Annotated in this window: 46 protein-coding genes and 1 riboswitch (1 of these 47 running past the window's edge); of the genes, 34 read left to right on the top strand and 12 right to left on the bottom strand. The window is 67.6% G+C overall.

The window, feature by feature from the left end:
• Positions 1-356: 356 nt before the first annotated feature.
• The 3 genes from CXY91_RS09740 (at position 357) to CXY91_RS09750 (ending at position 5,749) form a co-directional block, all read left to right on the top strand.
• Positions 357-1,892 (top strand): Y-family DNA polymerase, encoded by a 1,536-nt coding sequence (locus CXY91_RS09740; RefSeq protein ID WP_100960871.1) that lies wholly within the window; start codon positions 357-359, stop codon positions 1,890-1,892.
• Positions 1,889-5,248 carry an error-prone DNA polymerase gene (locus CXY91_RS09745; RefSeq protein ID WP_100960873.1) on the top strand — a complete coding sequence of 1,120 codons (3,360 nt, stop codon included), beginning with the start codon at positions 1,889-1,891 and terminating at the stop codon, positions 5,246-5,248. Before CXY91_RS09740 ends, CXY91_RS09745 begins: the two co-directional genes overlap by 4 nt.
• Positions 5,249-5,335: 87 nt before the next feature.
• A complete protein-coding gene (locus CXY91_RS09750) occupies positions 5,336-5,749 on the top strand; it encodes a (R)-mandelonitrile lyase (protein WP_100960875.1) in 414 nt (137 codons plus the stop codon).
• Between the two features lie 40 nt (positions 5,750-5,789).
• Here the strand turns inward: CXY91_RS09750 and minE are convergent, their stop codons facing one another.
• From minE to minC, 3 genes are read right to left on the bottom strand one after another with little or no spacing between them, the layout of a single operon-like run.
• Entirely contained in the window at positions 5,790-6,053 is a 264-nt protein-coding gene (minE, locus tag CXY91_RS09755; RefSeq protein ID WP_091833689.1) for a cell division topological specificity factor MinE, read from the bottom strand.
• Positions 6,050-6,865, bottom strand: coding sequence for a septum site-determining protein MinD (gene minD, locus CXY91_RS09760; protein WP_091833692.1), 816 nt, complete (start codon positions 6,863-6,865; stop codon positions 6,050-6,052). The genes minE and minD overlap by 4 nt, the downstream gene beginning before the upstream one ends.
• A gap of 35 nt (positions 6,866-6,900) precedes the next feature.
• The gene (gene minC / locus CXY91_RS09765; protein ID WP_100960877.1) at positions 6,901-7,650 is read right to left on the bottom strand and encodes a septum site-determining protein MinC; all 750 of its coding nucleotides are present in this window, start codon (positions 7,648-7,650) and stop codon (positions 6,901-6,903) included.
• 461 nt (positions 7,651-8,111) lie between these two features.
• Here minC and CXY91_RS09770 point away from each other — a divergent pair, with 461 nt between their 5' ends.
• From CXY91_RS09770 to CXY91_RS09830, 13 genes are all read left to right on the top strand, one after another.
• On the top strand, positions 8,112-8,771 hold the full coding sequence (locus CXY91_RS09770; RefSeq protein WP_100960879.1) for a GntR family transcriptional regulator: 660 nt from the start codon (positions 8,112-8,114) through the stop codon (positions 8,769-8,771).
• Between the two features lie 53 nt (positions 8,772-8,824).
• Positions 8,825-9,823 (top strand): TRAP transporter substrate-binding protein, encoded by a 999-nt coding sequence (locus tag CXY91_RS09775; protein WP_199777395.1) that lies wholly within the window; start codon positions 8,825-8,827, stop codon positions 9,821-9,823.
• Between the two features lie 9 nt (positions 9,824-9,832).
• Positions 9,833-10,345 (top strand): TRAP transporter small permease, encoded by a 513-nt coding sequence (locus tag CXY91_RS09780; RefSeq protein WP_100960881.1) that lies wholly within the window; start codon positions 9,833-9,835, stop codon positions 10,343-10,345.
• Between the two features lie 5 nt (positions 10,346-10,350).
• The gene (locus tag CXY91_RS09785; RefSeq protein WP_248307423.1) at positions 10,351-11,625 is read left to right on the top strand and encodes a TRAP transporter large permease; all 1,275 of its coding nucleotides are present in this window, start codon (positions 10,351-10,353) and stop codon (positions 11,623-11,625) included.
• 160 nt (positions 11,626-11,785) lie between these two features.
• A complete protein-coding gene (locus CXY91_RS09790; RefSeq protein ID WP_100960883.1) occupies positions 11,786-12,967 on the top strand; it encodes an enolase C-terminal domain-like protein in 1,182 nt (393 codons plus the stop codon).
• A gap of 107 nt (positions 12,968-13,074) precedes the next feature.
• Positions 13,075-14,781: a cis-3-hydroxy-L-proline dehydratase gene (gene lhpI, locus CXY91_RS09795; protein ID WP_100960885.1), complete on the top strand. Its 1,707-nt coding sequence runs from the start codon at positions 13,075-13,077 to the stop codon at positions 14,779-14,781.
• A gap of 40 nt (positions 14,782-14,821) precedes the next feature.
• Positions 14,822-15,031: riboswitch (cobalamin riboswitch) on the top strand.
• 234 nt (positions 15,032-15,265) lie between these two features.
• Positions 15,266-16,276 carry an ABC transporter substrate-binding protein gene (locus tag CXY91_RS30870; RefSeq protein ID WP_465246856.1) on the top strand — a complete coding sequence of 337 codons (1,011 nt, stop codon included), beginning with the start codon at positions 15,266-15,268 and terminating at the stop codon, positions 16,274-16,276.
• On the top strand, positions 16,273-17,316 hold the full coding sequence (locus CXY91_RS09805; protein WP_100960887.1) for a FecCD family ABC transporter permease: 1,044 nt from the start codon (positions 16,273-16,275) through the stop codon (positions 17,314-17,316). Before CXY91_RS30870 ends, CXY91_RS09805 begins: the two co-directional genes overlap by 4 nt.
• Positions 17,313-18,092: an ABC transporter ATP-binding protein gene (locus CXY91_RS09810; RefSeq protein WP_100960889.1), complete on the top strand. Its 780-nt coding sequence runs from the start codon at positions 17,313-17,315 to the stop codon at positions 18,090-18,092. The genes CXY91_RS09805 and CXY91_RS09810 overlap by 4 nt, the downstream gene beginning before the upstream one ends.
• Entirely contained in the window at positions 18,089-18,745 is a 657-nt protein-coding gene (locus CXY91_RS09815; RefSeq protein WP_100960891.1) for a class I SAM-dependent methyltransferase, read from the top strand. The genes CXY91_RS09810 and CXY91_RS09815 overlap by 4 nt, the downstream gene beginning before the upstream one ends.
• A gap of 291 nt (positions 18,746-19,036) precedes the next feature.
• Positions 19,037-19,165 (top strand): hemin uptake protein HemP, encoded by a 129-nt coding sequence (hemP, locus tag CXY91_RS30875; RefSeq protein ID WP_349236592.1) that lies wholly within the window; start codon positions 19,037-19,039, stop codon positions 19,163-19,165.
• 123 nt (positions 19,166-19,288) lie between these two features.
• On the top strand, positions 19,289-20,122 hold the full coding sequence (locus CXY91_RS09825; protein WP_100960895.1) for a siderophore-interacting protein: 834 nt from the start codon (positions 19,289-19,291) through the stop codon (positions 20,120-20,122).
• Between the two features lie 53 nt (positions 20,123-20,175).
• Positions 20,176-23,148 (top strand): condensation domain-containing protein, encoded by a 2,973-nt coding sequence (locus tag CXY91_RS09830; RefSeq protein ID WP_100960897.1) that lies wholly within the window; start codon positions 20,176-20,178, stop codon positions 23,146-23,148.
• Between the two features lie 128 nt (positions 23,149-23,276).
• On the opposite strand, the gene CXY91_RS09835 is transcribed toward CXY91_RS09830, so the two are convergent.
• From CXY91_RS09835 to CXY91_RS09845, 3 genes are read right to left on the bottom strand one after another with little or no spacing between them, the layout of a single operon-like run.
• Entirely contained in the window at positions 23,277-24,644 is a 1,368-nt protein-coding gene (locus CXY91_RS09835) for a condensation domain-containing protein (protein WP_248307424.1), read from the bottom strand.
• Positions 24,645-24,686: 42 nt separating this feature from the next.
• The gene (locus CXY91_RS09840) at positions 24,687-27,818 is read right to left on the bottom strand and encodes an amino acid adenylation domain-containing protein (protein ID WP_100960899.1); all 3,132 of its coding nucleotides are present in this window, start codon (positions 27,816-27,818) and stop codon (positions 24,687-24,689) included.
• Complete coding sequence (locus CXY91_RS09845; RefSeq protein WP_100960901.1) at positions 27,808-29,376, bottom strand: condensation domain-containing protein; 1,569 nt, start codon at positions 29,374-29,376, stop codon at positions 27,808-27,810. Before CXY91_RS09845 ends, CXY91_RS09840 begins: the two co-directional genes overlap by 11 nt.
• 160 nt (positions 29,377-29,536) lie before the next feature.
• On the opposite strand from CXY91_RS09845, the gene CXY91_RS09850 reads away from it, so the two are divergent.
• The 4 genes from CXY91_RS09850 to CXY91_RS09865 are packed head-to-tail and all read left to right on the top strand — an operon-like array spanning position 29,537 to position 33,907.
• Positions 29,537-30,700 (top strand): isochorismate synthase, encoded by a 1,164-nt coding sequence (locus CXY91_RS09850; protein ID WP_100960903.1) that lies wholly within the window; start codon positions 29,537-29,539, stop codon positions 30,698-30,700.
• A gap of 17 nt (positions 30,701-30,717) precedes the next feature.
• A complete protein-coding gene (locus CXY91_RS09855) occupies positions 30,718-32,322 on the top strand; it encodes a (2,3-dihydroxybenzoyl)adenylate synthase (protein ID WP_100960905.1) in 1,605 nt (534 codons plus the stop codon).
• Between the two features lie 29 nt (positions 32,323-32,351).
• Positions 32,352-33,224 (top strand): isochorismatase, encoded by an 873-nt coding sequence (locus CXY91_RS09860; RefSeq protein WP_100960907.1) that lies wholly within the window; start codon positions 32,352-32,354, stop codon positions 33,222-33,224.
• 11 nt (positions 33,225-33,235) lie between these two features.
• A complete protein-coding gene (locus CXY91_RS09865; RefSeq protein WP_199777397.1) occupies positions 33,236-33,907 on the top strand; it encodes a 4'-phosphopantetheinyl transferase family protein in 672 nt (223 codons plus the stop codon).
• A 22-nt stretch (positions 33,908-33,929) separates the two neighbouring features.
• On the opposite strand, the gene CXY91_RS09870 is transcribed toward CXY91_RS09865, so the two are convergent.
• Together CXY91_RS09870 and CXY91_RS09875 are read right to left on the bottom strand one after the other, a co-directional pair.
• Positions 33,930-34,967 carry a methyltransferase gene (locus CXY91_RS09870; protein WP_100960911.1) on the bottom strand — a complete coding sequence of 346 codons (1,038 nt, stop codon included), beginning with the start codon at positions 34,965-34,967 and terminating at the stop codon, positions 33,930-33,932.
• Between the two features lie 98 nt (positions 34,968-35,065).
• A complete protein-coding gene (locus CXY91_RS09875; protein WP_100960913.1) occupies positions 35,066-37,147 on the bottom strand; it encodes a TonB-dependent receptor in 2,082 nt (693 codons plus the stop codon).
• A 283-nt stretch (positions 37,148-37,430) separates the two neighbouring features.
• Here CXY91_RS09875 and CXY91_RS09880 point away from each other — a divergent pair, with 283 nt between their 5' ends.
• Complete coding sequence (locus CXY91_RS09880; RefSeq protein WP_100961877.1) at positions 37,431-38,183, top strand: IclR family transcriptional regulator; 753 nt, start codon at positions 37,431-37,433, stop codon at positions 38,181-38,183.
• Positions 38,184-38,189: 6 nt separating this feature from the next.
• On the opposite strand, the gene CXY91_RS09885 is transcribed toward CXY91_RS09880, so the two are convergent.
• Together CXY91_RS09885 and CXY91_RS09890 are read right to left on the bottom strand one after the other, a co-directional pair.
• Positions 38,190-39,470, bottom strand: a complete 1,281-nt coding sequence (locus CXY91_RS09885; protein WP_100960914.1) for an NtaA/DmoA family FMN-dependent monooxygenase — start codon at positions 39,468-39,470, stop codon at positions 38,190-38,192.
• Positions 39,467-40,306: an ABC transporter ATP-binding protein gene (locus tag CXY91_RS09890; protein WP_465246849.1), complete on the bottom strand. Its 840-nt coding sequence runs from the start codon at positions 40,304-40,306 to the stop codon at positions 39,467-39,469. Before CXY91_RS09890 ends, CXY91_RS09885 begins: the two co-directional genes overlap by 4 nt.
• Positions 40,307-40,545: 239 nt before the next feature.
• On the opposite strand from CXY91_RS09890, the gene fepB reads away from it, so the two are divergent.
• From fepB to CXY91_RS09935, 9 genes are all read left to right on the top strand, one after another.
• Entirely contained in the window at positions 40,546-41,511 is a 966-nt protein-coding gene (gene fepB, locus CXY91_RS09895; RefSeq protein ID WP_100960916.1) for a Fe2+-enterobactin ABC transporter substrate-binding protein, read from the top strand.
• Positions 41,508-42,512: a FecCD family ABC transporter permease gene (locus tag CXY91_RS09900; protein ID WP_100960918.1), complete on the top strand. Its 1,005-nt coding sequence runs from the start codon at positions 41,508-41,510 to the stop codon at positions 42,510-42,512. The genes fepB and CXY91_RS09900 overlap by 4 nt, the downstream gene beginning before the upstream one ends.
• On the top strand, positions 42,509-43,540 hold the full coding sequence (locus tag CXY91_RS09905) for a FecCD family ABC transporter permease (RefSeq protein ID WP_100960920.1): 1,032 nt from the start codon (positions 42,509-42,511) through the stop codon (positions 43,538-43,540). The genes CXY91_RS09900 and CXY91_RS09905 overlap by 4 nt, the downstream gene beginning before the upstream one ends.
• A 212-nt stretch (positions 43,541-43,752) precedes the next feature.
• Positions 43,753-45,357 carry an ABC transporter substrate-binding protein gene (locus tag CXY91_RS09910; protein ID WP_465246857.1) on the top strand — a complete coding sequence of 535 codons (1,605 nt, stop codon included), beginning with the start codon at positions 43,753-43,755 and terminating at the stop codon, positions 45,355-45,357.
• Positions 45,358-45,436: 79 nt separating this feature from the next.
• Positions 45,437-46,450 (top strand): ABC transporter permease, encoded by a 1,014-nt coding sequence (locus CXY91_RS09915; protein ID WP_100960924.1) that lies wholly within the window; start codon positions 45,437-45,439, stop codon positions 46,448-46,450.
• A 13-nt stretch (positions 46,451-46,463) separates the two neighbouring features.
• A complete protein-coding gene (locus CXY91_RS09920) occupies positions 46,464-47,354 on the top strand; it encodes an ABC transporter permease (RefSeq protein ID WP_199777424.1) in 891 nt (296 codons plus the stop codon).
• Between the two features lie 3 nt (positions 47,355-47,357).
• Positions 47,358-49,061, top strand: coding sequence for a dipeptide ABC transporter ATP-binding protein (locus CXY91_RS09925; protein WP_100960926.1), 1,704 nt, complete (start codon positions 47,358-47,360; stop codon positions 49,059-49,061).
• Between the two features lie 50 nt (positions 49,062-49,111).
• Positions 49,112-49,492, top strand: a complete 381-nt coding sequence (hpxZ, locus tag CXY91_RS09930; protein ID WP_091833773.1) for an oxalurate catabolism protein HpxZ — start codon at positions 49,112-49,114, stop codon at positions 49,490-49,492.
• A gap of 88 nt (positions 49,493-49,580) precedes the next feature.
• Complete coding sequence (locus tag CXY91_RS09935; RefSeq protein ID WP_100961879.1) at positions 49,581-50,273, top strand: GntR family transcriptional regulator; 693 nt, start codon at positions 49,581-49,583, stop codon at positions 50,271-50,273.
• 98 nt (positions 50,274-50,371) lie between these two features.
• Here the strand turns inward: CXY91_RS09935 and atzF are convergent, their stop codons facing one another.
• Complete coding sequence (gene atzF / locus CXY91_RS09940; RefSeq protein WP_100960928.1) at positions 50,372-52,162, bottom strand: allophanate hydrolase; 1,791 nt, start codon at positions 52,160-52,162, stop codon at positions 50,372-50,374.
• A 285-nt stretch (positions 52,163-52,447) separates the two neighbouring features.
• On the opposite strand from atzF, the gene CXY91_RS09945 reads away from it, so the two are divergent.
• The 4 genes from CXY91_RS09945 to CXY91_RS09960 are packed head-to-tail and all read left to right on the top strand — an operon-like array spanning position 52,448 to position 56,372.
• Complete coding sequence (locus tag CXY91_RS09945) at positions 52,448-53,134, top strand: cysteine hydrolase family protein (protein ID WP_100960930.1); 687 nt, start codon at positions 52,448-52,450, stop codon at positions 53,132-53,134.
• Between the two features lie 15 nt (positions 53,135-53,149).
• The gene (locus CXY91_RS09950) at positions 53,150-54,760 is read left to right on the top strand and encodes a regulator (RefSeq protein ID WP_100960932.1); all 1,611 of its coding nucleotides are present in this window, start codon (positions 53,150-53,152) and stop codon (positions 54,758-54,760) included.
• Positions 54,757-54,981 carry a DUF4089 domain-containing protein gene (locus CXY91_RS09955; RefSeq protein ID WP_100960934.1) on the top strand — a complete coding sequence of 75 codons (225 nt, stop codon included), beginning with the start codon at positions 54,757-54,759 and terminating at the stop codon, positions 54,979-54,981. Before CXY91_RS09950 ends, CXY91_RS09955 begins: the two co-directional genes overlap by 4 nt.
• Positions 54,978-56,372, top strand: a complete 1,395-nt coding sequence (locus CXY91_RS09960) for an AtzE family amidohydrolase (protein WP_100960936.1) — start codon at positions 54,978-54,980, stop codon at positions 56,370-56,372. Before CXY91_RS09955 ends, CXY91_RS09960 begins: the two co-directional genes overlap by 4 nt.
• 70 nt (positions 56,373-56,442) lie before the next feature.
• On the opposite strand, the gene CXY91_RS09965 is transcribed toward CXY91_RS09960, so the two are convergent.
• On the bottom strand, positions 56,443-57,455 hold the 3' portion of the coding sequence (locus CXY91_RS09965) for a glycosyltransferase (RefSeq protein WP_100960938.1). The gene runs 7 nt beyond the window's last position; the window shows 1,013 of its 1,020 coding nt (coding positions 8-1,020); its start codon lies beyond the right edge, outside the window — the gene reads right to left on this strand; it ends in the stop codon at positions 56,443-56,445.

A 57,455-nucleotide genomic window follows, 5' to 3' on the forward strand; every position in this document is an offset into this window, starting at 1 on the left:
ACGTTGCGCCGCGCTCGGGGCGACCCTGATCGAGCCCTGGGGCGCGCCGCGCCAGTTCGACCTGACCGCCAGTCGGCGCCTCGCGCTGGCGGCGGAGGCGTCCGGCGTCCTGACCTTGCTGCTGCGGGTGGCGGCAGAGCCGCAGCCCAGCGCCGCCAGCACGCGCTGGCAGGTGCGCTCCTTACCGTCGCGGGCGCGGGAGGCGGAGGCGCCGGGCGATCCCGCCTTCGGATTGCGGCTGCTGCGCCATCGCGGCGGCCTGGGTGAGCGTGAGTGGCGTGTGGAGTGGAACCGTGACGAGCGATGTTTCCGGGACAGGATCGGGAGCGAGGGAGGCAGCAAGAATGGAGCGGGATATGCAGCGCCGCTATCTCGCCCTCTGGTTTCCCTATCTGGCGAGCGAGCGCCTGCGCCGCCGGGGCTCCGCCGGGCCGGATGAGCGTCCGCTCGTCCTGGTCGAGAAGGATCGCGGTGCGCTGCGTCTCGCCGATTGCGACCAGCGCGCCTTCAAGCTTGGCCTGACCCGCGGCCTGACCCTGGCCGATGCCCGCGCCCGTATCCCCGAGTTGACAGTGGTCGAGGCTGATCCGGCTGCCGACCGGCGCCTGATCGAATGGCTCGCCGCACTATGCGATCGCTTCACCCCGCTCGTCGCGCTCGATCCGCCGCATGGGCTCGTGCTCGACATCACTGGCTGCGCCCATCTTTTCGGCGGCGAGGCGGCGCTGCGCAAGCGCGTCGGCCGCAGCATGGATTGGCTCGGTCTCACTGTCTTCGCCAGCATCGCCGGCACGCCGCAGGCGGCCCGCGCCCTCTCCCGCTTCGGTCGCTGCGCCATCTCGCTGCCGGGGGAGGATGAGCAGCGGGCACTGCTGCTGCCGGTCTCGGCATTGGAGGCTTCGTCCGAGACGGTGATCGCCTTGTCGCGTGCCGGGCTGAAGACATTGGGAGATCTCGCCGGCCGCCCCTCGCACACGCTCGCCGCCCGCTTCGGCGAGGCGCTCGTCACCAAGCTGCGCCGCGTTCTCGGCCATGAGGATGCCCGGATCACGCCCCTGCGTCCGCCGCCCGATTGCGTGGTCGAGCGGCATTTCCCCGATCCTTTGCAGGATACCGACGGGCTTGAGGAGATCGTCGCCCACCTGCTCGGCGAGGCCGGTCGCCTGCTCGAGGCCCGCGGCGAGGGCGGCCGCGCCTTCGAGGTCAGTTTCTTCCGCAGCGACGGCGCCGTGCGCCGGCTTCAGCTGGAGACCGGCCGGCCCTCGCGCGACGTCGCCGCGATCCTGCGGCTCTATCGCGAGCGTATCGACAGCCTGGCCGACCCGCTCGACCCCGGCTTCGGCTATGACGCGATCAGGCTCGCTGTGCCGGTCTGCGAGCCCCTCGGCATGCCGCAGACGAGCCTCGACGGGCGCGCCGTCGAGGAGGAGGCGGTCGCCGATCTCGTCGATCGTCTTGTTACTCGCTTCGGCCGCGAGCGCGTCTTGCGCTTCGTCGCGCGGGACAGCCATCAGCCCGAGCAGGAGGCTGCGCTTGTCCCAGCCGCAGCTAAGTCGAACGAGGCGCTGCCTTGGCCCGTTGCCCAGCCGGACGAGCCGCCGGCCCGCCCGCTCCAGCTCTTCGAGCCGCCCCAGCCGGTCGAGACTCTGGCCGAGGTGCCCGATGGCCCGCCTTTGCGTTTCCGCTGGCGGCGCGTGCTGCATGAGATCGCCCGGGCCGAGGGGCCGGAGCGGATCGCGCCGGACTGGTGGCGCGATGGGCCGGGTGAGCACACGCGCGACTATTATCGCGTCGAGGATGCGCAGGGGCGTCGCTTCTGGCTCTACCGCGCCGGCCTCTATGGTCGCGAGACGACCGCGCCGCGCTGGTATCTGCACGGGCTGTTCGCATGACCATCTATGCTGAGCCCGTCGCCGCGACGAACTTCTCCTTCCTGCGCGGCGCCTCGCCCGGGCCGAACCTGGTGATGACCGCGCTCTTGCTCGGACAGGCGGGCCTCGGCATCGCCGACCGCAATACGGTCGCCGGCGTGGTGCGGGCCTGGGCCGCGCTGCGCGACCTGCGCGAGGACGGCGTGCTGGCCCCCGAGAAGATCCGCGAGGGCGGCAGCCCGGGCGAATATATCTGGGTTGAGAACCCGGCCTTCGACGATCTGCCTTTCACCTTGCCGCAGCTCCAGGCGATGGCGAAGGCCTTCAAGATCGCCACCGGCAGCCGCCTCGTCTTCGCCGACGGCACGCCGGACATCGTCGTCTATCCCGCCAACCGCGCCGGCTGGGGCAGGCTCTGCCGCCTGCTCACTACAGGCAATCTGCGCGGCGCCAAAGGCGAGTGCATCCTTTCCCTCGACGACCTGCTGCACGATGCCCGCGACCTCCTGCTGATCGTCATGCCGGAGCGCCGGCTGGACGGGCTCGCGGAGGTCCTCGCCCGGCTCGATGCAGCCGCCCCCGGGGCGGTCTGGCTTGCCGCGACCATGGCGCGCCGCGGCGACGACCGCCGCCGCCTCGCCCGTCTCCGCAGCATCGCGGCCCCGACCCGCACCCCGCTGATCGCCACCAATGACGTGCTCTACGACGCTCCCGAGCAGCGCGACCTGCAGGACCTCATGACCTGCATCCGCGAGGGCACGACGATCGACAAGGCCGGCCGCCTGCTCGAGGTCAATGCGGAGCGCCATCTCAAGCCGCCACAGGAGATGGCGAGGCTCTTCAAAGAGGCGCCGGAGGCGATCGAGGAGACGCAGCACCTCTTCGGCCGCATCGACTTCGATCTTGAGGAGCTGAAATACGAGTATCCGGACGAGCCGGTCCCGCCCGGCTGGACGCCGCAGGGTTGGCTGGAGGAACTGGTGCGCCGGCGCCTGCCGATGCGCTATCCAGCCGGCATTCCGGAGAAGGTGCAAAGCCAGGTCGATGACGAGCTCGTCCTGATCGGCAAGCTCGACTACGCCCGCTACTTCCTGACCATCCGCCAGATCGTCGAATTCGCCGAAAGCGAAGGCATTCTCTGTCAGGGACGAGGCTCGGCTGCGAATTCCGCAGTCTGCTACGCGCTCGGCATCACCTCCGTTGATCCGAACGAATACCAGTTGCTCTTTGCCCGCTTCATCTCCGAGCAAAGAAGCGAGCCGCCCGATATCGACGTCGATTTCGAACATGAGCGCCGCGAGGAGGTGATCCAGTGGATCTACAAGACCTATGGCCGCGAGCGCGCCGGCATCGCCGCGACGGTGATCCATTATCGGCCCCGCAGCGCCATGCGCGAGGCCGGCAAGGCGCTGGGGCTGACCGAGGACGTCACCGCCCGCCTCGCCTCGACGCAATGGGGCAGCTGGGGCTCCGACATCACCCGCACCCAGATCCGCCAGGCCGGGCTCGACCCCGACAATCCGGTGATCGCGCGGGCGGTGCACTTCGCCGTGCGCCTGCTCGGCTTCCCGCGTCATCTCTCGCAGCATGTCGGCGGCTTCGTGCTGATGCGCGGCCGCCTCGACGAGACCGTGCCGATCGGCAAGGCCGCGATGGCGGACCGCACCTTCATCGAATGGGATCGCGACGACATCGACGCGTTGGGGCTAATGAAGGTCGATGTGCTCGCCTTGGGCATGCTGACCTGCATTCGAAAGGCCTTCGAACTGATCGCGCAGAAGGAGGGCAAAAGCTACGCCTTGGCCGACATCAAAGGCGGTGATGAGGCCACATACGACATGCTCTGCGAAGGCAAGTCGCTCGGTGTCTTCCAGGTCGAGAGCCGGGCGCAGATGAACATGCTGCCGCGCCTGAAGCCGCGCGAACTCTACGATCTCGTCATCCAGGTCGCGATCGTCCGCCCCGGCCCAATCCAGGGCAACATGGTCCATCCTTATCTGAAGCGGCGGGCGGGCATCGAGCAGGTCGACTACCCTTCGCCGGCGCCCCCCCATCATCCGGACGAACTCCGCCAGGTTCTCAAGCGCACCCTCGGCGTGCCGCTCTTTCAGGAGCAGGCGATGCAGCTCGCGATGACGGCGGCGAAGTTCACCGACCCCGAAGCCAACGGCTTGCGCAAGGCGATGGCGACGTTCCGCAATGTCGGCACCATCGGCCATTTCGAGGCGCTGATGGTCGAGCGCATGGTCGAACGCGGCTATGAGCGCGATTTCGCCCAGCGCTGCTTCGAGCAGATCAAGGGCTTCGGCAGCTACGGTTTCCCCGAGAGCCACGCCGCATCCTTCGCCAAGCTCGTCTATGTCTCGTCCTGGCTGAAACGCCATCATCCCGCGATCTTTGCCGCGGCGCTGCTGAATTCGCAGCCCATGGGCTTCTACGCCCCGGCGCAGATCGTCCGCGAGGCGCAGGAGAATGGCGGTGTCGAGCCGCGGCCGATCGACGTCAATTCCAGCGCCTGGGACAATCTGCTGGAGCCGGGAGGGCCGGGCTGGAAAAGCCCCTGGGCGCTGCGCCTCGGCCTGCGCCAGCTCGACGGCTTCAGGGAGGATTGGGCGGAGCGCCTCGTCGAAGCCCGGACCGAGCCCTATCGCGATGTCGAGGAACTCGCCCGCCGGGCGCACCTGCCGGCCCGTGCCATGCGCCTGCTCGCCGATGCCGACGCCTTCCGCTCGCTAGGACTCGACCGGCGCGAGGCGCTCTGGGCAGTGCGCCGCCTGCCGGACGACGAGGCCCTGCCGCTGTTCGAGGCGGCGCAGGCGCGCGAGCTTGGAGCGGAACGCACCATGGCGCTGCCGCTGATGCCGCTCGCCGAGCACGTCGTCGCCGATTACCAGACGGCGCGGCTCTCGCTGAAGGGCCATCCGATGGGTCTTCTGCGCGCCCGCTTCGCCAGCGAGCGCATCGCGAGTTGCGGGCAGATGTCAGCAATGCGCGATGGTGCCTGGGCCAGCGTCGCCGGCGTCGTGCTGGTGCGCCAGCGACCCGGAAAGGGCAATGCCATCTTCATCACGCTGGAGGACGAGACCGGCATCGCCAATGTCGTGCTCTGGGCCCGCGATTTCGAGCGCTTCCGCCGTGAGGTCATGGCGGCGCGGCTGCTCCTGGTCGAGGGCAGGGTACAGAAGAGCCCGGAGGGCGTGACCCATCTGATGGCCAAGCGCGTCTTCGACCGCTCGGCCGAGCTGCTCGGCCTCTCCGACACGCACCGCGCCGAGATCGTGCTGACCCGCGCCGACGAGTTCAAGCATCCGCAGATCCCGCGGGGTCGCCATCCCCGCAATGTCCGCATCCTGCCGAAATCCCGCGATTTCCATTGAAGGCGCCGGCCCATTCAATCCGGGCACGGACGTGACTAGATTACCGTTTCAGCTTTCAGGACGACCGCAGGCCCAAGGAGACAGCCCATGGACATCATCCGCGCCGGAACCCGGCCATCGGCGAAAGGCCCTGGCGACTGGTTCAGCGGCACCGTCCGCATCGATCCGCTGTTCAATCCGCATGCACCCGAGCGCGTGCAGGGCGCCAGCGTCACCTTCGAGCCCGGCGCGCGCACGGCCTGGCACACCCACCCGCTCGGCCAGACACTGGTCGTCACCGCCGGCTTCGGCCGCGTGCAGCGCTGGGGCGGGCCGGTCGAGGAGGTCAGGCCCGGCGATGTCGTCTGGTTCCCGCCGGGCGAGAAGCACTGGCACGGCGCCGGGCCGGAGACGGCGATGACGCATATCGCCGTGCAGGAGGCCAAGGAGGGCAAGGTCGTCGACTGGCTGGAGAAGGTCACCGATGCCGAATATGACGGCCGTGGCCCGGCGGTGATGTGAGGCCGGCAAAGGCCTGCGATATTAAAGGAAAAGGCGGCCCTCAGGCCGCCTTCTTGCCCGCGTCGAACGGGATCTCGATGTCGACGGCCAGCGTCGAGACCTGGGCGCCGCGCTCCATGCGGACGCTGACCTTGTCGCTGTCGAGCTGCACATGCTTGGCGATCACCTGCAGGATCTCGTCGCGCAGCTTGGTCACGAGGTCGGCGCCATCTGCCGAGAGGCGCTCATGGGCCAGCAGGACCTGAAGGCGCTCGCGCGCGGCCGGGGCCGACTGGGTGCGGAAGAAGAGACGACGCAGGTTCATGCCGCTTTCCTTCCGAAGATCTTGCCGAAGAAGCCGCGCTTCTCGCCGGGGATGGTGACGGGGAGGCTCTCGCCCTTGAGCCGGCGCACTGCGTCGAAATAGGCCAGCGCCGGGGCGCTGCGCTCGTCCGCCAGGGTGACGGGCGAGCCGATATTGGAGGCGCGCAGCACGTCCATGCTCTCTGGGATGATGCCGAGCAGCGGGATCGACAGGATCTCGAGGACGTCGTCGACCTTCAGCATGTCGCCGCGCTCGGCCCGGGCGGGGTCGTAGCGGGTGAGCAGCAGGTGCTTCTCCATGCGCTCGCCATTCTCGGCCTTCACCGTCTTCGAATCGAGCAGGCCGATGATCCGGTCGGAATCGCGCACCGAAGAGACTTCCGGATTGGTCACGACGATCGCGATGTCGGCGTGGCGCATGGCGAGGGTGGCACCGCGTTCGATGCCGGCCGGGCTGTCGCAGATCACCCAGTCGAAATGCGTCCTGAGCGCTCCGATGACCTTTTCGACGCCTTCGGTGGTGAGATTGTCCTTGTCGCGCGTCTGCGAGGCCGGCAGCAGATAGAGCGTCTCGACCCGTTTGTCGCGGATCAGCGCCTGCGTCAGCTTGGCTTCGCCCTGGATCACGTTGACGAGGTCGTAGACCACCCGCCGTTCGGCACCCATGATCAGGTCGAGATTGCGCAGGCCGACATCGAAATCGACGACCACGACCTTGTCGCCGTTCTGCGCCAAGGCTGCGCCCAGGGCGGCGGAGGACGTCGTCTTGCCGACGCCGCCCTTGCCCGATGTGACCACGATGACCTTGCCCATTGACCTCTCCTAGTTCCGGTGGACGTGCTGTCGTTTCAGGTCAGTGACCCGGCCGTGAAGGTCTCGCCTTCGAGCCAGAACTGGACGGGCTTGCCGCGCAGAGTGGACTCGAGGTCCTCCGCCGTCTTGTAGAAGCCGTCGATGGCGACCATCTCGGCCTCCAGCTTGCGGCAGAAGATGCGCGCGGCGGCGTTGCCGAGCGTGCCGGCCATCGCCCGGCCGCGCAGCGTGCCGTAGATATGGATCGAGCCGCCGGCGATGACCTCGGCGCCGGAGGCGACCGAGCCGATGATCGTGATGTCGCCCTCGGAGAAGAGTGACTGTCCCGAGCGCACCGGCTGGGTCACGACGAGCGAGGCGGGCGCGCCCGTGGTCGGCAGCGGCGCGGCGGGCATCTCCGCCACGCTCTCGACCGCAGCGGGAGCAGGGGGTTCTTTGACCGGCGCGGCAATAGGCTCCTCGATGTCGCCGGTCGCCTTGCCGCCCGACATGGCCGGTGGCAGGTCGGCCCCGAGCATCGAGGGACGTGCGCCCTCGATGCCCATGATCCGCACATTGCGGGTGCCGAGCTTGCCGACGAGGTCGCGCAGCTGGGCACGGTCGATCTCCAGCCCTTCGACGTCCAGCACGACCGGCCGCCGCAGGAAGAAGCCGGCGGAGCGGCCGGCGAGATCGTCGAGCCGCACCAGCCAGTCCTCGAAAGGCAGCTCGGGTGTCAGCGTCAACGCGAGATAGGAGCGCCCCTTGAGGCGGATCGGCCGGGGTTGGGTTAACACGGCGGTCATCTTGGTAAATTTTCGGTTCCCCAGATGTAGGAATCGAATGGTTAACGAGAGGTAAATCCTTGGGGCGCTTTCCTGAGGGACCGTCTCGCCAGATTCTGAGAGAAGTCAAAAAATTCATTTATTATCAATGGATTACCATGGTCTCTGCGGGGGAGCGCGAAGCTGGGGGCGGCGGTGCGAGCGTTGTGGGGGCTCGTCGTGCCGCATGAGCACCGGTGCGGCCCTCCACTGCCTGAAAAGGCCGATGGCTGCTGTGAATGCTGCGTTTTGTCATGTGTCTGCGCATCCGTGACGACGGATAAGCGGCGAGCCTTGAGCTGACCCGAATCGTGCGACCAGGTCAGCTCAGAGGCTCGGGCGAGCGATCGGTCAGGCGCCGTGCTGTCCGTCACCGAACGGATTGACTCCCCTGAGAGTTCATTTCAAAATCATGCACGATCCAAGATGCAGGATGCAGAATTTTGAACGGCGCACGCAAGATCGAGCGGGTCGTGCTCGGCGACCAGGTCTACGAGGCGATCAAGGAGCGCATCCTCGACCAGGCCTATGCGCCGGGCGAAAAGCTCAATGTCGACGGGCTGGCACGCGAGCTTCAGGTCTCCTCGACACCGATCCGCGAGGCGCTGGCCCGGCTCGTGGCGGAGGGGCTGGTCAAGGCCGAGCCCTTCATCGGCTTTGCCACGGCCCCGCTGCCTGACCGCCGCTATTACGAGGACGTCTACAGCTTCCGCGGCGTGATCGAGCCTTGGGCCGCAGCGCAGGCGGCGCGGAGCAGGCCTGGGCCGGACGTCATCGCGGCGCTGCGCGATGAGGTCGCGGCCATGATGGCGGGCGAGCCGTCGCGCGAATATCGCAGCCATCGCGGCTTCACCGAGGCGGACGACCGCTTCCACCGCATCATCCTGCAGGCCGCCGGCAACCAGGTCGCGCTCAAGAGCCATGACGACCTGCGTTTTCACCTGCACATCTCGCGGCTTTACCTGACGCGCGAGCAGGATGTCGGCCTGACCCATCAGGAACACTTCCGCATCGTCGACGCGCTCGAAGCCGGCGATCCCGATGCGGCAGCGCAAGCCATGCGCCTGCATCTCGAAGGATCCTACGAGCGATTGATCAAATAGCCGCAACGCCCCGAGGCCGAAAACGGCCCGGTTCAACACCAGGGAGGACACGCATGATCCTGAGACGCATCGCCGCCGCGGCCTTGATCGCCGGCAGCTTGATCGCCGGCGCGGCGCAGGCGCAGACCCTGCGCTTCGGCCACGCCAACACCACCGCCGAGATCGCCGGCGAACTCTTCCAGGAGTTCGCCGAGCGGGTGAACAAGGGTACCGGCGGCGCCGTCACCATCCGGGTCTTCCCGGCCGAACAGCTCGGCAAGGAGGTCGATCTCTTCAAGCAGGTCAAGGAGGGCGCGCTCGACCTGTCCGCGCCGTCGATGGCGGCAGCCTCCTCGCTGGTGCCAGCGCTGGAAATCCCCAGCGGGCCCTTCCTCTGGAAGGACTGGAGCGAGGCCGAAGCGATCATCCGCTCCGACGCCTTCGATGCCGTGTTCGACGAGTTGCGCGACAAGCACAACATCGTGCCGGTGACCCGCATCTGGTACTGGGGCTGGCGCAACATGACGACGCTCGACCGCGCCGTGAAGAAGCCTGAAGACCTGCAAGGGCTGAAGATCCGCGTGCCGGAGAGTCCGGTCTGGGTCGAGATGATCAAGGCCTATGGCGCGGCGCCGACGCCGGTGCCCTTCGGCGAGGTCTACACCGCGCTCCAGCAGAAGACCGTCGACGGCCAGGAGAACCCGATCCCGACGATCTTCTCGCGCAAGTTCTACGAAGTGCAGGGCTATGTCGCGATGACCAAGCACATGCTCCAGAACAACATGATCGTCATCAACAAGGACAGCCTCGCCAAGCTCAAGCCCGAGCATCGCGAGGTGCTGTTCGCGGAGGCCGCCCGCGCCTCGGCGATGAACACCTATCTCCAGCAGAAGCGCGAGGCCTCGATGCTGGAGGACATCCGCAAGTCCGGTCGCTCCAAGATCGTCGAGGATGTCGATCGCGATGCCTTCGCCGCCAAGTCCAAGGTCGTCGCCACCGCGATGGAAGGGCGCTGGGGCAAGGCCCATCTCGACCGCGTGCTCGCGGCGATCGAAACGCAGCGCAAGCGCTAATCCGGCCCGATGACCGGCCTCACATTGATCCAGCGGCTCGACGACTGGTCGAGCCGCATCGAGGACGCTGCCCTGGTGGTGCTCCACGCCTCCATCGCGACGCTGGTCTGCGCCGCCGTGGTCTTCCGCTATGTGCTGAGCGATCCGCTGACCTGGTCGGAGGAGCTCATCCTGTTGCTCTTCGCCTGGATGGTCTTCCTTGGCATCGCCAGCGCCTTCCATGCCCGCACGCACATCATCATCGACGTCATCGTGATGTTCGCACCGCGTTGGCTCGCCCGCGCCTTCGGCCTCCTCGCCTTTCTGGCGACGGCGGCGGTGCTGGGCACGCTGACCTTGTTCTCCTGGCGCTATCTCCAGCGCGAACTGCCGAACCTGACGCCGATGCTCGGCATCTCCGCCGGCTGGATGATCGCGCCGCTCTTCATGGGCAGTGCGCTCTCGCTGCTGCATCTCTTGCGCAACCTGCTGGATGAGGGGTCCGCCGGGGCGCTCTGGTCCGACATCACGACGCGCGAGTAGCGGCCATGGTGACCTTGCTCTTGGGCGCCTTCGCGCTGCTCATCGTCGTCGGCACGCCGATCTGGATCGCCATGGCCGGCTCGGCCCTGCTGGTGATCTTCATGGAGGGGATCCCGCTCACGGTCGCCGCGCAGCGCATCGTCGCCGGCGTGCAGTCCTTCCCGCTGCTGGCGATTCCCCTGTTCACACTCGCCGGTTCGCTGATGAACGCATCGGGCATCTCCGAGCGCCTCTTCAGCTTCACCAAGGCGCTGGTCGGCCATATCCGCGGCGGCCCGGCGCATACGCTGGTCGTCGGCGAGGTCTTCCTCTCCGGCATCTCAGGTTCCTCGGTCGCCGATACCGCCGCGGCGGCGCGGGTCTTCGTGCCGCAACTGGAAAAGATGGGCTATCCGCGGGCCTTCGGCGCGGCGCTTTCGGCCGTAGCCGGCACGCTCGGGCCGATCATCCCGCCCTCGATCCTGATGGTGGTCTACGCCTGGCAGGCCAATATCTCGCTGGGCAGCCTGTTCGTCGCCGGCATCATCCCCGGCCTCGTCATGGCCGGCTGCATCATGGCGACCATCGCCATACTGGCCTTGAAGCGCGACTTCCGCGCGGCTGGCGCCTTCTCGCTCGGCAATCTCTGGACGGAGTTCAAATACGCTTCGCTGGCGCTGCTGATGCCGGTGCTGATCATCGTCGGCTTCCGCGCCGGGCTCTTCACCGCGACCGAGATCGCCGGCGTCGCCGCCGCCTATTCGCTGGTCGTCGGCATGCTGGTCTACCGCACGATCAAGCTCGCCGATCTGCCGGCGATCCTGGTCGGCACGGCGCGCGAGACGGCGGTCATCCTCGCCATCGTCGCGGCTGCCTCGCCCTTCAGCTGGATCCTCGCCGTCGACCAGGCGCCCCAGCTCGTCACCGACTTCATGAAGTCGATCTCGACCGACCCGCTGGTTGTGCTGCTGATCCTGAACATCGCCTTGCTGATCGCCGGCATGTTCATGGAGACGATCGCCATCATGATCATCCTGGTGCCGATCCTCTTGCCGCTGCTGACCTCGTTGCAGATCGACCTCGTGCATTTCGGCATCGTGCTCCTGGTCAACCTCGTCATCGGCCAGGTGACGCCGCCGGTCGGGGTGCTCTGCTTCGTCGCCATGGCGATCACGAAAGTCAGGCTAGGGCCGCTCTTCCGCGAGCTCTGGCCCTTCCTGATCGCGCTTGTCGTCGCCCTTACCATCATCACCTATGTGCCCGCGCTCAGCCTGTGGCTGCCGCACGTGGCCGGTTTCTGAAAATGACCGCTTGAAAACAACACAGCCCTCATCCTGAGGAGGCCGCGTGGCGGCCGTCTCGAAGGATGCTCCAGAGCGCACTGAAACATCCTTCGAGACGCGATCTGCGATCGCTCCTCAGGATGAGGGCTGTGGTTCCAGTCAGATATCGTGAGGACCCATGACCAGGATCAGCGAAGTCGAGATCGTCGAGTTCTCGTTCAAGGCCAGGAATCTCGGGCCGTCCGCCGAGAACGCGCGCGCCGTCTACAATATCGGCTACAAGCCCAATTCCGAGCTGGAATTGACCAAGTTCGCCGTCGTCATCCGCAGCGAGGACGGAGCCGAGGGGCAATATGTCATGCATTGGGGCGGCACCCGCGCCACCATGGCGCAGACGCTCTCGCTGGCGCCCAACATCCTCGGCCGCGATCCCGATCACCGCGAGGAGATCTGGAACGACATGAAGCGGGAGCTGCGCCAGCATGACGGCATGGGCATCGGGCCGATCGACATCGCGCTCTGGGACCTCGCCGGCAAGCGCTTCGGTGCCTCGGTCTCGCAACTGCTCGGCGGGTTCCGCAGCAAGCTCAAGACCTATGCCTCGACCTATCACGGCGACCGCAATGGTGGGCTCGACAGCAAGGAGGCCTTCGTCGACTTCGCCGAGGCCTGCTACGATCTCGGTTACCGCGCCTTCAAAGTCCATGGCTGGCATGATGGCGATGCGCGCGAGGAGGCCGCCAACGTCCTGCATGTCGCCAAGGCGGTCGGCGACCGCATGACCCTGATGCTCGACCCCGCCAACGAGCTCAGGACCTTTGCCGACGCGCTCTATGTCGGGCGCGCCTGCGACGAGGGCAACTACTTCTGGTACGAGGATCCGATGCGCGATTGCGGCGTCTCGGCCTTCGCCCACAAGAAGCTGCGCGAGATGCTGAAGACGCCGATCCTCCAGACCGAGTATCTGCGCGGCTTCGAGCCGAAGGCCGATTTCCTGATCAATGGCGGCACCGACGCGCTGCGCTCCGATCCGGAATACGATCTTGGCATCACCGGCGCGATGAAGATCGCCCATCTCGCCGAGGCCTTCGGCGTCGATGTCGAGATCCATGCCTGCGGCCCGGCCCATCGCCACTGCATGGCCGCGACCCGCAACACCAATTTCTACGAGCTCGCGCTGGTCGGGCCCGATTGCCCGAACGCGGTGCCGCCGGTCTATGCCTGCGGCTACAGCGACCAGCTTGATGGTGTCGACAAGGATGGCTGCTTCCCGGTCCCGACCGGCCCCGGGCTCGGCGTCACCTATGACTGGGACTATATTCGCACGCATCAGACGGCGCGGGAGGTGTTCAAGCTGTAGACCGCGCATCGGCGCGGTCTTTCGCACCAGGGATTCGATGATATCACTGCAGTGGAGCAGGGCTTCGCGCTCCGCTCATTCCGCATCCAGCTTCGTCGACCCGCGCCATGAACGTCACCCCCGGACAGGACCATGGCACCATCGTCGCCTCGGGCGCGGCAGCCGGGCCGGTCGTCGTCCTCGCCGAGCCCTTGAGCTTCTGGGGCGGCGTCGATCCCGCCACGGGTACGGTGATCGACGTGCATCATCCCGCCCATGGCGCCTCGCTCGCCGGCGCGGTCGTGTTGATGCCGACCAGTCGGGGCTCCTGTTCGGGCTCCGGCGTGTTGCTGGAGCTGGCGCTCTCCGGCAGGAACCCCGCCGCGCTGATCTTCGCTGGCCCCGAGGACACGCTGACGCTCGGCGCGATCGTCGCCTCCGAGATGTTCGGGCGCCGCATCCCGGTCGCGCGCCTGTCCGCGGAGGCCTTCGCCACCCTTTCCTGCGCGCGGCACGCGACGATCACGTCGGATGGCATATCGGCCGATGGCGGGCAGGTGCATATCCCTCTTGCCGCGGCGGCGGATGCAGGACTGCAGTTGTCCTCTTCCGATCGCGGCATGCTCGACGGCAAGGACGGGATCGCGGCGCAGCAGGCCATGCGCATCCTCGTCGCCATGGCGAGCCAGCAAGGAGCGACCGAACTCCTCGATGTGACGCGGGCTCATGTCGATGGCTGCATCTATGCCGGCCCGGCCAATCTGGTCTTCGCCGCGAAGATGGAGGAGCTGGGCGCACGCGTCCGCATCCCGACGACGATGAACGCGATCTCCGTCGACCATGCGAACTGGCGCCGCCAGGGCGTTGCGCCCGAATTCGGCGAACCGGCGGCGCGCCTCGCCGAGACCTATGTCCGCATGGGCTGCCAGGCGAGCTTCACCTGCGCGCCCTATACGCTGCGGGAGCCGCCACGCTTCGGCGAGCCGATCGGCTGGTCGGAATCGAACGCGGTGATCTTCGCCAATTCCGTGCTTGGCGCCCGGACCGCCAAGCATCCGGACTTCCTGGACTTCTGCATCGCCGTCACCGGCCGCGCGCCGCTCGCTGGCGCCTTTCTCGACGAGGGGCGCCGGGCGCGCCGTACCGTACGGGTCGAGTTGCCGGAGGGGGCGGACAGCGCGGCCTGGCCCTTGATCGGCTACCTTGCTGGCCTGGCTTCGCCTGACCGGATCCCGTTGATCAAGGGCCTGGCGAAGACGCAACCGACGCGGGACGATCTCAAGGCACTCTGCGCCGCCTTCGGCACGACCTCGGCGGCGGCGATGCTCCATATCGAAGGCATCACGCCGGAAGCGGACAGCCTCGGCGGGGTCCCCGAGGACGAAGTCGTCATCACCCGCGAGGACCTCGCCGCGGGCTGGCGCAAGCTGAGCGAGGGGCCGGCGGATGTCGATCTTGTCGCCATCGGCAGCCCGCATGCCTCGCTGGATGAATGCCGGGCCGTTGCGGAGCGCCTCGATGGCCGTCCTGTCGGGACTGCAATCGCCGTCATTATCACGGCCGGGCGGGAGGTCGTCGCCGCGGCTGAAGTCGATGGCACACTGGCCAGGCTTGCGCGGAGCGGCGTCGCGATCATCCCCGATCTCTGCTGGTGCTCGATCACCCGCCCGGTCTTCCCAGAGCAGGCTAAGGTGGTCCTGACCAATTCCGGCAAATACGCTCATTACGGGCCGGGGCTCTCCGGCTGCGCCGTCAGGCTGGGGACGCTCGACGACTGCATCGAGGCGGCCTTGACGGGGGCCGCTCCCGCGCGGCTCCCCGCCTGGCTCTCCTAGCTGCTTCGGCGAACAGGCTTGACGGTGCGGCGCGGCCTTATAGGGTGGCCGCGATCGAGGTTCTCCGGATCGCATCCGGAGCTAAGAGGGAATTCGGTGAGGCGTATTCCGCCAAAGCCGAGGCTGCCCCCGCAACTGTAAGCGGCGAGCTCTCCGTCCATCGTCCACTGGCGCCGACAGCGCTGGGAAGGCCGGGCGGGATCGGCATCGACCCGCGAGCCAGGAGACCTGCCCCGGTCGTCGAAGACGTCTTTCGGACGGGGTGTTCCGGAGCTGTGTGTCGATGGTGGCGCTGCCCTCCATCCATCCACGCCCCTGCGCAGTTCCCCGCCTGCCATCTCGGGGAGCGATGAGACCCATGGTCATGAACACCGTCTGCACCGTTGCGCAGAGCTTGACGGCTGCGCGCCGACCCTTCTATCAGAAATGCAACACTGTTACATTCAAGGCTTCCGCTGTGCCGGCCATTCGCCATGTCACCCGTTTGTTGCAAGGTGCCGCCGCGGCGCTCCTCGGCACTCTGTTCGCAGGGTCGGCCTTCGCTGCGCCGACGCAATATCCGTTGACCCTCGAGAATTGTCGGGAGAGTGTGACCTTCGCCGCGCCGCCCAAGCGCGTCGTGGCGATCGGCCAGACGCAGACCGAGATCCTCTATGCGCTTGGCCTAGGTGACCGCGTCGTCGGCACCGCCGTCTGGTTCTCGCCGGTCGCCAAGCCCTATGAGGCGGTGAATGCCAAGGTGAAGCGCCTCGCCGACAACGATCCGAGCTTCGAGGCGGTGCTGGCCCAGGAGCCCGACCTCGTCACCGCTATGTTCGAATGGCATGTCGGACCCAACGGCATCGTCGGCAAGCGCGCCCAGTTCGCTGGGGTCAAGGTGCCGACTTACGTCTCGCCGGCCGATTGCGTCGGCAAGGACAATTCCGGCGCCGGCGATGGCGTACGCACGCAGATGTTCACGATGGAGCTGGTCTATCGCAACATCCGCGAGTTCGGGCAGATCTTCGATGTCTCCGACCGGGCTGAAGCCCTTGTCGCTGAACTGAAGGCACGCGAGGACAAGGCGGTCGCGGCCGTCGCCAGCCTCAAGGCCAGGGACGTGCCGGTCGTGGTCTGGTTCTCCAGCCGGGACATCAAGGGCGACGGCTTCATGGCCGGCAAGAACGGCGTGCCGGCCTATATCCTTTCGAAGCTCGGCGCCCGCAACATCATCACCACCAATGAGGAATGGCCGCTGGTCGGCTGGGAGAGCATCGCCGGCGCCAACCCCGCGGTGATCGTCGCGGTGAAGATGGATCGCCGCCGCTTCCCGGCCGACGACATCGAGAAGAAGCTCGATTTTCTCAAGACCGATCCGGTCGCCAGCAAGCTCGATGCGGTGAGGAACCAGCGCATCGTGATCCTGGATGTCGGCGCGACCCGGGCCGGGCTCGATACGGTCGACGGCATCGAGGCGCTCGCCAAGGCGATCTCCGGCTTCGGCCTCTCCCCTTGAGCCACGCTGCCCATGGCCCGAACTGGCCCGCGCGGATCGTCATCGCGGTTGCCTCGCTCGCTGCGCTGACCATCTCGCTGGCGCTGGCGGTGACGATCGGCGAGATGCGCATCCCGTTCGACACGGCGCTGCGGGCGCTCGGCAACGGGCTGTTCAGCCTCGACTTTCCCGTCAGCGCGATCCAGCAGGGCGTGATCTTCGACTACCGCCTGAGCCGGGCGCTGATGGCAGGCCTCTGTGGCGGGGCGCTGGCACTCTCCGGAGCGATCCTGCAGGCGCTGCTGCGCAATCCGCTGGCCGAGCCTTACGTGCTCGGCATTTCCGCCGGCGCCTCGACCGGCGCCGTCGCGGTGCTGATCCTCGGCGTCGGCATCGGCGGCACGGCGCTGAGCGTCTCGGCCGGCGCCTTCATCGGCTCCTGCGCTGCACTCACCGTGGTCGCGCTGCTGGCGACAGGGGCGGGCGGGGCGAGCGATCGCGTCATTCTTGCCGGTGTCGCGACCTCGCAGCTCTTCAATGCCGCGACCGCGACGATCGTCACGACCATGGCCAGCGCCGAGCAGGCGCGCGGTGTGATGTTCTGGCTTCTGGGCAATTTCGGCGGCGTGCGCTGGCCCGATCTCTGGATCGCCGCGCCGGTCGCCTTTATCGGCTTCGCCATCTGCATGCTGCACGCCAAGGTGCTCGATGCCTTCGCCTTCGGTGTCGATGCCGCCGCCTCGCTCGGCGTCGCCGTGACGAGGGTGAAGGTCGTGCTCCTCGCCACGACGGCAGTGATGACCGCGGTGATGGTCTCGATCGTCGGCACGGTCGGCTTCGTCGGTTTGATCATTCCCCATGCCGCCCGCTTCCTCGTCGGCTCCGGCCATGCCCGCCTGCTGCCGGCCTGCCTCGTCGTGGGCGCGATCTTCATGATCCTTGCGGACATCCTCTCGCGCGTGCTGATCCCGCAGCAGATCCTGCCGATCGGGGTGGTGACAGCGCTGTTCGGCGCGCCGGTCTTCGCGCTGATCCTCTACCGTGCGAGGCGGCCGGCATGACGCTCGCGGCCCGTGAGGTACGCTGGGGCGCCGCCGGCAAGATGATCGTCGACGGCGTGACGCTGCAGGCGGCGCCCGGCCGCGTGCTCGGGCTGATCGGCCCGAACGGCTCGGGCAAGTCGAGCCTGCTCAGGCTGCTCTGCCGGCTGCGCAATGTCGCGAGCGGCGTCGTCACGCTCGACGAGCGCGATATCGCCGCCGTGCCCCGGCGCGAGCTCGCCCGCCGCCTCGCCTTTGTCGAGCAGCAGGCGACGACCGAGATCCAGCTCTCCGTCTGCGACGTTGTCCGGCTCGGCCGCACGCCGCATCGCGCCGCACTGGCCTCCTGGAACGACGCCGACGAGGCGGCGGTGAACGAGGCGCTGGCGCGGGTCGGGCTGACCGAGCGGCACGACCAGTTCTGGCACACCCTGTCGGGCGGCGAGCGCCAGCGGGTCCATATCGCCCGCGCGCTGGCGCAGGAACCGAGCGAGCTCATCCTCGACGAGCCGACCAACCATCTCGACATCCAGCACCAGCTTTCGATCCTGAGCCTGGTCCGCCGCCTCGGCATCACCTGCATCATGGCGCTGCACGACCTCAACCTCGCGGCGATGTTCTGCGACGAGATCGCATTGCTGCATGAGGGGCGGCTGCAGGCGGCGGGGGCGCCGGACAAGGTTCTGACCGCCGAGGCGATCCAGCGCATCTTCGGCGTCGCCGTTTCGATCCGCGAGGGAGCGTCGGGGCGCCGGCACATCGAATATCTGATCGAACCGGAACGGAGGCAGTCATGAAAGCGGCCGAGGCGCAGGCAGAGGTTTCCGACTACTGGACCCGGCGCGCGCCGGCCTTCGACGGCGTCGCCTCGCATGTCGCGCAGGCTACGCTATGGCGTGACGTGCTCGCGGCCGCCTTCGAAGCGCACGGCGTAAAGGATGTCGTCGATCTCGGCACCGGGACCGGCGCCTGTGCGCTGATCGCCGCATCGCTCGGACACCGCGTGCGGGCCTGCGACGGCTCGGAGGGCATGCTTGCCGTGGCCCGGCAGGCTGCGGCGGCAGCCGGGCTCGAGGTCGCTTTCGAACCTGCCCTGATCGAGGAGGCCTCGTTCGAGCCGGGCTCGGCCGACATCGTGACGCTGCGCAATGTGCTCTGGACGCTGCCAGATCCGATGGCGGCCCTGCGCAAGGCTCACCTCCTCCTGCGCCGGGGCGGGGTGGTCTTCGTCTCGGACGGGCTCTGGTCGATCGCGCCGCAATATCGCTCGACCTATCCCGAAACGCTCGCCGCGAGCCTGCCGCGCCATGACGGGCTGACCGAGGATGAAGCGCGCACGATGCTGAGCGAAGCCGGTTTCGGCGCGGCCCGAAGCTGGCAGCATCTGTTCCCGGCCTCGCCCTATCCCGGCGACGTGCCGATGTTCGTGCTGACGGCGAGGAAGGGCTGACGCTCGCCGTCGGCAGCCTCGAGCACCAGGCTATCGTCCGGCCTTGGCGGCCATAGGCATGCGGTCCCGCGCCATCTCCCACCTTCGGCCTACTCGCCTCATCCCGAGTTTTGAATGATTATACATGTAAACTATTGTAATTGCTTGTATTTTTGATCTCGGCTAGGCTGGTCGCGTATTCGCCGCAGCTTATCGTTCCGAGCCATTTTCATGAACAGCCAGCCACTCTTTTCAGCCCTGACCGGTCCCGGATGCCTCGATCGGGTCCGTAGCCTGCCTCATCCGGCGGCGATGCAACCGGCGAGGACGATGGCCAGCGCGGCGGTCTTCAAGGGCGAGACGGAGATCGGCATCGAGCATCGCGGCGAGCTCTATCGTCTCAGGATCACGCGGCAGGGAAAGCTGATCCTGACCAAATGACGGCTGTCCTCGGGGCACCGCCGCAGATCGCATTGTCGCAGATCACCTGGCCGCCCCGCGCGGCCGCAAAGGCTCGATGCGGCCCTGTCGCGAACGGGCCGCCAACCGCAAGGAATCCAGACCATGACCCATGCCGCTGAAACAGGCGTGCCGGATGGGCGCTTGCCGAAGCGCCAGCGTCACAAGGTGGCTCTGCGCCGCCTCGACGTCCTGCGCGTGACCGATCTCAGCCTGTCGATGCGCCGGGTGACGCTCGGCGGCCCTGAGCTCGAAGGCTTTGTCAGCCTCGGTTTCGACGACCATGTGAAGATGTTCTTCGCAGCGCCCGGCGAAACGCAACCGGTCCTGCCAATCGTCGGTCCGGACGGGCTCGCCTTCCCCGAGAGCGGCCCGCGGCCGCTGGCGCGCGACTTCACGCCGCGGCGCCATGATCCGCAGGCGGGAGAGATCGATATCGACTTCGCCCTGCTGCATGACGGGCCGGCCAGCAATTGGGCGGCGCAGGTCAAGCCCGGTGATGCCGCCTGGATCGCCGGCCCGCGCGGTTCCTTCGTCGTCCCCTTCGGTTTCGACTGGCACCTGCTGGTCGCCGACGAGACCGGGCTGCCTGCTCTGGCGCGGCGCCTGGAGGAGCTGCCGCCGGGCAGCCGAGCGCTCGCTTTGGTCGAGGTCGGTAGAGCGGAGGACGAACTGCCCCTGCATCGGTCCGACGGCATCGAGGTGATCTGGGTTCATCGTGCCGCCGGGGCGCAACCGGGTGCGGCGCTGCTCGCTGCCTTGCCAGCCCTGGCTTTCCCCGATGGCGACTACTTCGCCTGGCTCGCCTGTGAATCCAGCGCCGCCAAGCAGTTGCGCAGCGTCCTCGTCGACGAGCGGGGCGCCAATCGCAAATGGGTCCGCGCCCATGGCTACTGGCGCCGCGGCGCCATCGCCGTCCACGACGATTTCGACGAGTGAGGCGGCCGTCCCGCCATCCATCGACATCTGCCGAAGCCCAGAGGAGACCAGCAATGGCTGCCGACTTCGACCATGTGCTGACGCGCGAGGAGCAGCGGCGGCTCGACGCTGCCTTCCAGACGCTCTCGGGGAGAGCGACGCGAAGCGAGGCTGCAGCACCGGTCCCGACCGAATACGAGGAACATGTCTGGCTGGCGCAGCAGCAGGTGCCCGACGCCGTGCTCAAGCATGTCGTGGCGTGCCGGCTGACTGGCGAGCCCGATCTGGCGCGCCTCGTCGGTGCGATCCGCGATGTCGTGCGCGCCTGGCCTGGCCTGAACGCCCGTTTCCGCTTCGGCGAGGATGGCGAACTGCACAAGCGTTTCGCCGGAGAAGAAGGCCGCACCGTCAGCCTGATCCGGGCCGATACGTTGGAGCAGGCGACCGCAGCGATCCTCGATCGGCAGGCGGCAAGCTGGGACAGCGATCGCCAGCCGCCTTTCGAGGCGCTTGTGATCAGCTGCCCGCAGGAGACCGTTCTTGCGCTGGTCCTGCACCGCGTCCTCGATGCGATGCACCCAGCTGCCGAGCTTCTGCAGGCGCTTGGCAAGGCCTATGCGGGAGAGCCGATCCTGCCCGCCTCCATGATGGAGCGGGATCCCGGCATGCCGCTGCTCGCAGCCGGTGAAGCCTCTACGATGCTGCCTGGCTGGATGCGCCGGACCGGGATCGCAGCCTCGGAGATCGTCGATTTCGCTACGATCCGTGTTGCGAGGCCCGAAGGGGCTCTGGCCGGCCGATACGGCGCCATGATCGGGCCGGAAGCCCTGAACGGCCTCGCACCGGATGCGTCGGATCAGGCGGCTCTCGACCATCTCGCCGCGCTCTTCGCCCGCTACCTCTCCGCTCTGTCCGGCAAACGCGAGATCGACCTGCTGATCCCGGCCGGGTGGCGCGCGCAGGTCGGCGACCCCCCATCATCCGTCACCGGCGGAGACGCTGTCGTCCTGACGGTGGACGGACAGGCGCCGGCGGAGATCATCGTTCGTGCGATTCAGGACCGGCTCGGCCGGACGGCGAACGCTGCTGTATCGCCGACGCGTCGCACGGCTACGGCTGTGCGGCCGATACTGTTCGTCAGCTGGCTCGGCGATCCCGCAGGCTGCTTAAGGATTCCCGGCGTATCGATCGAACGGTTGCCGCTGCCGACCCTGGAGACGCGCCCCGATCTCGCCTTCGCCGTCGGGCGCGGCGGGCAGGGCGCCGTCGCGGTCGAACTCGTCACGGGGCAGGCGCTGTCGCCGTGGATCGGCCCTGTTCTCCTGGAGCGCTTCCTGGCCTGGCTGACGGAAGGGGAGGCTGCCTTGCCTGTTGTCTCGTCTGCCCCCGTCGAACTGACCGGGGCCGCGCCTCCGGCATCGGCCGCCGAGCCTGTGACCGAAGCGGTGACCGCCCTCATCCTGGCCGAGTTCCGCGCCGCCCTCAACGCGCCGGAACTGGGACCTGACGACGACTTCTTCGATCATGGCGGCCATTCCCTGATCGCGACGCGCATCATCGGGCGCCTGCTCAGCCAGCACGGCATCGAGCTGCACTTCAACGACCTGTTCAGCTATCCGAGTGCCGCCGCGCTCGCGCACAGAGCCCGCCGCACCAGGCAGACGAGCCCGGAGCCGTCGCGTGCTGCGCCGATCGAGGAGGCGCCGAGCGCGCCATTGTCTCTGGCGCAGGCCTCGCTCTGGAAGGCCTATGCCGCCTTCGGCTTCAACGAGATCTTCAACCTGCCCTTCGCGCTCGATTTCCTCGAACCTGTCGACGAAGCACTCTACGGGCGCGCCTTCACCGACGTCCTCGAGCGCCATCCCGGCCTGCGCAGCCTGTTCCGGCAGGAAGGTGAGGACATGGTCCAGCAGGTCGTGCCGGCGGCCGAGCTGTCGCAGTACAAGTGGTTCTGGACGAGCGCCGAGAGCGCAGGCGTCACTCGCTACGACGAGGCACTGCACCATTTCGACCTGGCGAAGGAGCTGCCCTTCCGCCTGCGCTTCCTGATCGACCCGGCAACGGGCCGGCAGGTGCTGTCCTTCCTGTTCCATCATGTCGTGCTCGACGAATGGTCGGTCAACCTGATGATGGACGAGATCGCCTATTGCTACCGCGTGCGCGCGGCCGGCGGCATGCCGGTCTGGTCGGACGTGCCGGCGCCCTTCCACGAATTCGCCCGCCTCCAGGCCGCCGCCGGTGTCGACCAGGCGCATCTCGGCTACTGGACGCACATGTTGCGCGGGGCGCCGCTGCCGCAGCCGATCCTCCGGCGTCAGGACCGGGCCGAGCCCGCCGGTGAGGAGGCGTCCGCCGCCGGCGGCTGGGTCGAGTTCAAGCTCGACCGGGAGGCGACGGAGGGGCTCTATGCCCTCGCCAGGCAGAGCAGCGCCTCGCTGTTCAACGTGGTCTATGCCGGCATCGCCGCTTCGCTGCGCCAGCTTGGCTCGCTCCCGGAACTGGTGGTCGGCACCTCGGCTTCGGGCCGCACCGACGCCGCCTTCTTCGATACGGTCGGCTATTTCACCACCGTCGTCGCCCACCGCATCCGGTTCGCCGAGACGATGAGCCTCGGCGGGCTGGTCGGCCTGGTCAGGAACGTGATCAACGAATCGATGCCGGCGAGCGAGATCCCGATCGACCTGGTCGAGGAAGCGCTCGGCATGACACCCGGCCGCCATCTCTTCGAGGTCTTCATCCAGATCCACGCCAAGAACAAGCTGAACGGCGAGCTGGCGCTGCCGGACGGGCGCGGCATCGCCTTCCGGCAGGTCGATCCCGAGCGGCACGAGTCCATGCTCGGCCTGCATTTCGAGGTGATGGAGGAAGCCGATCTTTCCGGCGAGCGCTCGATCCGCGTGCTGATGAGCTATCGCTCCGAGCATTACGGGCCGCAGGAGGTCGAGAAGATCAGGGCGATGACCAGCGCTGTCTTCACACTGATGGGCCGGGCCGGCGGGGCGCAGGTGAAGCTGGCCGAGCTGGGCGCGCATTTGCCGGAGGGGTGAACGTCCGCCAGCGCCGCCATTGTCGTCATGGTCGGGCTTGTCCCGACGATCCACGTCTTCCTTCGCGCAGGGCCGTGTTCAAGACGTGGATGCTCGCCACGAGGGCGAGCATGACGACGTCATTATGGTCACACCAAGCCGAGCGCATCCTCTCGCAGCTCTGCCAGAAGCTCTTCAACCGGACGAGCCAGCGCCTCCGGAGCGAGAGCTCGCGCCAGGAAGGCCGGCAATTCATCGCGATGCCGCTCAAACGGCTCCCTCGCGAACATCGCCGGGTCGGCCGACATCGCAAATGACAGCTCGCTGCCGTCGTCCTCGCCACGGAAGGTCAGGTCGATGCCTTCGCCCTGCCCGCTGCCCATGATCTCCCGCGTGACCTTGCAGCCATCGAAGCTCGGGGCGCTGAACGGCAGGACATTGATCAGCGGCGAGAAAAAATAGCGGATGCCCGCGGGCATGCCGTTGTCCATCGCGATCTGCTCGATCCGATAGCGGCCATGACGGCGCTGCGTCCTCAGCGTCGCGGCGTTCTCGCGCAGGACGTCTTCGAAGCTCTCCTGTGATCCGAAGGACAGATGGAACGGCAGGATGTTGACGACCATGGCGGGCGTGTGGGCGGCGAGACTGCCCCAGCGGCTCATGAAGGGCAGCCAGAAGGCTAGTACGTCCCGTCCGTCGATCCGCTGTCGCGGCAGGTGGCGCGCAAGATAGAGCCCGGAAAGGAGCACCAACAGGTCGGGCCAGCCGATGCCGGTCTCCTGCGAGATCCGGCGCAAGCCGGCGCTCACATCCGCCGGCAGTACGCCATAGACTTCATGCGGCGCTTCGCCAGCCTGCTTGTCGCCACGATGCAGGATCGGCAGCGGCGCGTGCGCGGCGAACTCGTCCCGCCAATAGGCGCGGTCGCTCGCATGGCGGCGGCTGGCGCGATAGGCCTCCTCTTCTGCGATGAAGCTGGCGAAGGGGTGGAAGGCCGGGCCGGCGTCACTCCGTGTGAGGCGCTGCGAATAGAGCTGGCCGCAGCGCTGCTCGATCAGCGTGAAGCCATAGCCATCGAGGACGATATGGTGGGCGCGGATGTACCAGAGATAGCGTTGTTTACCGAGGTGCAGCAGCCAGGTTGCCGCGAGGCCGGCGCCGCGCAGGTCGAGCGGCGCCGCGACGTCCGCCTCCATCCGCGCTCTTGCCTCCTGCAGAGGATCGGCGATGCCCGTGAGATCGATCTGCTGCAGAATGGGCCGCAGTTGCGGATCACAGCTCTGAAGCGGTGCCTCGCGACCCGCCTCGACATGGAAGCGCACGCAGAGCGCGTCAGATTCGGCGATGGTCTGGGTGATGGCCGCGACAAGTGCCTGCCCGTCCGTGACGCCGTCGATGTCGAGGCAATGCGCGACGGTTGCGATCGGCTCGTCAGGGTGGAAGGTGAATTCCTCCCAGAAATCGAGCTGCGGCAGAGTGAGTGGCATCAGAGCGCGGCGCGAATCGGCCTGCGACATGGGAATCTCCTGTTCGGACGATGCTGGTGGCAGCTCGTTGCCTCACCGCTTCTGGTCGTGGAGCAGCAGCGCGACCTGCCCTGCATTGCGGCAGCGCAGCAGCTGATGCGGCGTCAGATCGGTGCCGAGCTCGTCGGGGATTCGGCTCGCCACGGATTTGAGGTGGGAGGACCGCAGGCCGAGGCGGACGAAATCGGTGCTGTCGTCGATCTCCGCTGAGGCGGCCTGGCCGAGCACAGCGAGGTAGAGGTCGAGAATCCTGCGGCTGCGCGAGTTGGCTAGTGGTGCAGCCGCCACCGGTTCGCGGCGCTCGGCGGCGGCAGCCAGCAACTCGCGGGCCTTGCGCCGATCGGGCTTGCCGTTGGCCGAGAGCGGCAGGGCCTCGACTTCGACGAAGCGGGTCGGGACATGTGAATCTGGCAGAGCCCGCCGGGCTAGGGCGCGCAAGTCGGTGGGGCTCGGCTTGCCCGCCTGCGCCGGCACGTAGACGACGCCGATCTCGGCCTCGCCGCGCTGCTCGGCGCCGCAATCGACTACCAGCAACTGTCGGATATCGGGATGTGCGCCGAGCTCCGCCTCGATATCGGGCAAGGAGACGCGCACGCCGCGGACCTTGACATAGCCGTCGACCCGGCTGGCGAAGAGGATGTTGCCGTCATGGCGATAGCGGCCGCGATCGCCGGTGCGGAAGGCGCGCACCGGCTTGCCGGCTTCGTCGGCGACAGTGACGAAATCGCTCTGCCCGAGGACACCATCCTGGAGATAACCCAGCGCGACATTGACGCCGGCGGTGTGGATGCGCCCGACGACCCCGGGCGGACAATGCTCGCCACGCTCGTTCAGGATGAAATAGCGATTGCCCGGCAGCGGCCTGCCATAGGGGACCTGCCCGGTGTCCTCGGGGCCGATCTCATGCCAGACGCTCCAGATCGTCGTCTCGGTCGGCCCGCCGAGCGAGACCAGCCGCAGCGCCGGATCGAGCTGGCGCAGTTCGGCGATCACGGCCGGCTTGATGTAGTCGCCGCCCTGGGCGACCAGTCTGAGCGAGCGCAGTTCCTCGCCGCGCCGGCAGGAGAGCAGCATCTCGAGGATCGCCGGCACCGAGCACCAGAGCGTGACCTTGTGCTCGGCGACGAGCCGGTTCCAGGCGATCGCATCCTTCTCTTCGCTCGGCGCCGGCTGCACCAGGGTCGCGCCCGCCGTCAGGCAGCCGAACACGTCGAAGACCGACATGTCGTGATGCAGCGGCGTCACCGAAATGAAGACGTCGCTTGCCGTCGCCTGCCAGTTCTCCAGCGTGCGACCGATCACGTTCGAGGTCGCCCGGTTCGAGAGCACGACGCATTTAGGCCGGCCGGTGGTGCCGGAGGTGTAGAGGTAATAGGCGGGGGCGTCGCTGGCCGAGAGCGCGGCGAGCGCCGGCAGCAACGCCAGTGGATCGGCCGGCGCCTTGCCTGCCAGCAGGGCCTCGGGCGTCGCCGCTTCATGCCCGGAAATCGAAGCTGCCGACACAACCAGTGCCGGGCGGCAATTGGCGAGGAGATAGTTCAGCCGTTCCGGGGGCGAGGCCGCATCGATCGGTACCCATATTGCGCCGGAGAGCGCGCAGGCGAGCGTGATCGCGGTGTGCTCGGGCCCGCGCGGCAGGCAGATCGCGACGGCATCGCCCTTGCCGACGCCGCGCTGCGGCAGCGCTGCCAGCACTTTGCCGACATCAGCGCCGAGCTCGCGATAGGAGATCCGGCGGGCGCCGGAGATCAGGGCGATCTTGTCCTTCTCTCCGGCGAAGAGATTGTCGGCGATGCGTTGCAGGAAGCGGCTGCAGGCGAACTCGTCCTCCGAGCCGTTGAGTCGGTAATGGCCGAGGTCGAGCATCTCGCCCCGAACGATCTCAAAGGCGCCCCGTTCGCAGATCGTGGCGACTTGCCGGTCGAGCGCGGCGAGGATGTCGCGCACGCTCCGCGCGTCGATCGCCTCGCGGGCGTAGTCGATCTCGACGACGAGATTGCCCTCCTCGTCGTCCCGGAAGCGGATGTCGACGGCGACCTGCGGCGTCTGGGTCAGGCCGTCATGGCGGCGGATGCCAGCCTCTGTCGCCAGCTTCGGCCAGCCGAGGCCATTGGTGACGACGACAGGCAGGGCCGGCCCGCCCGGATGGGCATTCATCAGGAGCCGGCTGATTTGGACGCCGGATTGCGAGAGGTGCTCCAGCCCCTCCAGGACATCGCCCTGCAAGGATTGCGCGCGCTCGTGGAAGCTGCCCTGCCGGGCATCCCAGTTGACGGCGATGAAGCTCGACCGATTTGCGAGCTCCGCCGAGGCGGCGGGGGCGACGGGAATCCCGACGCAGAGCGCGCCGTCGTTCAGCCAATGCGACAGGGTCTCGAGGATGACTGCCGTCACCGCCGTGTTCTTGAACAGCCGCTCCCTGGCGGCGAGACGGCAGAGCGTGGTGAAACGCTCGCGGGGAATCGCCAGGCTCGCGCGCTCGTAGCGCGAGGCGGGAAGCGCCTCCAGCGGCTTCGTCCAGGGCAGTTGCGGCGGGCCTTCCACCGGCTGGAGCTTCCGGGCCCAGTAGGCGGCATCCTCGCGCCGCTTCGCCTCGTCGGCCGGCGGCGGCAGGGCCGCAGCCTCGAGGCTCGGCGCCTCGCCGCCCAGCAGTTCGACCAGCAGCGAGGCGATGGCGCGTCCGTCGAGGATGAGCGCATCGAAGCGGGCGAACAGCACGCAGGTTGTCTGATCGGACTCACCCGCTTCCGGTTCCGGCAAGCGGAACGCCGTCACATTCCAGGGCGAGCGCGCGAGATCGAACAGGCGATGGGCATAGTCCTCACGCTGCCCGTCGATCCAGGCCAGCGCCTCTGCCTGCGGCAGGCCGCGCAGGTCGATCTCGTCATAGTTGACGGCCGGATCGGGCGAGATCCATGAAACCCGGCGCTGCGCGTCGATATGCGTGCGCAGGGCAGGGTGCCGCGCGACCATGGCAAGGAGGCGTCGTGGCAGAGCCTCGATGTCGATCGCGCCGCGATACTCGCGGAATTCCTGCATGGCGATGCCGCCCAAGGGCAGATGCCGCTCGCGGCCGAGCAGATAGGCCTGCTGCAGGTCGGTCAGCTTTGTCTCGTCCCGGCCGAAGGCTCCGCCCTGCGCGGCATCGGAAAAATCATCCCGCATCGATCGTCTCCAGGAAGATGCGCGCGATCTCGTCGGAGGCGCCGCCGGAGCGGGCGCGGACGAGACGGGCGAGGCTGCGAGGCGTCACCACCTCGTCGAAATCCGAACGCGATGGCGCGCCGATGGAGCAATAGCGGTCGAGGAAGCGGGTTATCTCGGCCTGGGCGGCCGCGTTGATTACGCTGCCCTCATGCACGACTTGACCCGGTGACAGGCGCCCGAGCAGGCGGACCAGCATGTCTTTGGTCGGGTCGGCGAGCTGGCGGGGTGGCCGTGTGTTCGGCGCGGCGTCGAGCGCTTCCTGCCGAGCCGCGACCTCGCGCAGCAGTGCGACATAGGCTTCGAAGGTCTCGCGCACCCAGGCCTCCGGCAGAGCGTCGAGACGGATGTCCCAGTTGATCAGGATGCCCCCGTCGCAGGCAGCGACCTGGGCATCGACAGCCACTTGCGGCCCCTGCGAGATCACCCAGTTCATCGGGCCGAAGACGCGCCTGACGGCTTCGCTGAAGAGCTCGCCGCCGGAGAGCCCGAGGCCGGCTGTGAAGACGACCGGCGCGGTCTGCACCGAGCCGGATAGTCGCGACAGGTCGCGCATCACGCTGACGCCCGGATAGGCGTCATGCGCAATGAGTTCGACCATCTGGCGGCCGATGTCGCGGCACAGCTCGGCCAATGTCGCTGCGGCCGCGAGATCGACGCCGAAGATCAGCACGTTCGAGAATTCGCCGACGATTCCCTCGACTTCGGAAACGAGCGGCGCGCGCCAGAAGCTCGGCACGTTCAGGCGGAAGCGGGCCTGCCCCGTCGCCCGGCCCAGCGCCGCTGCGAAGAGACCGAGCACCAGCACGGACGGCGTCACCCGCAGATCACGAGCACGTCTTTCCAGCGCGTGGCGCTCGTCGGGCGAAAGCCGGGCAGCCAGGCGCTCGCTGGCCGGTTCTGCCGAAGCATGAGCGGCTGCGGGCAGATCAGGTGCCGGGGGAAAGTCAGCGAGACGGGCGCGCCACCAGACCCGGTCGCGCTCGCGCCGTTTCGCGCCTTCTGATCCGGCACCTGCCTGGTCCAGCCAGTCGAAGAAGCCGTGAGAGGCGGGGGCTTGCGGCCAGCCGGGATGCTCGTAGAGCCGGGCGAGGTCCTCGATGACGATGCGAAAGCTGTTCGGATCGACCGCGATCATGTCGGTGTCGACATGCAGCCGGCAGGCGCCGTCAGGCAGCAGGCTGAGGCCGAATGCTGCCGCCTCGCCACGGCCGAGATCGAGCCGGCGATGGCTCCAGCTCCGGCGCTTGGCGAGCAGGCGTGCTTCCACCGCCTCCGCCGGAAGCTGCCGCATGTCCTCAATATCGAGCGGGAGTGGGCCGGCTGTCGGATCGAGATGCTGGCAGCCTTCAGCATCGACTCGCAACCGCAGCATCGGATGCAGCCGGCATAGCCCGCTGACGGCATCGCGAAGCCGCTCGGGTTCGAGGTCAGCACCGTCGAACTCGCCATAAAGATGTGCCGCCACCCCGCCGAGAGCGTCGGAAGACTGGCGGCCAACCCAATAGGCCGCCTGCATGGGCGTCAATTGTCTTGTGTTCATAGCATTTGTTTTGAAGTTCTATAATCGATTACGAGAAATCGTTTTCGGTTGACATTGCTTCTTACGAAAGCAAGAAGCTGTCAATGCTTGTAATCAGCATCACGAATGAAGCCTCTTTAGAAGTAGAGTAACTTCAATGCTGGAAAGTTTAGCCTTGAAACAAAATCGTAACTTCGAATTTGGTGCTTTATTCGCATCAAATGGCCGAGAGTTGTTGTCATCGGGAATCCATGAATGGATCTCCGTGCCGGCCCGCGGTGGGCAGGATCGCGGACAGGGCCTGCACGCGGCAGTTGAAGCTGCTTTCGAGCGGGCGAGGCGGGCCGGGCAGGCCAATCCGATCCTCGTCGGCGCCATCCCGTTCGATGTGCGCGAGCCCTCCTGCCTCTATGTCCCGGCGGCCTATGAATGGCGCGAACAGGCGGCCGTGGCGGAAGTTGTGGGCGAGCCTTCTGGCGTTCCCGACCTGCTCGACCAACGCAGCCTTCCGGACGAGGACGGTTTCAAGAAGGCGGTCGAGCACGCCATCGTCAATTTCCGTCATAGCGATGTCCTCAAGGCGGTGCTGTCGGTGATCCGCGAACTGCGCTTCGCCGAAAGCATGGATGTCGGCCGGCTGCTCGCCGGCCTGCGCGCGCAGAACAACCAGGGCTATCTGTTCAGGATCCCCCTGCCCGACGAGGGCGAGCTGGTCGGGGTCAGCCCCGAGCTGCTGATCCGCAAGGAGGGCGGCCGGATCGTCTCGAACCCGCTGGCGGGCTCGGCCAAGCGGCAGCCCGATCCGCAGGCCGACCGCGCCGCGGCGGAGCAATTGGAGCGCTCGCAGAAGGACCAGTACGAGCACCGGCTGGTGATCGAGAACATTCGCTCGATCCTGGCGCCGCTCTGCGCCAGGCTCGATGTTCCTGCCGCCCCCTCGCTGATGAGCACGGCCGCGATGTGGCATCTCTCGACGCGGATCGAGGGCGCGCTGAAGGACGCGGCGATGACCGCGCTCCAGCTCGCCTGCATCATCCATCCGACGCCGGCGGTCTGCGGCTTCCCGACCGAGAGCGCCCATAAGCTGATCCGCTATGTCGAGCCGTTCGAGCGCGGTTTGTTCACCGGCCTGGTCGGCTGGTGCGATGCGCAGGGCAACGGCGAATGGGCGATCACCATCCGCTGCGGCATCGCCCGGCACGATACGCTGCGGCTCTTCGCCGGCGCGGGCATCGTCGAGGCCTCCAATCCCGCCTCCGAATGGGAGGAGGTGCAGGCCAAGCTCGGCACCATGCTCAGCGCCTGCGGCCTCGCCGCCTGACATCGAAGGACCATGGCATGACCATCGACTTCCAGCGCTGGCCGGCGGATTTCGCCGCGCGCTATCGCGCACGAGGCTACTGGCTCGACCGGCCCCTGACGCGCAGCCTCGACACCCAGCGGCAGGAGCGCCCCGACGCGATCGCGATCATCTGCGGTGACAGGCAGATCAGCTATGCCGAGCTCGACCGGAAAGCCTCGAACCTGGCCTTCCGATTGGGCGAAGCCGGACTCGGGCAAGGCGATACGGCGCTCGTGCAGCTGCCGAACTGTGCCGAGTTCTACATCGTCTTCTTCGCGCTGCTGAAGATCGGTGTCGCCCCGGTCAATGCGCTCTTTAGCCATCGCAAGCTGGAGATGAGCTCCTATGCCCAGCAGATCGAGCCGCGGCTGGTGATCGGAGCACGGTCGCATGAGCTCTTCGCCGATGACGACTTCACGACCGAGCTGAGGACGCTCTCGCCGCGTCTGTCGCTGGTGCTGCTGCTCGGTGGCAATCGCGCCTACAACGACCTGGAGCGCTGGCTCACCTCCGAGACCAGCGCCGCCCCGGCCGGCTCGCCATCGCCGGCGGACGAGGTCGCCTTCTTCCAGCTCTCGGGCGGCAGCACCGGCACGCCGAAGCTGATCCCGCGCACCCATAACGACTATGACTACAGCGTCCGGGCGAGCGCCGAGATCTGCGGGCTGTCGCCGCAGACGCGGTTCCTCTGTGCGCTGCCGGCCGGGCACAATTTCCTGCTCTCGTCCCCAGGCGCGCTCGGCGTCTTCCATGCCGGCGGCTGCGTCGTGCTGGCGGCGAGCCCCGAGCCGCTCGTCTGCTTTGCTTTGATCGAGCAGCACCAGGTCGACATGGTCGCGCTGGTGCCGACGGCGGTGGCGCTCTGGCTGGAGGCGGCGGGGAGAGAGAAGCCGAAGCTCGACTCGCTCAGGTTGATGCAGGTGGGCGGCGCCAGCTTCGCCGAGGCGCTGGCGCGGCAGGTGCCCGGGGTATTCGGCTGCGCGCTGCAGCAGGTCTTCGGCATGGCCGAGGGGCTGGTGAACTACACCCGCTTCGGCGATGACGACGAGATCGTCTTCACCACCCAGGGGCGGCCGATCAGCCCCGATGACGAGATCAAGATCGTCGACGAGGACGGCGACCCCGTCCCGGAGGGAGAGAGCGGCGAGCTGGCGACGCGCGGTCCCTACACCTTCCGCGGCTATTACCGCGCGCCCGAGCACAGTGCCAAGGTTTTCGACGCGGACGGGTTCTACTACTCCGGCGACGTCGTCCAGCGTGTTCGCGGCGGTAATCTGCGCGTGGTCGGCCGGGTCAAGGACCAGATCAATCGCGGCGGCGAGAAGGTCGCGGCCGAGGAGATAGAGAATCTCCTGCTGCGCCATCCCGAGGTGACGCATGCGGCGCTCGTCGCCATGCAGGACGCGCTGCTCGGCGAGAAGAGCTGCGCATTCATCGTCGCCCGCGACGCGGCCCTGCGCGGGCCGGTTCTGAGGCGCCACCTGCTGGAGCTCGGCGTCGCCGAATACAAGCTGCCGGACCGCGTCCGCTTCATCGAGACGATGCCGCTCACCCCGGTCGGCAAGATCGACAAGAAGCGCCTGCGCGCCGAGCTCGCCTGATCCTCCTCATCCAGTTCACGAGAGGTTCCATGACCATTCCGCAGATCACCGACTATTCGATGCCGGCGGCGAGCGCCTTTCCGGCCAACCGCACGCAATGGCGGCCCGATCCCAAGCGCGCCGTGCTGCTGATCCACGACATGCAGCGCTATTTCCTGCGCTTCTACGATGCGAAGGGCGCGCTGCTGCCGCAGCTGATCGGCAATCTGGTACGCGTGCGCGACTGGGCGCGGGCCAATGGCGTGCCGGTCGTCTACACCGCCCAGCCGCATGAGCAGCCGCAAGGAGACCGCGCTCTGCTCAACGACATGTGGGGGCCGGGTCTTACCGTCGCCGCGCCCGATCTGCAGGAGGTCGTCGCCGAGTTGACGCCAGGCCCGGACGATATCGTCCTCACCAAATGGCGCTACAGCGCCTTCAAGCGCTCCGACCTGCTGGAGCGGATGCGCGGGCTTGGCCGCGATCAGCTCGTGATCGGCGGCGTCTACGCCCATATCGGCTGCATGGTGACGGCCGTCGACGCGTTCATGAGCGACATCCAGCCCTTCCTGGTCGGCGACGCCGTCGCCGATTTCTCCGAGGCCGAGCATCTGATGGCGCTGCGCTATGTCGCGACGCGCTGCGGCGCACTGGTTTCGACCGACAGTCTTGCGGGCGTGGCGGAGCGTCCGCAGGCGACGCGCGAATGGCTGCAGGCGCGCGTGCTCGAACTGGTCGAGGACGAGACCGAGCTCGACCCCGACGAGAACCTGATCTTCTACGGGCTCGATTCGGTGCAGGTCATGGTGCTCGCCAGCGAGCTGAAGGAGCGCGGCGTCATCGTCGGCTTCGACGATCTCGCCCGGGTGCCGACGCTGAACGGCTGGTGGTCGCTGATCGAGCAGCGCCGCCTGGCGGCCTGAGCCGGGTGCTGGTGGAGAGCTGGCCAAAGCTGCTCCATCCCTGGCAGGACGAGCCCATCGACTATCGCTGCGCCGCGATGCGGTTCTCGCGCGAGCCCGGTCAGGCAGCCCCCGGCATCGTCCTGCCGGATCGTATCGCGCGGGCCGCGCCCCGGCGCCGAGCCGAATGGCTGGCGGGCCGGCGCTGCGCCAGCGAGGCCCTGCGGTTGCTGACCGGGCAGGGCGCCTGTCCCGGCATGGCGTCCGATCGCTCGCCGCTCTGGCCTGACGGTATCGTCGGCTCGATCTCGCATAGCGGCGATGTCGCGATCGCCATCGCCGCGCGCGCCGGCGCCTGCCGCGGCATCGGCGTCGACATCGAGCGGCTCATGGACGGGCAGGGGGCGAGCGAGGTCGCATCCGAGGCACTGACGCCCCGGGAACGCCGTCGTCTCGGGAATGACCCCTTCTCGGTGACGCTCGCCTTCTCGGCCAAGGAGAGCCTGTTCAAGGCGCTGCATCCACTGCTGCGCCGCCCGATGTCTTTCCAGCTCTCCGAACTGGTGGCTTGGAACGGGCAGGGCACGGCGCGCCTGCGCCTCGTCGAGGGGTTGTCGTCGGAGTTTCCGGCCGGTCGCGAGATCGAAGTCCGCTTCGCGCGCTTCGGCGACCTGCTGCTGACGCGCGTGCTGATCCCGGCTTGACGGAGTCGGCGTGCCACCTGCCTCAGCGTGGGTGGCGGAATTCCAGGATCTGGAATGGTGAGGCGGTCGGCGTGACCGAGGCGGTCTCGAAGCCGCTTGCGGCCAGCAACTGCGAGAACTCGCCGGCGCTGCGCTCCTGCCCGCCCATCAGCACCATCATCAGCAGGTCCTGCGAGGTCTCGTTCGGCCTGCCGCGGGCGGGATCGACCATGATGTCGACCACGATGAAGCGCTCCGGCCCCTGGGTCGCGGCTTTCGCGTTGGCGAGGATGCGGCCGGCGGCCTTGTCGTCGAAGTCGTGCAGGATCCGGCTGAAGACATAGGCGTCGCCGCCGGACGGGATCTCGTCGAAGAACGAGCCGTGCTCCACCCGGGCGCGCCCCGCCTGCACCAGCTCGGCGAAGTGCGGATTGAGCGCCTCGGTCGCCCGCGGCAGCTCATAGAGCACGCCGCTGGTGCCAGGGTTGCGGCGGAGCAATTCGGCCAGCAGCGAACCGTCGCCGCCGCCGACATCGACGATCGTCTCGCCGGCCGAGAACTGGATGTGGCGCACCGCGACGCCGATCAGCGCCGTCGCGATCGCGCGCATCTGGATGTCGAAGCGCCCCTGCGCCGCCTCGTCCTGCCCGAGCCAGCTGAAGAACGGGCTGCCATGGGCGAGCTCGAACGCAGGCGTGCCGCTTTTGATCTGCTCGCCGAGCCGCTCCCAGGCGCGGCCGTGCAGCGGATCGAGCTCGAAGCGGACCCAGGGCACCAGCGAATGGGGATGGCCGGGAACGAGGGCGCGCGTCGTCGGCATGGCGATGTAGCGGCCTGCATCGTCGCGACCGATGATCTCTTCGTTGACGAGATGGCCGAGCAGCCTTGCCAGCAGCTCGGCCTTGCCGCCGATGCGTTCGGCGAGCTCGCCGGCGGTCCGAGGCCCCTCCTGCAGCGCAGCGGGGATGCCGAGCTCGACCGCGGTGCGGATGCAATGGGAGGTGCGATAGGCGGCGATCTGCTGGAGCAGGCGCAAAGGCGGGGCGGGCGGTGGCGCGGCCGGGCGCGACAGGTCGTTCATGCGAACCTCTTTGCGGGACGGTGGGTGCGGGCACGGTGGCGGCGGGCGCAATCGCTCGCCGCCCGCGCCGTCTTGTCAGGCCCGCCAAGAGCGCTCGTTCAGAACGTGCCCTTGATGCCGGCGCCGAACATGCGCGGCTCGGTCATGCTCGCCTCGGTGCCGCCGATGCCGCGATTCTGCTGCATATAGGTCGGCTTGCGCTCGTCGAAGATGTTCTTGACGTAGCCATAGACCTGCAGATTGTCCGTGATCTGATAGCTCGCGCGCATGTCGGCGATCGTATAGGGCTTGATCAGATAGAGGCGCGTATTGGCGACGTCGGAATAATAGCCGTCTGTGTGGCGGAGCTGGGCGGTGAGGTTGAGCTTGCTGGTGACGTCCCAGCTCACGCCGAAGCTCAGCATGTAGCCCGGGGATTTCGCGAATTCGTTGCCCTTGTAGCCGGCATTGGCGGAGATCTTGTCGATCTCGGTGCGCAGCAGGCCGGCACCGGCCTTCAGCGTCAGGTTGTCGAGCAGGCGGTAATCGGCGTTGACCTCGAGCCCGTAGGCATGGGCCTTCTCGGCATTGATCGCATAGGACTGCACCACGCCCGTCGTGAGCACGACCGGGATGAAGTACTGGGCGTTCTGGAAGTCGGTGTAGAACAGGTTTCCGCTGACGTTCAGCCGGTTGTTCAGCAGGCTGGCGCGGGTGAACAGCTCATAATTCCACGACGTCTCTTCCTGGAACGGCTGCCACCGGCCGGCGGTGAGGTTGAGCGAGACGCCGCCGGGATTGTAGCCGCGATTGACCAGCGCACCGACGGTCCAGTCCGGCGTCACCGCATAGGCGATCGAGGCCTTGGGCAGCACGGCCTGGAAGGTCTTGTCGAAATTGACGCCTTGCGCAGCAAAGACCGTGCGGCCGACACGCTCGATCTGGTCCTGCTGGAAGCGCAGCGAGCCGGTGAAGGTCCAGCGATCGGTCAGGCGATAGCTGGCCTCGCCGAAGATGCCGAGATTGCGCTTGGTGTCGTCGAAGGTCGACCGGCCGGTGAGATAGAGCAGCTCGTCCGTCTTGGTGTGGGCATAGTAGACCCCGGCGACGCCACTGATGACATCGCTCTGCTCGCCATAGTTCAGCCGGAGCTCGTTCGAGATGTTCCGCTGGGTGATATAGGCGTCGCCATTGCCGAGCAGGCCGGTCTTGCGGCTCACCGAGAGGTCGGTGAACTGCGTCTGGTTGGACAGCTTGAGGCGGTTGCCGAAATCATAGCTGAGGTCGAGGACGCCGGTGTTGCTGTTCTGCTTGAAGCTCGGCATCGTCGTGGTGACGTGCTTCAGCCGGTCGAACGGAGCCGACGCCGCCTCCTGGCTCGGCCGGTTGCTCTCGTTGCGCGAATAGGTGAGCTTCGCCTCGAAGCCGGGCAACTCGCTCGGGCGCCAGAGCAGCTTGGCCCGCAGGTTCAGGTTCCGGAAATCCTGGTCGGCATAGCGCGTCTGGAAGTTCGGACTGATATAGTCGATGAAGGTGTCGCGGCCGGAATAGTCGAGCGTGATGCGCCCGGCGAGCTGGTCCTTGATGATCGGTCCCGACAGCATCAGCGCGGCGCGCCGCGTCGCATAGCTCCCGAACTCGGTCAGGAAGGCTGCTTCGCGGGTAAAGGTCGGGTCCTTGGTGTTGACGATGATCGCGCCGGCGATCGCGTTGGCGCCCTGCGAGGTCGTCTGCGGCCCGCGGAAGACCTCGATGCTCTTGACGTCCCAGGGCGACGTCGCGCCGAAATAGAACTCGTTGTAGCTGAGGTAGTGGCCGTCGACATTGATGGTCGCGCGCGGCACCGTGCCGCCCCAGAACGAGTTCTGGCCGGTGAGCGGGCCTTGCGTGTCCAGGCCGCGGATGATCGGTGCGCTGACGGTATCGCTATAGGTGACGTTGGGCGTGCCGACCAGGATCTCGGAGACGGTTGCGTTTCCGGTATTCGCCCGGGCGATGTCCTTGTCGGTGATGACCGAAACCGACGACGCCGTGTCCTTCAGATCGCGCTCGACCTTCTCGCCGGTGACCGTGATCGCATCGAGCTCGATCGTCCCGGCGGTCGGGGCCGGATTGCTCTGCGCGAAGGCTGGCGTCGCAGCAGCGACGGCGATGAGCGATGCGAAGCTCACGCTGCGCATCAGGACAAGCTTGGACGACATGAGGTTCCCCACCACCCGATCAAATCTCGCTGGCTGGGGACGAGGCCGTGGCTCGCGAGGTCACACTGAATGATCCTACAGTGTGGGATGCATTCCGCATGTCAACATGAAGCGAGCAAAGGATCGCCGTATTGCCGTCCCGCTGTGCTTTTCCGGTCGCAGTTCTCGGGCTGCGCCGCGCGGTGTTTGGAAGCGCTCGAATGAGGCGGTGCTTGTCGCCGGCAGGCTCCCGGTGTCACAAAGCGCGGGCCGGCATCTGCCGCGCTTTCCTGCCGCGATTCGCATGACCAGCCTCAGCACCAAACGCTCGCCGACGATCCAGTCGGTCTCGATCGCCGCCCGCTTCCTCGACATCCTGGCCAAGGCGGACGGGCCCTTGGTGCTGGGCGAGATCGCCCGGCGGGCGCGCACCGGTTCGTCCACCGCCCATCGCTACATGCAGAGCCTGGTGCGGGAGGGGCTGGCGGCGCAGGACGACGTCACAGGCCATTACGATCTCGGCCCGGTCGCCCTCAGCATCGGGGTGCGCGCACTTCGGCGCATCGATGCGGTCGAGGTCGCGGCCCGGGCGATGAAGAGGCTGGCGTCCGCTATCGCCGCCAGCTGCGGCGTGGCGATCTGGACAGAGCGGGGGCCGACCATCGTGCGCTGGTACCGCAACACCGATTTCGCGCTCAGCACGGTGACGCTGGGCGACGTCCTGCCTGTCGACAACACCGCCTGCGGCTTCGTCTTCCAGGCGCATCTGCCGAAGGAGGCGATCGCCGCCGCGCGCAAGCTGCAGCCGGCCTCCTTCCGCGGCAGCCGCCCGCCGGCCGAGATGCTCGACGCCGTCCGGCGCGACGGGGGCGCGGAACTGAACGAACACCTGTTTTCGCTGCTGACCGGCAAGGCCGCACCGGTCTTCAACGCGCTCGGCGAGATCGCCTGCGTCGTCACCACCGTCTCCTTCGTCAAGACCGCCGAGGCCGAGAGCCATCGCGCCGCCCTTTTTGCCGCGGCGCAGGCGGCGACGCGGGACTCGGGTGGCACCTGAGCTGCATCACTGCTCTTCGTCGATCCCCAGGTGTTGGCGCAGCGTCGTGCCCTCATAGTCCCTGCGGAACAGGCCCCGCCGCGCCAGAGCCGGAACCAGCTCCTCCAGGAACAGGCGCAGCGATTCCATGGAGCCGCCGGGAATTGCGATGACGCCGTCGATCGCCCCGGCCTCGAACCAGGCGGTGATCTCGGCGAGGACGTCGTCGACGGTTCCGACGCAGACCCAATGGGCCGAGCCGACGACCTCCGGCCGCGCCAGCACTTCAGCTACAGTAGGCTCGTTCGCCGCGATGAAGCGCCGCAGCAGCTCGGCATGGGTGCGGCTGCGCACCGGCGTATCGAGCGGCGGCAGCATCTGCGCCGTCACGCGCGCTTCGGGCGCAAGGTCGCCGAGATCGAGCCCGAGGACGGACTTCACCATCTTGCGGCGCTGTTCGGCGGTGAGGTGAGCGTGCGCCCGCGCATGTAGCGCCCAGGCCTCTTCACGCGTCTCGGCGAGGAAGAAATGCAGGCCCGGCAGCACGCGTACCGAATCCGGGCTGCGGCCATGCCCTTGCGCGCGCCGGCGCAGGTCGCCGCGCAGTTCGATGCCGGCCTCGCGGTCGGGCATGGCGGCGAAGGTCGCGTCGGCGATGGAGGAGGCGAAATCGCGCCCGATATCGGATGCGCCGGCCTGGAACAGCGGCGGCGGGCCCGCCGGATGGCCGGGCACGTTGAGCGGTCCCTTCACGCTGAAGAATTCGCCGCGATGCTCGATCGCGGCGCTCGGCGTCGTGCCCGTCAGCGCCTCATGCGGGTAGCTCCGCCAGAGCTTGCGCATGACGTCAGTGAACTCGGCCGCCTTGCGGTAGCGAACCTCCGGCGGCGGCATCGGCTCCTCGCCGAAATTCTTTGCGCCCTCGATCGAGGTGACGATGTTGAGGCCGACGCGCCCCCGGCTGATCCAGTGCAGCGACTGGATCTGGCGCGCCACTACGAAAGGCGGGTTGAAGCTGGTCGAGACGGTGGTGACGAGCCCGATCCTATCGGTTTGGCAGGCGAGTGCGGTCAGCAGCAGCGTCGGGTCGAGGCCGACGAAGCCGCTGCCGGCAGCAGCCGGATGCAGCAGGAGATAGTCGGGCTTGAAGACGAAATCGAGCTTGGCCTGCTCGGCCATCCGGGTCAGCGCGAGGTTGAACGCGACGGGATCGCGGGCCGGCAGAGGGTCCGGATCATCCGCTGCTCTGCTCTTCAGCCAGGTCGGCGTCAGGCTCAAACCGATGTGGAGCTGTCTGGTCATGGTCAGTTGGACCGGTCGCTGGAACGCGCTGCCCGCTTTTGTCCCCTGGGTACGACGAGCGGGGTTTTCGCGATCGGGTCGGGGATGACGATGCAGGGCAGGCCGAAGACCTCTTCGATCAGCGCGGCCGTGACGATGCCCGCCGGAGGGCCCTCGGCGACGATCGCGCCGTCCTTCATCGCGACGAGATGCGAGGCGTAGCGGCAGGCCTGGTTGAGATCGTGCAGCACTGCGACGACCGTCCGCCCCTGCGCATTGAGCTCGGCCAGCAGGTCGAGCAGCTCGATCTGGTGGGCGATGTCGAGGAAGGTCGTCGGCTCGTCGAGCAGCAGGATCGGCGTTTCCTGCGCGAGCACCAGCGCGATCCAGACCCGCTGGCGCTGGCCCCCGGAAAGCTCGTCGACCGGGCGTGTCGAAAGCGTGTCGACGTGCGTCGCCCGCATCGCGGCGGCGACCGCCGCTTCATCTGCCTTCGACCATTGCCGCAGGAAGGATTGGTGCGGGTAACGGCCGCGGGCGACGAGGTCGGCGACCGTGATGCCGTCCGGCGCGATCGCGCTCTGCGGCAGGAGGCCGAGGCGCCGCGCGACCTCCTTGGCCGGGCGCTCGCTGATCTGCCTGCCGTCGAGGACCACCTGGCCGGCGGCTGGCGTGAGCAAGCGCGACAGGGCCCGCAGCAGGGTCGACTTGCCGCAGGCATTGGGGCCGACGATCACGGTGAACGAGCCGTCGGCGATCGAGAGCGAGAGGCCGGTCGAGATCGTGCGCGCCTCGTAGCGGAGCGTCAGCGCATCGGCGTGGAGACGGGAATCGGGTCGCGAAGTACTTTTCAATTCTTCCAATCTACAGTCGACGTCGTCGGGCTCGAGGCTTTCGACGGCATCCCTTTCGGCTCTAGTTGTGGTAAAGCAGTCACCGTCGGTGGATTTACGTTCGATAACTGACTCTCTGTCCTGCGTCCATATTGCATCGCGGAATATGATCCGTCATGAGGAATGACGCGCCTGGGCTCGATGGAGCAGGGCGGTGGTCGGAGCCAGGCTCCCGACCCGCAGGACGACACCGGCCAGACAGATCGACGATGCCCCTGATCAAGCTCTTCATCGCCATCATCACCATCGCGGCTGCCCTGAATGGGAATGGCCGGCCGGCTTATGGCCAGGAGGCCGGCTGGCCCCGTACCATCAGGCACGCCGCCGGCGAGTTGACGCTGGCCAGGAAGCCTCTGCGCATCGTCTCGACCACGCCGAGCGTCACCGGCATCCTGCTGGCGATCGAGGCGCCCCTGCTCGCGAGTGCGGCGACGACGCCGAGCCCGCTCACCGACGCCAAGGGTTTCTTCTCGCAATGGGCCCGCGACGCCGACAAGCGCGGCGTCAAGGTGCTCTATCCCAACCTGAAATTCGACATCGAGGCGGTGCTCGGCTGGAAGCCGGACCTGGTGATCGCTTCGACCACCGGCGCCGACAGCATCCTCCAGCACCGGGCCGAGCTGGAAGCGCTCGGCGTTCCGACTCTCGTGGTCGATTATTCGAGCCGGAGCTGGCAGGAGCTGGCAACCGACCTCGGCAGGGCGATCGGCCTCGAAAAGGAGGCTGCCGCCGCGATCGCGCACTTCGACACCGATCTCGCCGCCGCGGCGGGCGCCATTCCAGCAAGGGGCGCGAAGGCCAGCATCGTCGGCTACAACATCGCCGGCAGCTATTCGGTAGCGCGGACAGCGAGCCCGGTTTCCAAGCTCGTCTCGGCTTTGGGCTTCGAGATCGTCGGCCTGCCGCCGGAGCTGAAGCCGAATTCGGCGCGTCCCTCGGATTTCGAGTTCTTCTCCCGCGAGAATCTCTCGGCCGCGATCGCTGCCGACACCGTCTTCCTCCTGCGCGCGACCGAAAAGGACGTCGAGGCCTTCCTGGCCGAGCCGGTGCTCGCCAATCACCCGGCGGTCATCGGCAAGCGGGTCTATCCGCTCGGGCTGACCTCCTTCCGCATCGATCCCTATTCCGGGCGCCAGGTCATCGAACGGCTGCGCGAGAGCTTCGCCAGGCGATGAGATGGCATAGGCGCCGGTGGTGGCTCGCCATCGGCATCATCGCGCTCGCTTTGCTGGCGCTGGCGAGCCTCGCGGTCGGCTCGCGGCCGATCCCGCTGGCCACGGTCGTCGCCGCGCTGCGCGCCTATGATCCCGGCAACGATCTGCATCTGGTCGTCTGGCAGTTGCGGGTGCCCCGATTGCTCACGGCCGTTCTCGCCGGTGCGGCGCTTGGCCTTGCCGGGGCGATCATGCAGGCGATCACCCGCAATCCCTTGGCCGAGCCGGGCCTGCTCGGCATCAATGCCGGTGCGGCGGTCGCCGTCGTGCTCGGAGTGACTCTGCTCGGCCTGACCCGGCCCGTCCACTATGCCGGGCTCTCCGCGCTCGGAGCGGGCCTTGCCGGCGCCGTCGTGTTCCTGCTCGGGCGGGCGCGCGAGACCGGGACCAATCCCGTTCGGCTCGTGCTCGCCGGCGCCGGCCTCTCGATCGTGCTGGGCGCGATCACCGGCATCATGGTGCTCAACGCCTCGCCCATCGCCTTCGATAATTTCCGTCATTGGGCCGCTGGATCGGTGGAGGGAGCGAGCTTCGAAGTCGCCCTCATACTGGCAGTCGGCGTTGCGGCGGGCTTCGGCGTCGCCTTGCCGATCGTCGGTGGTCTCAACGTGCTGGCGCTAGGGCAGGAACTCGGCAAGGCGCTCGGAGCCACGCCGCGCACGATCTGGCTGTCGGCCTGCCTTGCGGTGATGCTGCTGGCGGGCGCCGCCACCGCCGCAGCCGGGCCGATCAGCTTCGTCGGCCTGATCGCCCCGCATCTGGCGCGGGCGCTCGTCGGCCCGGACCATCGCTGGATCCTGCCCGGTTCGGCGCTCTTTGCCGCGCTGCTCCTGCTCGGCGCCGATGTGATCGGGCGCGTGGTCGCGGCGCCCTCCGAGGTCGCCGCCGGCATCGTCGCGGCGCTGCTTGGCGGCCCCTTCTTCATTACGGCCGTGCGCCGCTTCCGGGTGAGCCGGCCATGAGTGCGCCCGCAACGCTCAGGATAGGTTCGTTCTCGCTGCGCTGGCGGCCGCGCACTGCTCTGGTCTGTGCGGCGCTCGCCGGAGCAGCCCTTGCCCTCGCCGTCGCCCTGCTGGGTATGGGCACGCTCGCCTTCACGCCGGCCGAAGTCGTCGCCGCGCTATTCGGCAAGGCTGGAAATCCGCTGGCCGAACGCGTCATCTGGAGCCTGCGCCTGCCGCGCGTGGTCACGGCGGCCTGCGTCGGGGCGGCGCTCGGCATGGCCGGGGCGATCTTCCAGTCGGTCTCGCGCAACGCGCTGGGCTCGCCCGATATCATCGGCTTCACCACCGGAGCGGCGACCGGCGCGATCGTGCAGATCATCCTGTTCGGCGCCGATCCCTTCGCCGTCGCGCTGGCAGCGGTGCTGTCGGGCATGGCGACCGCAGCGCTCGTCTTCATGCTGGCGCTGAAGGGGCGCGTCACCGGCGGTTACCGGCTCGTGCTGGTCGGCATCGGTGTCGGCGCGACGCTGTCCGGCGTCAATACGATCCTGCTTGTGGCGAGCGACCTTGACCGCTCGATCTCCGCCCAGATCTGGCTGGCGGGTTCGCTGACGGCGCGCAGCTGGTCCCATGCCGTCCCGGCCGCTCTCGGCCTGGTGCTGATCGTGCCGGTCGCGCTCCTGAATGCCCGGCGCCTCGCTCTGCTCGAGATGGGCGACGATGCTGCCAGCCAGCTCGGTGTTCCGGTCGAGCGCACGCGGCTCGCCATGGTGATGACGGCCGTCGGCCTGACGGCGATGGCGACGGCGGCGGCCGGGCCGATCGCCTTCATCGCCTTGGCCGGCCCGCAGCTCGCGCGGCGCCTGTGCCGCTCGCCGGAGGTGCCGCTCGTGCCCGGCGCGGCGATGGGGGCCGTCCTGCTGCTGGCGGCGGACCTGGTCAGCCAGCGCGTTCCGTCCGGCCTCAATCTGCCGATCGGCCTGACGACCGGGCTCCTGGGCGGTATCTATCTGCTCTGGCGGCTGGTCCGCGACGAGAAGGTCTGAGCTGCGATCGGGCCTGCCAAGATGACTGCCATAGTGGCTCACAATCAATTGCAAATTAATTGAGCAGAATTTTGCCAAATGTATGCAACGATGAGGGTGAAAGCTCGCTGGTGGGCATAAACCCAGTGTTATTAAGGGGGTGTGAACCGGCACGGTAACTGCATCGGCTTCTCCGAGGTGAAGCGTTCGGGCCTTTGACGGCTCCGGCAGCAATCGGGGAGAGCACAATGGGTATCACGCGTCGGGCGGCTATAGCTGGAGGTTTGGCAGCTCCCTTCGTCATGAGGCACGGCGCGCATGCACAGGCGCCGAGCCGCAGCGAGACATTGCTGCTCGTGCAGGAATACGGACCCAACAGCCTGGACATGCAGGGAATCGGCTCGTCGCAGCCGGTGAACGGCGTCGCGCTGAACTGCTATGACCGCCTCCTGCGCTTCAAGCCGGTGCCGATCCCCGGCGGCGGCGGCAACCAGGTCTCGATGGGCGAGCTCGAAGGCGAGCTGGCCGAGAGCTGGCAACTCGCCTCCGACGGCATGAGCTGCACCTTCAAGCTGCGCGACGCGAAATTCCATTCCGGCCGCCCGGTGACCGCGACGGATGTGAAATGGTCGCTGGATCGGGCCTGCACGATCGGCGGCTTCGCGACCACCCAGATGAATGCCGGCTCGCTGGAGAAGCCCGAGCAGTTCGTCGTCGTCGACGACAAGACCTTCCGCGTCGACTTCGTCCGCAAGGACAAGATGACGCTGCCCAACCTCGCCGTGACGATCCCCTTCGTCTTCGATTCCGAGCTCGCCATAAAGAACGGCGGCGGCGACCCGCACGCCAAGGAGTATCTCAAGAACAACATCGCCGGCTCGGGCGCCTACAAGGTCGAGAGCTGGAAGCCGGGTGTCGAGACGATCTATGTCCGCAATGACGCCTGGGCTTGTGGGAAGCTGCCGCAGCTGCGCCGCATCATCGCGCGCGATATCGCCTCGCCCGCGACGCGACGGGCCCTGATGGAGCGCGGCGACGCCGACGTGTCCTACGGTCTGCCGCCGAAGGATTTCAAGGATCTGCTCGATGGCGGCAAGGTCAATGTCGTCGGTGTGCCGATCCCCAACGGCGTCTGGGGCTGCTACCTCAACACGCAGGTCGGCCCGTTCAAGGATGTGCGGCTGCGCCAGGCGGTCGCCTGGGTGATGCCCTATGAGAAGATCCTGCAGGCTTCGCTATTCGGGCGCGGCGTCGACATGTCGGGCGGCACGACGCCCAAGGTCGCCTGGCCGCAGCCCTTCCCCTACAAGACCGACGTGGCCAAGGCCAAGGCGCTGGTCGACGCCGCCGGCGGCCCGTTCACGACGACGCTGTATTTCGACGCCGGCAACGCCACCGTTGCCGAGCCAATGGCTGTGCTGATCAAGGAGGCGCTGGCTTCGGTCGGGATCACCGTCGAGATCAACAAGGTCCCGGGCGCGAATTTCCGCACCGAGATCGCCAAGAAGACCAATCCGATGGTGCTGAACCGCTTCGCCGGCTGGCTCGACTATCCCGATTACTACCTGTTCTGGACGATGCACGGCAACAATTCGATCTTCAACATCGCCGCCTACCAGAACCCGGCGCTGGACAAGCTCGTCGACGCTGCCCGCTTCGCGCCCGACAAGGCCGCCTACGACGCCAATGTCGTCGACTTCATCAAGCTGGTGAACGCCGAGGTGCCGATGGTGCCGATCAACCAGCCGACCCATGACGTCGCATTGCAGAAGTCGATCGGCGGCTACCAGTTCCAGCCCTGCCGCGAGCCGGACTTTCGCTACCTGACCAAGGCGTGACGACGCAGGAAACAGCCCGTCATGCCGGGGCGCGCCGCCCGCGCGAACCCGGCCTGACGGCAGCAGCGGAGGCTTCACCATGCTCGGCCTGATCATCGCCCGGCTGAAGACGACGATCCCGTCGATCCTCGGCGTCATCATCGTCACCTTCCTGCTGACGCGCGTGCTGCCCGGCGACACAGCAGCCTATTTCGCCGGGCCTGCGGCGACGCCGCAGGCCATCGCCGAGATCCGCAGCAAGCTCGGGCTCGACCAGCCGTTGCCGGTGCAGTTCGTGTCCTATGTGACGGCGCTGCTGAAAGGCGATCTCGGCCAGTCGCTGACGACGGGCCAGCCGGTGACGGCCGATCTGGCCCAGCGCCTGCCGGCCTCGGCCGAGCTGACGCTGTTCGGCCTGCTGATCTCGATGGCGATCGCCTTGCCGCTCGGCGTGCTCGCGGCGGTCAGGCAGGGCTCCTGGATCGATCACCTCTGCCGCATCGTCGCGACGGCCGGGGTTTCCCTGCCCGTCTTCTTCACCGGCCTGCTGCTGGTCTACGTCTTCTATTTCATACTCGGCTGGGCACCGGCGCCGCTCGGTCGGCTCGACGCCTTCGCCTCCGAGCCGCCCCGCGTCACCGGCTTCCTGCTGATCGACAGCCTGGTCGCGCGCGATCCTGAAACCTTCCGCGCCGCACTCTCCCAGATCGCGCTTCCAGCGCTGACCCTCGCGATCTTCTCGCTGGCGCCGATCACGCGCATGACCCGCGCCTCGATGCTCGCCGTGCTCGGCGCCGATTTCGTCCGCACCGCGCGCGCCAGCGGTCTGTCCACGCGGGCGGTGATCGGCACCTATGCCTTCCGCAACGCCATGCTGCCGGTCGTCACCACGCTCGGCATGGTCTTCTCGTTCCTGCTCGGCGCCAATGTGCTCGTCGAGAAGGTCTTCGCCTGGCCGGGCGTCGGCTCCTATGCGGTCGAGGCGCTGATCGCCTCGGACTACGCGCCGATCCAGGGCTTCGTCCTCACCATGGCGATCCTCTACGTCGCCCTCAACCTCGCGATCGACATCCTCTACGGCGTGATCGACCCCCGCGTCCGGCTGGAGGCCTGAGCCGATGAACGACATGAGCAAGGTCGAGCCGCCGCCGCTGCGCTTCGAGGCCCCGCCCTCGACTTCGCTGCTGGCTCATGCCCGGCACATCGTCTCCGAGAACCCGGTGACAGGCCTCGCCTTCGGCCTGTTCGCCCTGATCCTGTTCGCCGCGATCTTCGGGCCGCTGGTCGTGCCTTACGATCCACTCGCCTCGAACACCAGTTCGGCGCTCAAGCCGCCGAGCGCGGCCCACTGGTTCGGCACCGACCAGCTCGGCCGCGACATCTTCAGCCGGGTGATCGCCGCAACGCGGCTCGACTTCACCATCGCGGTCGCCTCGGTCGCGCTCGTCTTCCTGCTCGGCGGGCTCGCCGGCGTCGCCGCGGGCTTCTTCGGCGGCTGGGTCGACACCATCATCGGGCGCGTCGCCGACACAATCATGGCCTTTCCGCTCTTCGTGCTCGCCATGGGCATCGTAGCCGCACTCGGCAATTCCGTGACCAACATCGTGATCGCCACCGCGATCATCAATTTCCCGCTCTACGCCAGGGTGGCGCGCGCCGAGGCGAATGTCCGGCGCGAGGCCGGCTTCGTCCAGGCGGCCCGGCTCTCCGGCAATTCGGAATGGCGGCTTCTGCTGACCCAGATCGTGCCCAACATCATGCCGATCATGGCCGTGCAGATGTCGCTGACCATGGGCTATGCCATCCTCAACGCCGCCGGCCTGTCCTTCATCGGTCTTGGCGTGCGTCCACCGACGCCGGAATGGGGGATCATGGTCGCGGAGGGCGCGAGCTTCATCGTCTCGGGCGAATGGTGGATCGCCTTCTTTCCGGGCCTGGCCCTGATGACGGCGGTATTCTGCTTCAACCTGCTCGGCGACGGCGTGCGCGACCTCGTCGACCCGCAGCGGAGGAACTGAGCGATGGCAGCCAGTCCGCTCCTCGAAGTCAGGAACCTCCCCGTCGAGTTCGCGACCCGCCGCGGCAAGGTGCAGGCGGTGAAGTCGATCGACATCAGCGTCGGCAAGGGCGAGACGGTCGCGATCGTCGGCGAATCCGGCTCGGGCAAGTCCGTCACCTCCTATGCGGTGGTGCGCATCCTCGACCGCGCCGGCCGCGTCGCCGAAGGCTCGATCGGCTTCTCGGGCATCGATCTCGTCGGCGCGAGCGAAGCGCAGATGCGCGACCTGCGCGGCCGCGAGATCTCGATGATCTTCCAGAATCCGCGCGCCGCGCTGAACCCGATCCGCAAGGTCGGCAAGCAGATCGAGGACGTGCTGCTCCAGCATGTCCAGGCGACCCGGGCGACGGCGCGCGAGAAGGCCATCGCGGCGCTGGAGAAGGTGCGGATCGCGCGTCCGCAGGAGCGCTATGACGCCTATCCCTTCGAGCTCTCGGGCGGCATGTGCCAGCGCATCGTGATCGCGCTGGCGCTCGCCTGCCAGCCGCAGTTGCTGATCGCCGACGAGCCGACGACCGGTCTCGATGTCACCACGCAGAAGGCGGTGATGGACCTGATCGTCGAGCTCACCCGCGAGCGCGGCATGTCGACCATCCTGATCACCCATGATCTCGGCCTTGCCGCCGCCTATTGCGACAAGGTCGTGGTGATGGAGAAGGGCCGCGTCGTCGAGACCGCGGCCGCAGCCGAGATCTTCCGCAATCCGCAGCACCCCTATACGCGGCGGCTGATGAAGGCGACGCCACGCGTCGGCATGCAACTGCGTGACCTCCTGCCGGACGCTCCGCCCGAAGCAATGACGGCCTCCCGGACCAGCGTTCCAAACCTGGACCAGGGCGGCGCTCCGCTGCTCCTCGTCGAGAACCTGGTCAAGGAGTATCCGCGCCCGGCGGCGGGCTCGCTCCTTGCGAAGCTGACCGGCAAGGCCGAGCCGGAGAAGCCCGCCTTCCGGGCCGTCGACGGCATCGGCTTTTCGGTCCGGCGCGGCGAGACGCTCGGCCTCGTTGGCGAATCCGGCTGCGGCAAGTCGACGACCTCGATGATGGTCAACCGACTGCTCGACCCGACGGCGGGTCGGATCGTCTTCGACGGGCAGGATATCGGGTCGATCCCGGCCAGGCAGTTCGCGTTGACGCCGCTGCGCCGGCGTATCCAGATGGTGTTCCAGGATCCGACCGACAGCCTGAATCCGCGCTTCACCGCCGAGCGCGCCATCCTCGATCCCGTTCTGCGTATGGGCACGATCCGTGGCCGTGAGGCCCTGCGCGCCCGCTGCGAGGAACTGGCCGGGCTAGTCGGACTGCCGGTCGAGCTGATCGACCGCTTCCCGCACCAGCTTTCGGGCGGGCAGAAGGCACGCGTCGGTATCGCACGGGCGATCGCGCTCAATCCTGATCTCGTCATCCTCGACGAGCCGACGGCGGCGCTCGACGTCTCCGTGCAGGCGGTGGTGCTGAACCTTCTCGAGGAGCTGAGGCAGCGCCTCCGCATGAGCTACATCTTCGTCTCGCACGACCTCAACGTCGTGCGTCTGCTCTGCGACCGCGTGATCGTGATGCGAAGCGGCCGGATCGTCGAGGAAGGCACGGCCGAGGCGGTATTGGGCGCGCCGCAGGCGGACTACACCAAGGAATTGCTGACCGCGATCCCGCATCCGCCGCTGTGATCGGTAGAACGGCTGGCGCAAGAAGACGATGACCGGATGAGGAAACCCCGATGAAGATCAACGACCCGGCCGTGCTGGCCGAAGTCGAGGCGGCCTTCGCCGAGTACGAGCGCGCGCTGACGACCAACGACGTCGCGACGCTCGACCGGCTGTTCAAGGACAGTCCGGCCACGCTGCGTTACGGCGTCGCCGAAAATCTCTACGGCTATGCCGAGATCGCAGCCTTCCGCTCGGCGCGCTCGCCGGTCGGCCTGGAACGCGCATTGGAACGAACTGTCATCACCAGCTATGGCGAGGCCATGGCGACGGCGAACACGCTGTTCCGCCGCGACTCGATGGTCGGAAAGGTCGGCCGCCAGAGCCAGACCTGGGTGAAGTTTGAGGAAGGCTGGCGGGTGGTCGCCGCCCATGTCAGCGTTATCGCCGAATGACGTCCGTCCGCCACCGCCCCGCGTCATGACGCTGCGGTTTCCGCCTGCTAAGAACGGCGAGGCGAATCCGCCGCCCCGGACGCAATCGATGCCGCCCCAAGCCGTTCTTTCCGACAAGCCGAAACCGGCCTCTCAGCCTCGTACCAGAACGGAGACGCTGCGCGCCAGGCTCGCCGACGAGATCGTATCGGGCGTCCTGGAGCCCGGCACGCCGCTGGACGAGCATGAACTCGCCAACCGTTTCGGGGTCTCGCGCACGCCGGTCCGCGAAGCGATCCGTCAGCTTTCCGCGTCCGGCCTGGTCCGCGTCCGCCCTCATCGCGGCGCCGTTGTCGCCCTGCCGACGCCACGCGAGCTCAACGACATGTTCGAGGTGATGGCCGAGCTGGAGGCGCTTTGCGCCGGTCTCGCCGCGCGCAGCATGACCGTGGTCGAACGGCGGGCCCTCGAGACGCTGCACCAGGATTTGCGCGTGCTGGTGCACAAGGGCGATCCCGCCAGTTATCACGAAAAGAACGAGGCCTTCCACGCGGCGATCTATGCCGGCTCGCACAACAGCTATCTCGCCGAGCTGACCCTGATGACGCGGGCTCGCGTAGCGCCTTTCCGCCGTGCCCAGTTCCGCGCCGCCGGCAGGCTCGGCGGCTCCTATTCCGAGCACGATCTGATCGTGCAGGCGATCCTGCGCGGCGATCAGGCCGGGGCAGCGGCGGCGATGCGTGCGCATATCGGGATCGTACGCGATGCGTTCCGGAGCTATGTGGAAACCGCGACCGGCTAGACGATGTCCCCAATTCCTAGCATCGCGGAACTGCTCTAGGCCCTTGGTTTATCGCACTGTCTTCACGCGGACTGGTGTCCACTTCGCTCAAAAATGCTCTAGATCTGAGCCGCGACGAAAGCGCGCCAGCCGCCGAAATCGCTGATGTCGCGAGCGCCGTCCGTCGCCGCCGCCTCGCAGAGGAAGCCCTTGACCCGCGATCCGTCGGCGAGCGCGAGCGTCCCGATGCCGAGCGGTGCGGGTATGCCGGCGACGAAGGCACCGAAGCCCGCGACCGGCAGCGACCAGACTTCGAGCGCGATCGGCGCGCCCTCGCCGGGGCCTAACCGCAGCAGTCCGGGCCGGGCCGGCGGCCCGCCGGGCAAGGCGAAGAGACGATAATCCGCGGTCGTCGTCGTGGCGCGCAGGAAGCTGCCGCCGAGTGCCGTCAGTTCGCCGTTGAGCGGCATGCCGGAGAGATGGGCACCGACAACAGCGATCTCGACCGTATCGGGTGCAGCGCCGACAGGCAGCTCCGCCAAGGGCGGATGCGGCACGCCGGTCGCGCCGAGCGGCAAGCCGGATGCGGCGTGGAAAGCTGCGCCGATCGACGCCAGCGCAGCGTCGTGCCCGCTCGGCGCGATGAAAGTGACGCCGCTCGCCGTGCCATCGGCAGCCAGGCCGGCCGGAACGGCGAGGGCGCAGAGATCGAGCAGGTTGACGAAATTCGTGTAGCGGCCGAGCATCGAATTGGCGCCGATCGGGTCGGCTGTCATCTCTGCCAGGGTCACCGGACGCGGCGCCGTCGGCACCATCAGGGCACCGAGCCCCTTCAGCGCGGCGCGAGCGGCGAGCGAAAGCTCGGCGAGGCGATAGCGGGCGGCGAAGGTCGCGGCCGCATCGGGCAAGGGCTTGCCGGCGATGACCGCGCGGATCACCGGCAGGATTTCCTCCGGCTCGCGCTCATGCAGATCGCGGATCGCGAGCCAGCGCTCGGCGACCCAGGGACCATCATAGAGAAGCTGCGCCGTCTGGTGGAACGGTGTCATGTCGATCGGCACGATCTCGGCGCCGAGGCCTTGTGCACGCACAAGCGCCTGCTCGAAACCTGCTCGCGCTTCTTCATCTCCGGCGAAGTCCAAATCCTGCTCGCGCGGCACGCCGAGCTGCAGCCGCGGCGGGCAGGCGCCGAGCCGTCCCATCGGAACGGTCCGGGAGAACGGATCGCTCGCATCCGGCCCGGCCATGGCCTGCAGGACGAGCCAGGCATCCTCGACCGTCAGGGCGAAGACGGAGACGCAATCGAGCGTGCGGCAGGCCGGCACGACGCCGGCCGTCGGAACGAGGCCGAGGCTGGGCTTGAATCCGACGAGATTCTGCAGGCCGGCCGGGACGCGGCCCGAGCCCGCTGTGTCCGTGCCGAGCGCGATCGGGACGATGCCGGCGGCGACTGCGCTCGCCGACCCCGAGCTCGATCCGCCGGGAACGAGATCGGCACGCAACGTGTTGCGAGGCGTCCCATAAGGCGAACGGGTGCCGTTGAGGCCGGTCGCGAACTGGTCGAGATTGGTCTTGCCGAGGATGATCGCGCCGGCCGCCTTCAGGCGCGCGACAGCGCTGGCGTCCTTCCGTGGCTCATAGGCATAGGCCGGGCAGGCGGCGGTGGTCGCCAGCCCGGCGACGTCGATATTGTCCTTCACTGCGACCGGCACGCCCCAGAGCGGGCGACCTTGCGGCCCCTCCGCCTGAAGACGCTCCGCCTCGGCCAGCGCCTCCGCTTCCGGCTTGAGGCTGATGAATAGGGCCTCGTCGGCATGGGCGCGCAGACGGGCATAGGCGGCAGCGACCGTCTCGGCGATCGTGCGGCTGCCGTCATGATGGCAGGAAAGGATGCTGGTCAGCGTCGGCACGAGATCATGTCCATGTCTTGAGTCAGCCTATCTGTTAGGCAATTTCTCGATCATTGCATGCAAAGATTATGCATCTCTCCGGCAGAAGGCTGGCGATGGCGCTCGCCACGCGGTCCGTCCCGGCCTCTCCGGCAAGGGCCGCGGCTGCAAATGCCAGCGGGATTCGTCGACGTTTCAAAGCCATGGCCGCTACTCCCTGACGTCTCGCGCCTTGCTGGCCGGATGAGGAGGCCGGCGGGCACAGCCCTTGCAAAGCCCGTTCCGTCAGCCCCGACGGAGGCCGCCATGAGCCGCTCCGAGATCGCAGCCAAGCCGTTCCCGCTCAGCGTCGATCTGGCGCGCGTCGCACTCGTCATCATCGACATGCAGCGCGACTTCCTCGAACCCGGGGGCTTCGGCGCGGCGCTCGGCAACGACGTCTCGCTGCTGATGGCGGCAGTCGAGCCCTGCCGGCGCATGCTCGCCGGCGCGCGTGCCGCCGGCCTGCTCGTGATCCACACCCGCGAGGGCCACCGGCCCGATCTCTCCGATGCGCCGCGCGCCAAGGTCGAGCGCGGCCCGCCCGAGAAGCGCATCGGCGCGCCCGGCCCGATGGGGCGCATCCTGATCCGCGGCGAGGCCGGCCACGACATCGTTCCGGCTCTGGCGCCGCTTCCCGAGGAGCCGGTGATCGACAAGCCCGGCAAGGGCGCCTTCTACCAGACCGATCTCGACCTGATGCTGCGCAATCGCGGTATCGAGACGCTGCTGGTCTGCGGCGTCACCACCGAGGTCTGCGTCCACACCACCGTGCGCGAGGCCAATGACCGAGGCTATCGCTGCCTCGTGCTGGCGGACGCCTGCGCGTCCTACTTCCCGGAGTTCCACGAGGTCGGCCTGCGCATGATCGCGGCCCAGGGCGGGATCTTCGGCTGGGTCTCGACGACGGACACCGTGCTGGCGGCGCTCGCCGCGCAGGACCAGGCAGCTTAGGAACGGGAGGGGGAGATGGCGACGACCACCGCGACGACAGCCTCGCCGAAGCTCTGGACGCCGGGCGACTGGAACGCCCTGTTCGGCTTCGGCACCAACATCCTGGTCAACCTGTTGGTCCTGACCGGCCTGCTGCAGTTCGTCCTGAAGATGCCGAGCCAGATCGTCTTCGGCCGCATCCTGCCGGCGCTCGGGCTGATGATGCTGCTCTCGACCGGCTATTACGCCTGGCTCGCCTGGAAGCTGGCGAAGGAGACCGGCCGCGACGATGTCTGCGCGCTGCCCTCCGGCATCAGCGTGCCGCACATGTTCGTTGTCACCTTCGTGATCATGCTGCCGATCGCGAGCATGACCGGCGACCCCGTCAAGGGCTGGGAGGCCGGCCTGGTCTGGGTCTTCTTCCAGAGCTTCATCCTGATGATCGGCGGCTTCATCGCCCCGCTCGTCCGCAGGATCACGCCGCGCGCTGCCTTGCTCGGCACGCTGGCCGGCGTCTCGATCGCCTTCATCTCGATGCGGCCGGCTCTGGAGATCTTCCTGACGCCGGCGATCGGCCTCACCTGCCTCGCCATCATCCTGGTGAGCTGGTTCGGCGGCGTGCGCTATCCGCGCGGCATCCCGGCCGGGCTTGTCGCCATCGTTTTCGGCATGGCGATCGCATGGGGCGCGGCGTTGTTCGGGCTCGACGTCGGCGGCCTGAGCCTCAGCAAGCTCGGCGCCGCCTTCGCCAATTTCGGCTTCTCGCTGCCGCTGCCGGCGGTCGACCACGTCTTCTCGGGCTTCACCTATCTCGGCATCATTCTGGTCACCGCCATCCCCTTCGGCATCTACGATCTCGTCGAGGCGATGGACAATGTCGAGAGCGCCGAAGCGGCGGGCGACCATTATCCGACGACGCGGGTGCTGACCGCCGACGGCGTCGTCTCGCTGATCGGTTGCCTGATGGGCAACCCCTTCATCAACGCGGTGTATATCGGCCATCCCGGCTGGAAGGCGATGGGCGGACGCATCGGCTATTCGGCCGCGACCGGCGTGATCGTCGCGGCCCTGTGCTGGTTCGGCGTCGTCGCGCTGCTGCTGGCGCTGGTGCCGATCGTCGCGATCTCGCCGATCCTGCTCTATATCGGCATGCTGATCGGCGCGCAGGCCTTCCAGACCACGCCGGCGAGCCATGCCCCCGCAATCGTGCTCGCCCTGACGCCGCATCTCGCCGCCTGGGCCAAGGTGCTGATCGACGGCGCACTCGGCGCGGCCGGCACCACTGCGGCCGCGGTTGGTATCGACAAGATGGCCAATATGGGTGTGCTCTACCATGGCCTCGAGCTGATGGGCGGCGGCGCCATCCTCTCCGGTCTCGTGCTGGGCGCGATCGCCGTCTTCGTGATCGAGAGACAGTTCCTGAACGCTGCCGCCTTCGCCGCCGCCGGCGCGGTGCTGACCTATTTCGGCCTGATGCACGGCGAGGCGATCGGGATCGGCAAGGGGTTCGGCGTCACGCCCGCAATCAGCCTGGGCTATGCGATGGTCGCGGGCTTCCTCTGGCTCTGCGCGCGCCAGCTCGCGGGCGAGAGGGCCACGAAGACGATGACGAGCGAGCCGCATGCGCGGCTGGAGCCGGCGGAATGAGCGAGGCGACGCGCGAGTTCGATCCGGCTGCGCATCTCGATGCGATGGCACCTTCGCTGGGGCTTGCGATCACGGCGGAGCAGCGGCCGGGCGTGATCCGCTTCCTGGCGACCGCGGAAGCGATGGCGAGGATCGTGCAGGCGGCACCGGTCGGCGAGGACACGCTCGAGCTCGCGCCGGTCTTCCGGCCAGGGCGGGTGGGGGTGGAGGAAGAGGCGTGAGCGTCGATGTCTTCGCACCGGCGCATCGAATCGCAGCCCAGGTCAGATCAGGAGAGGTCGGCGCCGAGGTCGTGGCCCGCGCCTTCCTCGACCGGATCGGCCGGATCGACGGCAAGATCAACGCCTTCACCGATGTGACGGCGACACGCGCGCTTGCGCAAGCGGCCGCGATCGACAGGGCCCGCGCGGCGGGCGAGCCGCTCGGCCCGCTCGCTGGCGTCCCCTTCGCCGCCAAGAACCTGTTCGACATCGAGGGCCTGCCGACACGGGCGGGCTCGAAGATCAACCGCGAGCGGGCGCCAGCCCGGCGCGATGCTGTGCTGATCGAGCGCCTGACGGCGGCCGGCGCCGTGCTGATCGGCGGGCTCAACATGGGCGAATACGCCTATGACTTCACCGGCGAGAACGTCCATGACGGGCCTTGCCGCAATCCCCATGACCTCTCGCGCATGGCAGGGGGCTCGTCCTCGGGCTCCGGTGCGGCGACGGCCGCCGGCATGGCGCCGATCTCACTGGGCTCCGACACCAACGGCTCGATCCGCGTGCCGTCCTCGCTGTGCGGCGTGTTCGGTCTGAAGCCGACCTATGGTCGCTTGCCGCGCACGCGCAGCTTTCCGTTCTGCGACTCGCTCGATCATCTCGGCCCATTCGCACGGGACGTCACCGATCTCGCCTTGGCCTACGACCTGCTGCAAGGCCCGGACCCGCATGATCCGGCCTGCGCGCAGCGGCCGGTCGAACCGGTCTCGGCGCAGCTGACGAAAGGTGTCTCGGGCCTGCGGATCGCCGTGGCGGGCGGATATTTCGCCACCGACGGCTTGCCGGAGGCTGCGGCTGCGGTCGGTGCCGTGGCGCAGGCGCTTGGCGCAACGCGGACGATCGCGCTCGATGGTGCTGAGATCGCGCGGGCGGCGGCCTTCCTCGTCACCAATGCCGAGAGCGCTGCCCTGCATCTCGGCCGTCTGCAGCTGCGAGCGGACGATTTCGACCCTGATACGCGCGATCGCTTCCTCGCCGGGGCCATGCTGCCGGCTGCCTGGTACATCCAGGCGCAGCGGGCGCGGCGCTGGTTTCACGACCAGATGATGCGGACCTTCGAGGAGGTCGACCTGATCATTGCGCCAGCGACGCCCTGTCCGGCGCCGCCGATCGGCCAGAAGGTGCTTGAGATCAGGGGCCAGACGCTGCCGCTGCGCCCCAGTCTCGGCCTCTTCACCCAGCCGATTTCCTGCATCGGCCTGCCGGTCGCGGCGGTGCCGGTAGCGGGCGGGGGGCTGCCAATCGGGGTCCAACTCATCGCTGCGCCCTGGCGAGAGGACATCTGCCTGAGAGCCGCTCGCGCTTTGCAAGAGATGAAGATCTGCAGCGCCGAGCCGCCGAAAGGGATCTGATTCTCGGCGATGATGGCCCGCTGGGCGATCGAGCAGTCGGCTCGCAGCCTGGTCCCGGGCCTGCCTGGCCTCAGTTTCCGGTACCGATCAGCGTCCTCGCGAGCGCGCTGGCGGATCGGCGTTCCGGGCGATAGCGAATCTCGATGAGACGACGTGACATCCCGACGGGCAGGAATGCGATCAGGATGTGGAAGAGCGAAAGGGCGAGCTTCCGCTTCGGAGAGAAATCATCGGCGCTGATGACCTTGATGAGGTTCGGAAGCTGCCGAAAGCGATCCATCCGGCGATCGATGGAGGCAAGAATCGACCGCTTCTCCAGGTAAAAGAAGGTTCGTTCGACATCGAGTTGCGGCGGCCTGCTGCCCGCGGGCACGGCTCGATTGAGATGGGCGATGAGGCTTTTGAAGCGCTGCATGTGCTGCTCGATCCTGCCGGTGTCGATCGCCCGCCCGACACCGGAGATGTTGCGATCGTGGACGCGGTAGAGCCCGAGTTCCTTCGGCAGGGAGACGACCTCGCCGAAGAAGGGGGCCGCGAGGACGATGATTCCGTCGACTGCGTCGTCATAATCGGCATCGCGCAGCAATTCGCAGAGGTCGCGCCTGAAGACGTTTCCGGAGGTTGGCGGGCTGATATAGACGCCGGTTCGGCGGACACGTTCGCTGAGGTCTCCCGTCACGCGGATCTGATCGGGTTCGGGAACGGCCGAGCCCAGCTTGTTGCCGTCTCCGTCGATGCGGCTGAGGCAGAATTGCAGCTTGGCGATCGATGGCTCGAGCCGGGGGATGATCGTATCGAGTGCGCCGGGAGCGAGTTCGTCGTCGGCATCGAGGAACAGCACGAAGGGCGCCGTCGTCCGGTCGAGGCCGAAGACGCAGGCCCGACGCTGGCCGCCGTTCTCGATCCGGTAGGCTGTGACCCCCGTCCTGCCGATGACCTCCCAGGAAGAGTCGGTCGAGCCATCGTCGACGACGATCAGTTCGCAGTCGTCGCGACCCTGCGCGAGCACGCTGCGGATCGCGCGCTCGACATAGTCCGCATAGTTGTAGCAGTTCACGATCACCGCGAGCCTTGAGGTCGAAC

It is taken from the genome of Allobosea sp. FBZP-16 (genome assembly GCF_002831785.1).
GTDB classification, from domain to species: Bacteria; Pseudomonadota; Alphaproteobacteria; order Rhizobiales; family Beijerinckiaceae; genus Allobosea; species Allobosea lupini.

What these genes read in the sequence shown, in the direction of transcription:
- CXY91_RS09920 (WP_199777424.1), top strand. Translation starts at nt 46,464, where the DNA reads ATGAGCAAGGTCGAGCCGCCGCCGCTGCGCTTCGAGGCCCCGCCCTCG.
- CXY91_RS09780 (WP_100960881.1), top strand. Translation starts at nt 9,833, where the DNA reads ATGACCGGCCTCACATTGATCCAGCGGCTCGACGACTGGTCGAGCCGC.
- CXY91_RS09835 (WP_248307424.1), bottom strand. Translation starts at nt 24,644, where the DNA reads ATGTCGCAGGCCGATTCGCGCCGCGCTCTGATGCCACTCACTCTGCCG.
- CXY91_RS09860 (WP_100960907.1), top strand. Translation starts at nt 32,352, where the DNA reads ATGACCATTCCGCAGATCACCGACTATTCGATGCCGGCGGCGAGCGCC.
- CXY91_RS09740 (WP_100960871.1), top strand. Translation starts at nt 357, where the DNA reads ATGCAGCGCCGCTATCTCGCCCTCTGGTTTCCCTATCTGGCGAGCGAG.
- CXY91_RS09830 (WP_100960897.1), top strand. Translation starts at nt 20,176, where the DNA reads ATGGCTGCCGACTTCGACCATGTGCTGACGCGCGAGGAGCAGCGGCGG.
- CXY91_RS09810 (WP_100960889.1), top strand. Translation starts at nt 17,313, where the DNA reads ATGACGCTCGCGGCCCGTGAGGTACGCTGGGGCGCCGCCGGCAAGATG.
- CXY91_RS09845 (WP_100960901.1), bottom strand. Translation starts at nt 29,376, where the DNA reads ATGCAGGCGGCCTATTGGGTTGGCCGCCAGTCTTCCGACGCTCTCGGC.
- CXY91_RS09840 (WP_100960899.1), bottom strand. Translation starts at nt 27,818, where the DNA reads ATGCGGGATGATTTTTCCGATGCCGCGCAGGGCGGAGCCTTCGGCCGG.
- minE (WP_091833689.1), bottom strand. Translation starts at nt 6,053, where the DNA reads ATGAACCTGCGTCGTCTCTTCTTCCGCACCCAGTCGGCCCCGGCCGCG.
- CXY91_RS09880 (WP_100961877.1), top strand. Translation starts at nt 37,431, where the DNA reads ATGACCAGCCTCAGCACCAAACGCTCGCCGACGATCCAGTCGGTCTCG.
- CXY91_RS09790 (WP_100960883.1), top strand. Translation starts at nt 11,786, where the DNA reads ATGACCAGGATCAGCGAAGTCGAGATCGTCGAGTTCTCGTTCAAGGCC.
- CXY91_RS09815 (WP_100960891.1), top strand. Translation starts at nt 18,089, where the DNA reads ATGAAAGCGGCCGAGGCGCAGGCAGAGGTTTCCGACTACTGGACCCGG.
- fepB (WP_100960916.1), top strand. Translation starts at nt 40,546, where the DNA reads ATGCCCCTGATCAAGCTCTTCATCGCCATCATCACCATCGCGGCTGCC.
- CXY91_RS09875 (WP_100960913.1), bottom strand. Translation starts at nt 37,147, where the DNA reads ATGTCGTCCAAGCTTGTCCTGATGCGCAGCGTGAGCTTCGCATCGCTC.
- CXY91_RS09775 (WP_199777395.1), top strand. Translation starts at nt 8,825, where the DNA reads ATGATCCTGAGACGCATCGCCGCCGCGGCCTTGATCGCCGGCAGCTTG.
- CXY91_RS09950 (WP_100960932.1), top strand. Translation starts at nt 53,150, where the DNA reads ATGGCGACGACCACCGCGACGACAGCCTCGCCGAAGCTCTGGACGCCG.
- CXY91_RS09870 (WP_100960911.1), bottom strand. Translation starts at nt 34,967, where the DNA reads ATGAACGACCTGTCGCGCCCGGCCGCGCCACCGCCCGCCCCGCCTTTG.
- minC (WP_100960877.1), bottom strand. Translation starts at nt 7,650, where the DNA reads ATGACCGCCGTGTTAACCCAACCCCGGCCGATCCGCCTCAAGGGGCGC.
- CXY91_RS09925 (WP_100960926.1), top strand. Translation starts at nt 47,358, where the DNA reads ATGGCAGCCAGTCCGCTCCTCGAAGTCAGGAACCTCCCCGTCGAGTTC.
- minD (WP_091833692.1), bottom strand. Translation starts at nt 6,865, where the DNA reads ATGGGCAAGGTCATCGTGGTCACATCGGGCAAGGGCGGCGTCGGCAAG.
- lhpI (WP_100960885.1), top strand. Translation starts at nt 13,075, where the DNA reads ATGAACGTCACCCCCGGACAGGACCATGGCACCATCGTCGCCTCGGGC.
- CXY91_RS09750 (WP_100960875.1), top strand. Translation starts at nt 5,336, where the DNA reads ATGGACATCATCCGCGCCGGAACCCGGCCATCGGCGAAAGGCCCTGGC.
- CXY91_RS09855 (WP_100960905.1), top strand. Translation starts at nt 30,718, where the DNA reads ATGACCATCGACTTCCAGCGCTGGCCGGCGGATTTCGCCGCGCGCTAT.
- CXY91_RS09915 (WP_100960924.1), top strand. Translation starts at nt 45,437, where the DNA reads ATGCTCGGCCTGATCATCGCCCGGCTGAAGACGACGATCCCGTCGATC.
- hpxZ (WP_091833773.1), top strand. Translation starts at nt 49,112, where the DNA reads ATGAAGATCAACGACCCGGCCGTGCTGGCCGAAGTCGAGGCGGCCTTC.
- CXY91_RS09945 (WP_100960930.1), top strand. Translation starts at nt 52,448, where the DNA reads ATGAGCCGCTCCGAGATCGCAGCCAAGCCGTTCCCGCTCAGCGTCGAT.
- CXY91_RS09850 (WP_100960903.1), top strand. Translation starts at nt 29,537, where the DNA reads ATGCTGGAAAGTTTAGCCTTGAAACAAAATCGTAACTTCGAATTTGGT.
- CXY91_RS09905 (WP_100960920.1), top strand. Translation starts at nt 42,509, where the DNA reads ATGAGTGCGCCCGCAACGCTCAGGATAGGTTCGTTCTCGCTGCGCTGG.
- CXY91_RS09785 (WP_248307423.1), top strand. Translation starts at nt 10,351, where the DNA reads ATGGTGACCTTGCTCTTGGGCGCCTTCGCGCTGCTCATCGTCGTCGGC.
- hemP (WP_349236592.1), top strand. Translation starts at nt 19,037, where the DNA reads ATGCAACCGGCGAGGACGATGGCCAGCGCGGCGGTCTTCAAGGGCGAG.
- CXY91_RS09900 (WP_100960918.1), top strand. Translation starts at nt 41,508, where the DNA reads ATGAGATGGCATAGGCGCCGGTGGTGGCTCGCCATCGGCATCATCGCG.
- CXY91_RS09955 (WP_100960934.1), top strand. Translation starts at nt 54,757, where the DNA reads ATGAGCGAGGCGACGCGCGAGTTCGATCCGGCTGCGCATCTCGATGCG.
- CXY91_RS09825 (WP_100960895.1), top strand. Translation starts at nt 19,289, where the DNA reads ATGACCCATGCCGCTGAAACAGGCGTGCCGGATGGGCGCTTGCCGAAG.
- CXY91_RS09745 (WP_100960873.1), top strand. Translation starts at nt 1,889, where the DNA reads ATGACCATCTATGCTGAGCCCGTCGCCGCGACGAACTTCTCCTTCCTG.
- CXY91_RS09935 (WP_100961879.1), top strand. Translation starts at nt 49,581, where the DNA reads ATGCCGCCCCAAGCCGTTCTTTCCGACAAGCCGAAACCGGCCTCTCAG.